The following is a 57,671-nucleotide window of genomic DNA, read 5'->3' on the forward strand; positions in this document are numbered from 1 at the left end:
CGTGCGTGCGCCACTCTGCTGGTCGGTCTGCGGCGCGGCAGGGTGCTGCCACCAGTAATATCCGCCGACGGCAGCGGCAATCACCACCAGCACAATCAGGATCTTTTTCATAACAGGATGTCGGGTGCTCATTATTTTGCATGCTCTCCAGCAGTGATGTAGTCCCAGGCGCAGGCATCAAACGGGTAGCCTGCAAACGACAGATTGTAGTCGCCTCTGACGGGCAAAAGTTGAAGGAAATAAGGATATCTGTCAGGGCCGGGTAAGTATGCCTTTTCTGACATTAATCACACCACAATCGTCATAAAGGCGTTGATACGCTTTGCTATGCTCAGTGACAGACCGTTTCGATACACCACTAAGGAGCAGATGATGAGTCAAAATGAAACCCGACAGTTGGGCGACAGTGGCATTTCGGTGCCGGTACTGACGTTCGGCGGCAACGTGTTTGGCTGGACCGTGGATCGGCCCACCTCGTTTTCGCTGCTGGATGCGCTGGTGGAAAAAGGGCTGTGGTTTATCGATACCGCCGATGTTTATTCACGCTGGGCACAGGGAAATAAAGGGGGAGAATCAGAAACCCTCATCGGTGAATGGCTGAAGAAAAGCGGCAAACGTGACAGTATCGTTCTGGCCACCAAGGTCGGGATGGAACTTTCGCCGGAGAAAACCGGATTGAAACCGCAATATATTCGTCAGGCGGTGGAAGACTCATTGCGTCGGCTGCAAACCGATTATATTGATCTCTACCAGGCGCACCGTGACGATCAGGACACGCCGCTGGCCGAAACCCTGAGTGCTTTTGACAGCCTGATCAAAGAGGGCAAAGTGCGGGCAATCGGTGCCTCCAACTACAGTGCGGCCCGCCTGCAGCAGGCGCTGGAGATCAGCGAAACGGAAGGACTGGCGCGTTATGAAACCCTGCAGCCGGAATATAACCTCTACGACCGTCAGCCCTACGAATCAGAACTGGAGCCAGTGGTCACGCATCACGGTCTGGGGGTGATTAACTACTACTCACTCGCCAGCGGCTTCCTGAGCGGCAAATACCGCCAGCCGGCGGATGCCAGCAAAAGTCAGCGGGGCCAGGGCGTGGTGGAAAAATACCTCAACCCACGCGGCCTGAAGATTCTGGCGGCGCTGGATGCGATCGCAGAAGCGCATCAGGTTTCGCCGACCCAGGTGGCACTGGCGTGGCAAATCGCCCGTCCCAGCATCACCGCACCGATAGTCAGCGCCACCTCACTGGCCCAGCTTGACGATCTGGTCGGGGCAACCCGGCTGACCCTGACGCCGGAACAGATTGAGCAACTGTCACAGGCCAGTCGATAACAGAACGGGGCCGCTGCGCCCCGTTTTGCCTCCGCTGCTGCAAGAGTAACCACACTGCGATCCAGCTCACACTTGCGCGAATAAACTGCCAGGTTGACTAATCGTGCGCACGTATTTACAAAAATTGAACTTTTCTCAGCACTATTCTCTGCGGGTCATTCCCCCGTAACTCACATAAGAATAAGCATGATGAAAAACAAACAAGCAGAGCAGCGTTTTCCGCTGCGCCGTGTGGCAACCGGCACCCTGATCCTGGCAATGTTAACCGGCCATGCGATGGCCGCTGACGCGCTGAGCCCTGATTCAGAGTGGATGTTTGGTGACTGGGGTGGTTACCGAACGCAGTTGCAGAACGACGGCATTAAATTTGACGTTAATTACACCATGGAAAGCGCGGCCAACTTAGGCGGCGGCGCCGATACCAACACCACCATGCGTTACAGCGATCAGTGGTCCTTCGGCACCAATTTCGATCTGGAAAAACTGCTGGACTGGCAGGATGCGGAATTTCAGATGACCATCACCAACCGTGACGGGCAGAACCTGTCGGAGCAGGTGGCTGACAAGCGCACCGGCATGCTCTCGTCGGTGCAGGAAGTCTATGGTCGCGGCCAGACCTGGCGTCTGACTCAGTTCTGGTTGCGCAAAGGATTGTTTAACGATGTGGTCGATCTGAAAGCGGGCAGGGTCACGGTCGGTGAAGACTTTGATAACTTCGACGGCAACCTGTTCCAGAACCTGGCGCTGGGCAGCGGTCAGGCGGGTAACTGGCGTGGCGACCGCTGGTTTAACTGGCCGGTCTCTCAGTGGGGCGGCCGCATTAAATTCAATATCACCCCTGAGGTTTTCTTCCAGGTGGGGTTCTATAACCAGAACCGTGCAAACTACGATCGCGGCGATGGCTTCCGTCTCGATACCAGCAACTCTGAAGGCAACCTGGTACCGGTTGAACTGGGCTGGAAACCGACGCTGGGCGCGCAAAAGCTGCCGGGCAACTACCGCATCGGGTATTACTACTCGTCAGCCAACGGCGATGTCTATGGCAGCTGGCGCAATGGCGCCTATCAGGACCAGGATCACGCCTACGGCGGCTACCTGCTGTTACAGCAACAGCTGACGGCGCAGGATGGCGATGTGAATCGCGGTCTCGGCGTACGGGTTCAGGCGGTGATGAACGATCACAAAACCTCAAAAACCGACAACTACCAGTCGATCGCCTTTACCTGGAAAGGGCCGTTTGATGCACGTCCTGATGATGAAATTGGCGTCGGTGCGGCACGCATTCACGTCAACAGCGACTACACCCGTTCGCTGCGTCAGCAGAATGAGGCCAACGGCGAAAGCCGTTTTGACAGCCCGACCTATCTGCCGATTCAGGATGGCTCGGAGTATAACTACGAGGTCTATTACAACGCGAAAGTGACTAACTGGATGTCACTGCGTCCGAACCTGCAATATGTGGTGGCGCCTGGCGCGGTCAGCGAAGTCAAAGATGCGTTTATCGGTGGCATCAGCGCCAATATCGCGTTCTGATCCTGAGTTAAAACGGCACAGGGAAGTGCCGTTGAAATTGCTCCCTGAGCGTGCTCGTCGTTATCCGCAAATAAAACGGCATTCACGGGTGTAGCTCGTCAGTTAAGCAGGAGGTGATAACGCAGTCTGGTGCCGCTCAGGGGCTGGCGGTCCTCGCGCCGCTGCGCGGTTCCTTCACGTCATTCCTCTGCCTGACGGACCGCCGGGGATGGCACATCCTGTGCCGCCCCGCCTTTCGCCCGCGTCCTGCGGGCTCTCCTGGCTAATGTTCAGCGCTGCGGATTGCCTGCCCCTGATCGACCCCAGCCTGCTCTGAAACTTCAGTGCGTGTTATTAAAAAGGGCACAATTGTGGAGGCCTGAGCGCCTCTGCTGCTGAAAGGGCTATCCGCCACGCCGGGAAGCGTAGAGAGTGCGGGGCAGGCCAGGGAAGGCCGATCCCCGAACGGTTCGTCGGCACGACGGCAAAGCCGAAGGTACCGCGCAGCGGCGCGAGGACGGCCCGGCAGCAGCAGAGATGCGCTGGCCCGCGCTCTTGCACGCCTGCTCACAAAAAAAGCTGCCACGTTTGACCGTGACAGCCTTTGCACATTTAACCTTAACTGATCGGCATGACACTCACAGGTGCCGTTTTTTTATTGCAAATCAAGGTTAACGGAACATTACTTCCGCCCAGCGGGCCAGTCCTGCGGTCACCGAGGCGAAATCATCGCCGCCGGCAATCGGGGTATCGGGTAGCGCCTGCTGCAGTGCTGCACGCAGCAGCGGCGAGCGCGCACTGCCGCCGGTCAGGTAAACCACATCTGGCCTGATCTGACTGGTAGCCCGTGCCAGCTGAACCTGCTCAAGAATTTTCTCCAGCGGCTGATTAATCGCCTCCTGCAACAGGTTGACGCTGATATCGGCCTGCAGCGACCCGGCAATAAAGTCGAGAGACGCCGCATGCTCAGTGCGGTCTGACAGGGCGATTTTGCTCTCTTCAGCCGCCCGAACCAGACGATAACTCAGTTTCTGCTGCCACACCTTCAGCAGGCGCGCCACCACGTCGCTCTGCTCGGCGTCGCGCACCAAATCGCGCAGCAACTTACCGCAGGCGGCGCTATAAAACTCGCTCTGGGCCGGAACATCGTTAATCGCCACCGCATTCCACCACGGCAGGGCGGGCAGGGCGATGCCTTTCTGAGTATTGCCACCGAGGCCGAGCAGCGGCATCAGGGTTTTAAACGCCAGCATGATGTCGAGATCGTTACCGCCAACGCGGCAACCACTGTGGCCCAGCAGGCTTTCGCGGCGATCGGTTTTGTCACGCCACTGCGGGCCCATCAACAGCATCGAACAGTCGGTGGTCCCGCCGCCGATATCGACCACCAGCACCCGGGTTTCCTGCTGCAGGGTGGCTTCAAAATCGAGACCGGCCGCTACCGGCTCGAACTGAAACTCCACGTCGCGGAAGCCGGCCCGCTGTGCGGCACGCAGCAAAATGCCCTGCGCCTGCTGGTTGGCCTCTTCACTGCCTAAGCCCTGGAAGTTAATCGGGCGGCCAATCACCGCCTGATCGATAGGCTGATCCAGCTGGCTTTCGCCCTGCTGACGGATGTGCAGCATCATGGCGCAGACCAGATCTTCAAACAGGGCGATCTGCTGCGGCTTCAGGCCGCTGGCACCGAGAAAGGATTTAGGGGATTTCACGAACCAGACATCTTCCGGATCGACCATGTAGTGCTGCAGGGCGGTCAGCCCAAACTGCACGCTGTTGGGCAGCACGTCGATATCTTCTTCGCGGTTGAAGCGCAGCGCGCGTTGCAGCAGGGCGGTGGTTTCACTGTCGGGCGTCGCCACCTGATGATGGCGGTAGAGCCATTCACTGACGGACTCACGGGTCGGCGCACAGATCATCGACGGCAGCAGGCGCTGGCCGTTTTCCAGCGTTAACAGACGCGGCGCGCCATTTTCACTGACGGCTATCGAACAGTTAGCCGTGCCGTAATCGAATCCTATGAACATTTTCGCCCCCATGCCGGAAAAAAGGGGGCGACTTTAACGCAGCTTTAACAGGGTAGCAAGCGCTCAGCGGCGGATTTAACGGATGGCAAAAAAGCGCGCCTCGGCCAGTATGCTCAGCGGCTGACGGTCGGCCACTGCGCTGCCCCAGACGCCGTCTACGTCCAGGCCGGCAAGTGCGGTCAGCACCGCCGGCACCGACACCGGACCGGCAAGCAGGGCGATATTGCGCTGCGCTGCCTGGCCCTGAATGAGGGTTAGCAACATCTCATCCATCAGATTATTGTGCACATTAGTCACCAGTTCAGGTGCCAGTACCAGACAATCGACCAGCTCATCGCTGAGCTGATTAAAGGCGTCAAGATTACGCCCAAATTGCTGTAACACGATGCGGCAGCCGCACTGACGCAGTTGCAGCAGGGCGCTGTGCAGCTGATCGCTCTGACTCAACACGCTGGCGGTCTGGAAGGCGAAGCCACAGCGGCTGTCGGTCAGGCCCGCCGCGATAAAGCGGCGACAAAGCTGCCGGACAAAATCCGCATCGCTGAGTGCCTGAACACTCAGCGGCAGGATCACCGGGATGCCTTTTTCATTCAGCGCCTGCACGTCGTGCTGGAAAAAGGCATTAAGAATTTTATTGTCCAGCTGCCGCCGCAGCGCTTCGTCGGGCAGGTTATTGCGCAGCAGGGTTTCATCCACCAGCAGACCATCGGGTGTTAAAAGCTGCACGTCGAGAAGCCAGAGAAAAGCGGACTGCGGCGTTTTCGGCGGGGCAACAGCCCAGGCGGGCAGTTCAATCTGCAGGGAATCGATCATCGCGGCGTCCAGCCCCTGATGATTACCCGCCAGCGGCATCCGGTGCTGCTCATAGACCATGTAACGGCCACGCCCGCTGCGCTTGGCGTTATAACAGGCGATATCGGCCTGCGACAGCACATCGCTGCTCTGGCAGTTCTCCGGCGAAATCTGGGTCACACCGGCGCTGGCTCCCACCTGATAGAGACGCCCCAGCCACTGAAAACGGTAATCGTTAACTGTGGTCACAATGCGCTGAATCACCTCGTGCGCCTGCTCAACCTGACAGTCAGGCATCAGCAAGGCAAACTCATCACCACCCAACCGCGCCAGGAAGTCACTGCTGCGCAGGTGATGCTGCATCAGGTCTGACAGTTCGCGTAACAGTGCATCGCCCGCTGCGTGACCAGCGCTGTCGTTGACCGCTTTAAACTTATCAAGATCGATAAACACCAGCACGTGCTGATGCTGATGTTCCGCCGCATCGTACAGCAGGCGTTTTAGCTGATGCTCGAAGCTGGCGCGGTTAGGCAAACCGGTCAGGGTGTCGTGCAGCGCACTGTAGCTCAGCCGCTTCATCAGTTTGCGCGACTCACTGACATCCTGAATGACCATCACCGCGCCCTGTTCCAGCCCCGCTTCTGAACGCAGCGGGGTGATGCTGTAGTGAATGTCGATATGCCGGCCATCCGGCGTATGCAGCACCAGATCCTCGGCCAGATCGGGCGTGATTTTATCGCGTGGCAACTGACACAGCAGCCGGTTTTCCTCTTCAGGCCCGTTGCGGCCCTGCGTGATGTGCAGCAGTTCGCTGAGGGGTTTACCCGCCGCCTGTTCCTGCGTGCAGCCGCTCATCTTTTCTGCCACCGGATTCATAAAGGTCACCTGCATCGCCTGATTGGTGCTGATGACGGCCTCACCAATGGAGCCAAGCGTGATCGCCATACGCTCTTTCTCCTGAAACAGTGCTTCGTTCAGATTGCGTAACGGGGTGATATCCTGGCAAATGCCCAGCATCCGCTCAATCCGTCCCTCTTTACTGAGAATGCGGTTGGCCTGAGTGCGTATCCAGCGCTGACCCTCAGCGTTAACCACGCGGTACTCCATATGGAAAGCGCTGCGCAGTTCGATCGCCTGCTGTATCGTCAGGGCGACATGTTCCCGATCGCCGGGATGCAGCAGATGGACCCACAAATCGTAACTGGGCGACTCGTGAGGCGCCAGGCCAAACAGTGCATACATCCGTTTGTCCCATAACATCTCGCCGGTCAGCAGGTTCCATTCCCACACGCCGATTCCGCCCGCCTCATTGGCCAGTGTGATCCGCTCCATCAGCCGCCGGTTGACCTGTTCACTCTGTTTCAGTTCGGAGATATCGATGATCTGGGCAATCAGGTAGAGCGGCACGTTGTCGGTATCACGGACCAGCGATACCGTCAGCCGGGTCCAGACAATCTCACCGTCTTTGCGGAAGTAACGTTTTTCCAGCGTGTAGGTGTAAATCTCGCCGCTCAGCAGTTTATTCAGCTGCTGCAGATCGTTGCTGAGATCATCAGGATGGGTAATCTGCTGAAAGGTGAGCCGTCTCAGTTCCTCTTCCGGGTAGCCCAGCGTCTGGCAGAGCGAATAGTTGACCTGCAGCCAGCTGCCTTGCGGTGACACCAGCGCCATGCCAATCGCCGAGTACTCCATGGCGTGACGAAAACGGGTTTCGCTCTCGCTGATGTGATTTTTCTCACGCCGAAATGCATCCATCACCAGCGACATGATATGGCTGGGGATCAGCACCAGCAGGAACGGCAGCCAGCTGGAGACCGGCCCCAGCGCACTGTTATTGTTCACCACGCTGACCAGGCTAAACGCCAGCAGAATCGACATAAAACTGGCATTAATGAAGAACAGCACAAAAGCCTGCAGTTTAGGCAGCCGGACGGCGCACCAGAACAGAATCACCACCACAAAGGTGAAAGGCCACGGCAGAAAGCGCAGGGCCAGGTAACTGGCAATCAGCGTGACCGCTAATGTCAGGAAAAATTCGGTCAGGTGCTGATCGTGAATCTGGCTGCGGCGCAGCGGCCACGGCAGCAGCAGCAACATCGGGCCCAGCACCAGCATCCCGATAATTTCGGAGATCACCCAGGTATAAAAGAAGGGGAACGAGGCGTGACCACTGACCTGCAGCACCCACAGCGCCATCAACCCGCCGAGCACCGGGGTCAATACCCCAACCGACAGCACCAGCCGCGCCCAGTCATGCAGCGAACTGAGCGGTGCGCGCCGATCGAGCAACCCCCCGCAGCAGTATCCCGCCGAAGCCTGCCTGCACCAGGTTGAGCAGGGCGAATTTGATATTCGACAGCGCCGGTCCGATGATTAAGGCATTGGCACAGGCAGTGCCAATGACACAGGCGGTCAGATAGAGCGGAAGCTGACGCGGCGGACAGCGAAAGACCACCACCGTCATCGCGGCGGTCGGAAACCATAACGGCGAAATTTTACCGCTGACCACAATCAGTTCGAGGCAGAATAGCGTCAGAAAAAACACCGAGCAGCCGAGCAGAAGCGCGGGCAAACCGTGCTTTTGCGGTCGGTTTTGCAGGGCGGGGATCTCAATGGTCATGCAGACGTCCGGCAGGGCGCACGCATTCGCAACGGCGAAATATGCACCAGTCATTCTCTTTCAGCATGCTAGCACATTCAGTAAAGAAAAAAGGGGCGAAATCAAAGTTGCCCGTTATTCGGCGAATTGACGGGCACAGAAAGTTAACCTTTGATTACTGGCGGAAAAGATCGGCGCGGGTATAGGGCTTTTCCATGCCGGCCAGGCTGGCGGAGAAACGTTCGAGGAACTGCTGGGTTGTCGCGACCCGACCATGACTTAACAGCACAAATGGCACTAACAGCGCGGCACCCACCTGGGGCCAGCTGAACCCTTTAAGTGCGGTACGCCGCTGAGAAATCAGGAACGCCGTACTCAGGCTGAAACCCAGCAGCAGGCCGGTCGCCACTTCACTTTTTGAGTGCGCATGGATCACCAGGCGAGAGAAGCCCACCATCAGCGGGATCATATAGCCAACGCCAATAGCGAAGCCGCGCCATAAGGCGGACCAGCGGCCTGAAATCAGCCACAGCATCACCGGCCAGAGCGTCGCAGACATCGCGCTGTGACCGCTGAAGCCGGTAAAATTAAAGCGCGCACTGCCAATACCAAAGCCGAGAAACAAAATTTTTGACAGGCTCACCAGCAGTCCGGCCAGGCCAAAAGCGACGACCCAGTAGAGCACCGTGCGGCGGTTATCGCTTTTCCACGGCAAAATCAGCGCAATAATTACCGCTGTTGGAATCAACAGCATGCTGTCGCCAAAATAGGTCAAGGTCTTCCAGAGCATACAACTCCTGATAGGATCGTTCGGTCGCACCGGGCAGCCACGCGTTCAGCGCACCGGCGGTTTTATCTGTATTACAGTCTGCCCTTAGTTTATCGGTGAAATGAGTGGCGTCCAAAGGAGAAAGTCTGAAAAGTCACGGACGCCATTTCTCTGGCATCAAAACGCCGAAATCCCTATACTTAGCGCGAACACACCCTCTCCATTTCGGCCCGTCATCTGGATGCGTAATGCGTGACCAGTGGCAGGCTCCAGTTATCAGGTCTTAAAAAAGTATGACTGACAAGTCTCATCAGTGCGTGATTGTAGGCATTGCCGGTGCTTCCGCATCCGGTAAAAGTTTAATTGCCAGCACGCTCTATCGTGAAATCCGTGATCAGGTAGGTGACGAGCATATCGGGGTCATCCCGGAAGATGCTTATTACAAAGATCAAAGTCACCTCACCATGGAAGAGAGGGTTAAAACCAATTATGACCATCCGAGTGCGATGGATCATGATTTGCTGTTGCAGCATTTGCAGGCGGTAAAAGCCGGACAGGACATTGAACTGCCGGTCTACAGTTATGTGGAACACACCCGCACCGCAGAAACGCTGCACCTGAAGCCAAAAAAGGTGATTATCCTTGAAGGCATTCTGCTGCTGACCGACGCGCGCCTGCGCCAGGAACTGAATTTTTCGATTTTCGTCGATACCCCACTCGATATCTGCCTGATGCGTCGCATGAAGCGTGACGTCAATGAGCGTGGCCGTTCGATGGATTCGGTGATGAGCCAGTATCAGAAAACGGTTCGCCCGATGTTCCTGCAGTTTATCGAGCCGTCAAAACAGTACGCCGATATCATTGTGCCGCGCGGCGGGAAAAACCGTATTGCCATCGATATCCTGAAAGCCAAGATTAATCAGTTCTTTGAATAATTCACATCTGTCCGGATAGGACGCGAACCGGCGGCACGCAGTCTGACGCCTGTTCGCTACACTTACGTCATGGAGTTAGCGCAATGAGATTATGCGACCGCGATATTGAAGCCTGGCTGGATAATGGCAAGCTGGCCATTGAGCCGCGTCCGCCCGTTGAGCGGATTAATGGTGCCACGGTCGATGTGCGGCTGGGCAATCAGTTCCGCACCTTTAGCGGTCACACCGCAGCTTATATCGATCTGAGTGGGCCAAAACATGAAGTGAGCGCGGCGCTGGATCGGGTGATGAGCGATGAAATCGTGCTGCCGGATGGTGAAGCCTTTTTCCTGCATCCTGGTGAACTGGCGCTGGCGGTGACGCTGGAGTCGGTGACGCTGCCCGACGATCTGGTCGGCTGGCTGGATGGACGCTCCTCGCTGGCGCGGCTCGGCCTGATGGTGCACGTGACGGCGCACCGCATCGATCCCGGCTGGCAGGGGCGCATCGTGCTGGAGTTCTACAACTCCGGTAAATTGCCGCTGGCTCTGCGTCCCGGCATGTTAATCGGCGCGCTGAGTTTCGAGCCTCTTTCCGGCCCGGCAGCCCGTCCCTATAATCGGCGTGAAGATGCAAAATACCGTGGTCAGCAGGGCGCTGACGCCAGCCGTATTGATAAAGACTGATTTACTGAGGATGTAATGAAGAGAGTGATAACCACGCTGGCCATCCTGTTAGTGGTGGTCGTAGCGGGAATGACCGCACTGGTGCTGCTGGTAAATCCCAACGACTTTCGCGCCTATATGGTGCAACAGGTTGAACAACGCAGTGGTTATCAGCTTCAGGTCAGCGGCGATCTGCGCTGGCACGTCTGGCCGCAGCTGAGCATTCTTGCCGGCCGCATGAGCCTGACCGCGCCTGGTGCCAGCCAGCCGATGGTGACGGCTGACAATATGCGGCTGGATGTCGAGCTCTGGCCGTTGTTGTCGCATCAGCTCAGCGTCAGCCAGGTGATGCTGAAAAATGCCGTGGTGCGGGTCACGCCCGACAGCGCGGCGCAACCGGCAAAAAACGCGCCGCAGGGACCGCGTGATGCGGAACCTTCTTCGCCTGCAACCGGCTGGTCATTTGATATCGGCCAGCTGCGGGTGGCCGACAGTCTGCTGATCTGGCAAGAGCCGGGGGGCGACGAATATAATTTCCGCGATTTCAATCTTAATCTGGAGCAGGATGCGCGTAAGCAGGCCCAGCTGACGCTGAGCACCAGCCTGACGCGCAATCAGCGCACCGCCGTGGTAAACCTCAAAGGTCAGCTGGATGCCGCGCACTATCCGCATCGCCTCTCGGGCCAGATAACGCAGCTCGATTACAGCGTATCCGGCGCTGATATGCCGGCGCAGGGGATAAAAGGCACGCTGAGCCTGCAGGCCGACTGGAATGATGACAACCAGCAGTTCGCTCTGAACCATCTTCAATTGACCGCCAATGACAGCGCCCTGACCGGTCAGGCTGAGGGCCGGCTGGCACTGCCGCAGCGGCTGGCACTGACGCTCAACGCCAGCACCCTGAATCTGGATAATTTACTGGCCGATTCCCCGGTTACGGCCACGCCAGGCGCGCAGCGGGCAATGGTAGCCCGTTCGCCAGTGATTGCTCAGCCACGTGAAAAAAGTAACGCCGACTCCCCGCTCAATACGCTCGATCTGGCAGTGAAGGTGCAGGCTGAGAATGCGGTATGGCGCGGACTGCCGCTGACCGGCCTGACGATCGACGCCACCAACCAGCGCGGCTTAGTGACGCTTCACACTCTGAAAGGCAAGCTGGGGCAGGGGAGCTTTTCGATTCCGGGCAGCATCGACATCCGCCAGCCACAGACCCACGTCAGCCTGCAACCCCAGCTCAGTGAGATTGCTATTCAGCCGCTGCTGAAAGCCTTTGAACTGCCGGAAAGCCTGCAGGGCACGGTGAGTCTGAGCGGTAATCTGGCCGGTGACACGCTGAGCGTAAACGAGGCGAAGCGCAGCTGGCAGGGCAGGGCGGCAATCAGCGCCACGCATCTGCGGCTGGCGCAAATCAATCTGCAACAAATGGTGCGCCGGGCCGTGGCGCGGGTCAGTAATCGCGTCAGCAGCGAGGACCAGCCGGATCAGGGCATCGATCAGATCAGCGGTCGCGTGGCGCTGAACCGCGGCGAACTCAGTTTCAGTCAGCTCAGCGGTAACGGGCAGCGTCTGGCGCTGCAGGGCGACGGCAAAGTGAATATGGTACAGCAGCAGCTCGACGTGACGCTGGGACTGAAAATCAGCGGCTGGCAAGGCGATGAAGAGCTGGTGGCTGCGCTCTCCGATCAACCGATCCCGCTACGGATGTATGGCAGCTGGAACGATTTGCAATATTCATTACCGGTGGATGAGGTGTTGCGGGAACGGCTGCAAAATGAGGCAAAATCACGGTTAGATAAGTGGATCGATCGTCAGCAGGATGGCGAAAATAAACAGAATATGCAGAAACTGCTGCGCCCGTAACGGGCGCAGCGGATTACACCTCATAATCCATCGCCGGCTGTTGCAGAATCTCAACTTTCTGCACCCGGTGATTATCGACCTGCAGCGTCCGTAACAGATAATCACCAATCCGCACCTCTTCACCCTCCTGTGGAATATGCTGCAGCCGATCCATCAGTAATCCCGCCAGCGTATGATAATCACGCTGCTCTTCCAGCGGCAGTTTCACATACAGCGCCAGATCATCCAGCGGCATATGGCCATTAGCGACCCAGTGGTGCTCGCCCTGGATCTGAATATCGTAACGGGCATCAATCTCGCCCGCTTCATTCGGCAGGTTACCGGCGATGGTTTCCATCACATCGCTCAGCGTGACCACGCCTTCAACCGAACCAAACTCATCGACGACAAAGGCAAAATGGGTATGGGCCTGGCGAAACTGTTCCAGCGCCTGCAATAGCGTTAAGCGTTCAGGGAATACCAGCGGCTGGCGAATCAGCGCCCGCAAATCCAGCGAATGATGATGCAGCGACTGGTGCAGCAGGTCGATAACGTGCACTACACCCAGCGGCTCGCTGGAGTGGTCGGTGATCAGAATACGGGTGTGTTGATTACGGTCGAGACGCGCCATGATCTCCGCCGGATCGTCACTGAGATCGATATGCTCGACATCATGGCGTGAAGTCATAATACTGTTAACGTGACGCTGGCCCAATCCCAGAACGCGAGCAATCATCACCCGTTCCTGGCGGTTAAACAGCATAGTGGCGTTACTGTCGGCAATCAGCGAAGAGGTTTTCGCATCCAGTTCTGCAGGTTCCGCTTCGCCGCGCAGCAGACGCAGCACCGCTTCGGCGGTACGCTGACGTAACGGCCTGCCAGCCGATAGTACCCGGCGGCGATTAAACTGCGCCAGCTGGTTCAGCGCCTCAATCAGCACCGAGAAGCCGATCGCCGCATAGAGGTAGCCTTTGGGAATCGCGAAGCCAAAGCCTTCCGCCACCAGACTGAAGCCGATCATCAATAAAAAGCTCAGGCAGAGAATCACAATGGTCGGATGGCTGTTCACAAATCGGGTCAGGGGTTTGCTGGCCAGCAGCATCAGCAAAATGGCAATGGTGACGGCAATCATCATTACCGGTAGATCATTGACCATTCCGACGGCGGTAATCACCGCATCCAGCGAGAAAATCGCATCCAGCACCACGATTTGCGCTACCACTGGCCAGAATTTAGCGCCGCCTTTTTGTTGACCTGCCTCATCATCGTGCCCTTCAAGGCGGCTATTCAGCTCGGTTGTGGCCTTAAACAGCAGGAAAATCCCGCCTGACAGCAGCAACAGATCGCGCGCACTAAAGGCGTGACCCGCCAGTGTGACCCAGGGTTGGGTCAGGGTAACCAGCCAGGAAAGCGACGCCAGCAGTAATAAACGGCACAGCAACGCCAGCAGCAGGCCGATCACCCTGGCACGGTCGCGCAGTGTCGCAGGGAGCTTCTCAACCAGAATGGCGATGAACACCAGATTATCGATACCCAACACCAGTTCAAGAACGATTAGCGTCACTAATCCTGCCCACAGCGACGGATCTGCAAGTACCTCCAGCATGACTGATTCACCTGAATGTCATTAATTGAGTTTTGTCTGATGATAGTGGAGTGTCACGCTGGCTACAAATGCCGTGGCAGGCGGAAAATCGCCTGACGACTGAAATTAACAGCAATTAATCTCTCACTACATACATTATCATTTGATTAAATTCGCAGAGAGTTTGTACCAGAAGTACCAGATACGCATTGCTGAATGCATGATATCTTGCTGCGTCGCTTATGCGATTTATCCTAAGGGCCATATAGCATTAATCTGAATTATGAAAAAAGGATTGCACTTCGATTGCACGACGAGGAGGGCGCCAATACTAATGGCTGGTAGTCTTTTTCCTAAAATAGTACAGGGATAGCGGGGCCTACTTGTAAACAAGCCAGTAATAACTAGTATAGCAACGAGTTTGCAAAAGTCTGCGCCAAAGTCGTTATTCGCGTGACCCATCGACGTCAAATGTTATGAATTGTGATCTCGTCCGATAACTGATGCATTAAGCGCCAATACGACGCCCCGTGCAGAGCAATATGAATGATGACAGCGGTATTGGCAGCGACAGCCAAGGGCGGTAGCGTGCCTGAATTGCGTTTATCGTTTAATAAATGAGCGCTGCTACGGTTGATTAAAGTCAGAGTAATCTGTTGGAATTAATCACAATAATGCTGGATTTATGGTTAAGATCGTTGGCGTAAAGGCCGCAGGAGCTCCCCTCAGAAACGGCTCAGTCCTGAGAATTTATACCGCTCAATAAATATACAGGCGAGAAACGTGGCGGGTTTAAGGAAATAAAATAAAGAGTTAAATATGCGCGATACTGAATTTACGTTTAAAAGTCTTATCACCAAATTAATGCTGGCTTGCTCAGACTTAATTTGTTTCAACGCAGCGTTCTTTGTGGCGATGATGCTAATTAATATGCAGTCGGAATCGCCGCTGGCAGATATTTCTGAAAAAGAAATGAATTTAAAAATTGCCACTCATATTTGCCTGTCGGTAATTTGTATTGGCTGGTTCTGGGTAAGGCTGCGTCACTATACCTACCGCAAACCTTTCTGGTTCGAATTAAAAGAAATTTTTCGTACCATTCTTATTTTTTCAGTCATTGATCTGTCGATTACCGCATTGTCACAGTGGCAGATGTCGCGTTTTGTCTGGTTACTGACCTGGGTCCTGGCGCTTATTTTCATTCCGACCTGCCGCGCGCTTTCTAAGCGCCTGTTGAATAAATATGGCTTGTGGAAAAAGCAGACCATCATTATCGGCAGCAGCAAAAACGCCCACGAAGCCTGGCAGGCACTACAAAGCGAAGAGGTGATGGGTTTTGACGTTATCGCCTTCTACGACGTGGATGGGACCTGCCCGCAGAGTATCCTTGATGGCGTGCCGGTACTGCGCGATGAGCAGGAGCTGTGGAGCCTGACCAACAGCGAAACGCAGTTTATCGTGGCGGTGGAGTTCGAGCAGAGCCAGTACCGTGATAAGTGGCTGAAATCACTGGCGATGCATAATTGCCGCTCCGTTTCAGTGATTCCTACATTGCGTGGCGTGCCGCTTTATGGCACTGATATGGCCTATATCTTCAGCCATGAAGTGATGATTCTGCGGGTACAGAACAACCTGGCAAAACGCACTTCGCGTTTCCTGAAGCGGGCATTCGATATCGTCGGTGCGCTGTCGATTATCCTGATGCTGATGCCGGCGCTGCTGGTGCTGGGCTTCCTGGTGGGCCGTGATGGCGGACCGCCGATTTATGGTCATGAGCGCGTTGGTATGAATGGCCGTAAATTCAAATGCCTGAAGTTTCGCTCGATGGTGATTAACTCCAAAGAGGTGCTGGAAGAAGTGCTGCGCACTGACCCGATTGCACGCGCCGAGTGGGATAAGGATTTCAAACTGAAAAATGATCCACGTATCACCAAAGTGGGCCATTTTATCCGTAAAACCAGCCTTGATGAGCTGCCGCAGCTGTGGAACGTGGTACGCGGCGACATGAGCCTGGTCGGTCCCCGCCCCGTAATTGAAGATGAACTCTGTCGTTATGCCGGTGATGTTGATTATTACCTGATGGCAAAGCCAGGCATGACGGGATTGTGGCAGGTCAGCGGTCGTAATGATGTTGACTACGAAACCCGCGTCTATTTCGACTCGTGGTACGTGAAAAACTGGTCACTGTGGAATGACATCGCCATCCTGTTTAAGACAGTGGGTGTGGTGTTGAAGCGAGACGGTGCGTATTGATTGTGAGGCGATAAGAGCACGTTAAAAGCGCGCTCTCGTGGTTCGGTGCCGTTGTCAGGCGTGTCGTTGTTAGCGACCATCGTCAGGGAGAACGCAGATTGTCACTACCTAAGCGTAATGCTCTGCTACTGTTATTCCGCCCTGATGGATGGTTACTACTTATAACAATTGGAGCAAAGGATAATGAACGACAGGTTCAGTGCTTAATTAAGTTAGTTTTACTTTTTGTTGGACGCTTACACAGCGGCGTATTCGCCTCTATCAATCAATAACTGATAGCGAAGATCTAAATGATTACAATCAAAATGAAATTGATACCCTTGCTGGTATCCGCCACTTTTCTTAGCGGGTGTACGATCGAACCAGGTCAGCGCCTTTCCACATCGGGAAAAGATGTCATCGAGCAGCAGGACAGCAACTTTGACATCGACAAGTACGTCAACGTCTTTCCGTTAACCCCAACGCTGGTTGAGAAAATGCGTCCTAAGCCGCTGGTGGCTCAGGCGAATCCTTCTCTGCAAAACGAAATTCAGAACTATGAATACCGTATCGGCATCGGCGACGTCCTGACCGTCACCGTCTGGGATCACCCGGAGTTGACTACGCCAGCCGGTCAGTACCGTAGCGCCAGCGACACCGGTAACTGGGTACATTCCGATGGTACGATTTTCTATCCCTACATTGGTAAAGTCCGCGTAGCGGGCCGGACCGTGGGAGAAGTACGTAACGAAATCGCCCGTCGCCTGGCACAGTACATCGAAAGCCCACAGGTTGATGTCAGTATCGCCTCGTTTAAATCGCAGAAGACCTACGTAACGGGTTCAGTGACCACCTCAGGCCAGCAGCCGATTACCAACGTACCGCTGACGATTCTGGATGCCATCAACGCCGCAGGTGGCCTGGCAGCAGATGCTGACTGGCGCAACGTGGTGCTGACGCACAACGGTCGCGAACAGCGCGTTTCACTGCAGGCGCTGATGCAAAATGGCGACCTGAGCCAGAACCATCTGCTCTATCCGGGCGACATTCTGTACGTTCCGCGTAATGACGATCTGAAAGTGTTCGTGATGGGTGAAGTGAAGCAGCAGGCGACCCTGAAAATGGATCGCAGCGGCATGACGCTGGCGGAAGCACTGGGCAATGCGGCCGGGATGGATCAAACCACCTCTGACGCCACCGGTGTGTTCGTTATCCGTCCACTGCGCGGCACCGATCGCAACAAGATTGCCAACATCTATCAGTTGAACACCAAAGATGCGGCATCAATGGTCATGGGTACTGAATTCCAACTGGAACCGTACGACATCGTCTATGTCACCTCCACGCCGCTGACGCGCTGGAACCGTGTGATCTCGCAATTACTGCCAACCATTGCGGGTATCAACGATGTGAGCGAGAGCGCACTGCGTATCCGCAACTGGTCAAACTAAGGTTTCACCATGATTACGTCCGTGTTAGTCGTTTGCGTCGGCAATATCTGCCGCTCTCCGACCGGAGAGCGCCTGTTTAAACGCGCATTACCCAACACCCATGTCAGTTCGGCTGGTCTGGGCGCCCTGGTGGGGCGTCCTGCCGATCAGACTGCCAGCGACGTGGCGGCCGCACATGGTCTGTCGCTGGAAGGGCATCAGGCTCAACAGCTGACGGCCGAAATGTGCCGCAACGTCGACCTGATCCTGGTGATGGAGAAGCGTCAGATTGAACAGGTGAACCGCATTGACCCGGCCGCGCGTGGCAAAACCATGCTGCTTGGGCACTGGCTCAATCAGAGAGAAATTGCGGATCCGTACAGAAAAAGCCGTGAGGCCTTTGAAGAGGTTTACGGGTTACTGGAAAACGCTACCCAGAAATGGGTCAACGTATTAAGCCGATAGTTGGGATTATCCATGAATATAAAAAACAAGGTCAGAACCGCGCCGGGAGAGGATTCAAATGGATGGGATCTGGCGCATCTTGTGGGACAGCTTATTGATCATCGCTGGATCATTGTTGCCGTTACCGCTTTCTTTATGCTGGCGGGCACGCTCTACACACTGTTTGCGACACCGATTTACAGCGCCGATGCGTTAGTTCAGGTTGAGCAGAAAAACGCCAGCACCGTGCTGAACGAACTGGACAGCATTCTGCCACCAACGCCAGCCTCAGATACCGAAATTGAGATTCTGGAATCACGCATGGTGATTGGCAAAACCGTCGACGATCTGGGTCTGGATACCGTTGTCGAGCAGAACTATTTCCCGGTGATCGGTAAAGGTCTGTCACGTCTGATGGGCAACAAACCGGCCAGCATCGCGATTTCGCGCCTGGAAATTCCACGCACTATCGACAAACGTAACGTTGAACTGGAAGTCACCGGTCCGGACAGCTATACCGTGTCGAAAGATGGCGATGAGCTGTTCAAAGGCAAAGTTGGTCAGCTGGAGTCGCACGGCGACATCACCATGCTGGTGAGCGAGATCCATGCCGACGAAGGCACCAGCTTCACCGTGACCAAGCTTAACAACCTGCAGGCAATTCGCTCTGTTCTGTCTAACCTGACAGTGGCAGACAAAGGCAAAGACACCGGCGTGCTGGGTCTGGAGTATCTGGGTGAAGATCCGGAGCAGATCAGCAAAGTCCTGAATCAGATCGTGAATAACTATCTGTTACAGAACGTTGAGCGCAAGTCAGAGCAGGCAGAGAAGAGCCTGGAGTTCTTACGCACCCAGCTGCCGCAGGTTCGCGCCAAGCTGGATGAAGCGGAAGACAAGCTGAACACCTTCCGTCGTCAGAACGAATCGGTTGACCTGTCGCTGGAAGCGAAATCTGCACTCGACTCCTCGGTCAGCGTGCAAAGCCAGCTGAACGAACTGACTTTCCGTGAAGCCGAAGTCTCTCAGCTGTTTACTAAAGATCACCCGACTTACCGCGCGCTGTTGGAAAAACGCAAAACGCTGGAAGGTGAGCAGGCACAGCTGAACAAGAAAATTTCCGGTATGCCACAGACTCAGCAGGAAATTCTGCGTCTGACCCGTGACGTGCAGTCTGGTCAGGAGATCTACATGCAGCTGCTGAACCGTCAGCAGGAGCTGGGCATCAGTAAAGCCAGTACCGTGGGTGATGTTCGCATCATCGATGGCGCGGAAACGGCTAACTCACCGGTCGCACCGAAGAAACTGTTGATTATCGCTGCCAGCCTGATTTTCGGTCTGTTCGTGTCGGTGGGTCTGGTCCTGCTGAAAGCGCTGCTGCATCACGGCATCGAAAACCCGGATCAGCTGGAAGAGCTGGGCATGAATGTCTATGCCAGTGTTCCGCTGTCAGAGTGGCAACGTAAGAAGGATACTGAAGCCCTGGCGCGTCGCGGTAACAAGGTGAAAACCGATCCGCACGAAACGCTGCTGGCGCTGGGTAATCCGACTGACCTTTCCATCGAAGCGATTCGTAGCCTGCGTACCAGCCTGCACTTCGCGATGATGGAAGCCAAAAACAACATCCTGATGATCACCGGTGCCAGCCCGGGTATTGGTAAAACCTTTATCTGTGCCAACCTGGCGACGCTGGTGTCGAAAGCGGGTCAGCGCGTACTGTTTATCGATGGTGACATGCGTCGTGGTTATACCCACGAATTGCTGGGCGCGGAGAATAAATCAGGCCTGTCCAACGTCCTGTCCGGTAAAACTGAGTTCAGCCCGGCGCTGATTCAGCAGGGCGTCTACGGTTTCGACTTCCTGCCTCGTGGTCAGGTGCCGCCGAACCCGTCTGAACTGCTGATGCATCGTCGCATGGGTGAGCTGCTGGACTGGGCGAGCAAGAACTACGACCTGGTACTGATCGATACACCACCGATTCTGGCGGTCACCGATGCCTCAATCATCGGTAAGCTGGCTGGTACGTCGCTGATGGTGGCGCGTTTTGAAACCAACACCACCAAAGAAGTGGATGTCAGCTTCAAACGCTTTGCCCAGAACGGTATTGAGATCAAAGGTGTGATCCTCAACGCCGTGGTGCGTAAAGCTGCCAACGCGTATGGCTATGGTTACGACTATTACGATTACGAATACGGTAAACCAACCAAAAGCTAAATACTGAGTGGATAGGGGCGGTCTGACCGCCCCTTTTTATCGCCCCTTTGAATGACGACACGCATCAATTTACACAGGTGATTCTGTCCAAAACCAACATAAGCGATGAAGGTATAAATCGCATGGCGAGCGTCACTCAACAGAATTCATCACCAGCATGGCATCAGCCTGTCGCACGCCTGAAAAGGCTGTCGCGTCAGGCACGCTGAGAGGTCAGCCGGGAAGGCAATCAGCGTCGCCCACTGTTGGCATGAGAACTTGTGGAATTAAGGAATCACACCATGGCTCCATATTGGTATGTATCAGGGTTTTTACTGGTGATTTCGCTGGTTGAACTCCTGCTGAAAAAAGACGAACGAACCAACCATCTCCTGACCTGGTTGCTCTGTATCGCGACCGTAATGCTGATTGTGTTCGGCGGTATCCGCGGCCTCGGCACCGGAATGGATGACTACCAATACCGCAACTTCTTTGAAGATTTTATCCGGCGTATTCAGGTTAACGGCTTCTTTAACACCGTGGCATTCTTCCGCTACGAGCCGCTGATCTTTGCGATTGCTACCCTGACCAGCCTGATTTCCCATAACGCCAGCACCTTCCTGTTTGTCTTTTCGATTCTGGCGGTAGGCACCAACGCGATCTTTTTCAAAAAAATGTCACCTTATCCGGTGATGGCGCTGGCGCTCTATTCAGCGCACATCTTTATCAACAAAGATATGAACCAGATTCGTTTCGGCCTGAGTTCAGCGCTGTTCCTGGGCGTGATCTGGTCGCTCTATCTCAGACGTTACTGGATGGCGACCGGCTTCTTTGTCCTTTCCTTCCTCAGTCACAACACCGCCGTCATGGTGGTCACGCTGATCCCGTTCCTGTTTATACGTGAACGCCGCTTGTGGCCAATTCTTATTATTGTGCTGAGTATCCCGGCGTCAAAAGTCGGGGGAATGGGCTTTGTATCTGTCATTGCCGGCCACCTCGGGGCGTTAGGCGAAAGGGCAGCGAACTACAACAACGACAATTCAGCCGCGGCAACCACCGGTAGCGTCTTCTCGGTTTCCAACCTGAAGAACGTCGCGCTGGTGTTTATCTTTGTCTACTTCATGCTGAGCAACCAGCTTAAACGCGACAATTACAATGCCTGGCGACTGAACTACCTGTTGATCATTACCTTTGCGATTGGCGGTGGCATCAGGATCTTCTTCTACAACTACTCATCCGGCGCACGTCTGTCGAACTACCTGCTGCAGGTGGAGCCGATCATTCTGACGCTGTTGATCTACCAGTCGAAGCGGGTCTGGAAACCGGCGATGTTCGCGATGTTCGTCTTCTTCCAGATGTACTACCTCTACTACAACACCATCTCCCTCAAGCAGGCGGTGGTGGGGTATGAAGTGGCACGTGAATTTAAACTGATCCACTGATGAACAGGGTGAAAGTGATGAACCGATATCTTCCGTTGCTGCTGGTCGCTGCGCCGCTGCTGGTACAGGCGACGCCCTCTCCGGCCGCGATCGTTATCGCGGCCTATGGTGACTCGACTACCGCAGGCGTGACCTCGTCGGGCGGGCGTAACGTCATCAGTAAAGAGAATGAAATCAGCTATCTGCAGCAGATGTTGCAGCAGAAATATGGACCAGCGGTACGCATCGAGAATCACGGTTCGCCTGGTGCTCAGCTGACCGAACTGACCAAATCGTCGCTCAGCTGGGATCAGCGGATGGCGCAGTCTGATGCCAGCATCATTCTGATCAATTACGCCATTAACGATGCGCGCATCTACTCAGCAAAAAACCGACCAGCTGGCGCAGAGAGTCCGGAGGATTTTAACCGCATCCTCACCGGGCTGATTAAAACTGCCAAAGCGCACCATAAACAGGTGGTGCTGCAACAGCCTAATCCACTCTGTGGCCGGGCGGAGCGCTGGAACCTCTGGCCATATGTTTATCAACTGAATCAGGTAGCACAGCAGCAGCAGGTGCCCATTGTCCGACAGTATCAGCTGATCAAGCAGCAGGGTGACTGGCGCAATGAGATGTCAGCGGACTGCATTCACCCGACCAAAACACTTTATAAAAAGAAAGCTGAGCAAACTTTTGAACTGTTAAGTCAGCATTTTGACAGCGTGTTTAAAACCACCAGCTAACCATTAGATTTAATTGACTTCAGGAGCAGGGCGTTATGTATGTACTGATGATGGCGCTGTCGCTGGGACTGGCGCTGATGGTGTTGCGGTTGTTTTCATTCCATCGCGGCATTTATAACGATAGCGGGATTAAAAGTATCTCTGGATTGCGTGCGCTGCTGGCCAGCATCGTGGCGTTTTCCCACTTAGCCCATTACCTCTATGCACGCGATAACGACTGGATTTTTGATAAAGACTACTTTGCGCTGATTTCGCAGGGCAACTTTTTTGTTAACAGCGGCAAGTTTGGTGTGGCGCTGTTTTTTATGATCTCCGCCTTCCTGTTTTATCGCTGGCTGGACAATGACCGTCTCTCCCCCCGCGAGTTGACCCATAAATTACTCAAATCGCGGGTGCGCCGGATTGTGCCGATGTTCTGGTTTTCCGGACTGGTGATCGTGTCGATTGGCTGGTTACAGGGTGATCTGGTACCGGACCTGACGGCGCTGAAGCAGGGACTGCTCTGGTTGCTGTTTGTCGGCAATTATCACATCGGTTCAATCAAGACCGCCGATATTAACGCCGGCGTTGAGTGGACGCTGCGGCTGGAATGGCTGCTCTATCTGTCGATTCCGCTGATCTACGTGCTTAATCGTGTCACCAGTGGCCGTTATAAAACGCTGCTGATCCTCGGCTCGATTGGGGTGATTTTCCTGATTGCGGTGGCGCTCCGGCTGTGGGGAACCGCCTATACCGATCCGCGTCCGGTGCTGGGATTCGCGATGGGGTATATGGCCTGGCTCTACCGTGACCGCTGGGTGCAGGGCCGCAACTCTGGCAAGGCGGCCGGGCTGGCAATTGCGCTCGCCGTCGTGGCGCTGTTCTTTACCAGTAACGCGTTCTTCTACCTGATTTTCCTCGGCTGCCTGTCGGTGGTGTTTTTCATTGTCAGCAGCGGCAACGCCATTTTTGGCCTGCTGGAGAACAAGACCCTGATGTCAGTCGGCGAAGTGAGCTACAGCCTCTATCTGATACATGGCGTGGTGCTCTATTTTATTAAGCAACTGCCGCTGCCCGCACTGCAGCACAATTTTGTGCTCTACACCGCGCTCTCGACTCTGTTTTTTGTGGTGTCATTTTACGTGGCAAAACTGACTTATCTGTACGTGGAAAAACCGTTTATCGGCAGCAGCAATAAGAAAAAAGTGGCGATCGAAACGTCGCCGACAAATTAGGACATCACCGGTTACCCTGCTACGTCCAAACGTTATATCTTTGAAATTGGAACTGTTTTTAATGAGGTGCTGGCAATGAAGGACATTCGCTTCTCCATCGTAATTCCTGCTTATAATGCGTCAGAATCGATTGTGACGACGCTGGATTGCGTTAAAGCGCAGACGTATCGCAATTTTGAAGTGATCATCGTTGATGATAAGTCCGCCGATGCGGCCGCGCTGGCGCAAGTGGTGCGCAGCGAGCGCTACCAGGACCTGAACATTAATCTGGTGCTCTCTGAGGTTAAGCTCAACGGCGCCGGTGCGCGTAATAAAGGGATTGAGCTGGCAACCGGCGATTACGTCAGTTTCCTCGATGCCGACGACGAGTGGCACGCCGATAAGCTGCGTCAGGTGAGCGAGAAAATTGCTCAGCTGGAGGCACAGGGAAAACAGAAGGTGGTGATTTTCAGCCAGGTAAACATCTATCAGGATGGCGCTTTTCTGAAAGTCATGCCGATGCAGCCGCCAGGCAAAAATGAAACTGTCGCGGAGTATCTGTTTGGCTGCTACGGCTTTATCCAGACCAGTACCATCGTACTGAAGCGCGAAGATGCGGCAAAAATTCAGTTCGACACCCGCTATATCCGCCATCAGGATTACGACTTCTGCATTCGCGCCGACCGCATGGGCTATGCATTCGAGATGATCGCCGCGCCGCTGGCCAATTACCATCTGGTGACTAAATTTGGCTCGAAGCACAAAGGCGAGTCGGTCAACTATTCAATGTTCTGGCTCGATGCAATGAAGCCGCACCTGACCCCGCGTGACATTCACACCTACAAAGCCTTTAAGCTGCCGCTTCGCTACAAGATGGATGGTAAGGGAATGATGGCGAGTCTGACCTTTGCCCGCTACTTCTTCCTGACTAACCAGGATAATCGCGCTTACTTTATGAACCGTGTCAAAGACAAGGTCAGAGCGCGTTTTGGCGGCGAAAAAGCGCTCTCCTGATCCGTGACAACGCCTTGTTTGCTCCTGTTGCCAGGAGCAGCTCTCTCTATTTGCTTATTATTCTGGGTTAAAGATGAATAATCACGTTGGAACCGTTGGCATCGTCATGCCTATGTATAACGCACGTCAGACGGTATTACGCGCCGTACAATCGGTTATCAATCAAAGTTACGCCGACTGGCACCTTTACCTGATTAACGACAAGTCGACCGACGATTCACTCGCCTGGGTGCGCGAACAGTGTCAGGACCCGCGTATCACCATTCTGGATAACGCCGTCAACATGGGCGCCGCCGAAACCCGTAATGTCGGGTTGCGTGCCGCCAGCGAAGAGATCATCGCGTTTCTCGACAGTGACGACGAATGGCATGCTGACAAACTGCAGCAACAGGTGGCGGCGATGGCCGCTGGCGATAACTTTGTTATCACCGAATATCACTACAAAACCCGCAACGCCGATCACGATATCACCTACAGCAAACCTTATCTGCAGCAGGAAAACTTTGTGAAGAAGCAGTATCGCGTCTGCTTCTCCTCGGTCTGTTTCCGCCGTCCGCCAGAGGGCATCTTCTTCCAGCGTAAGGGTCACGAAGATTTTTTTTTTCTGTATGAACTCTTCACCCGCTATAAGCAGGCACGCGTGATTCAGACGATTCTGGTCAATTATTACGAATTAGGTGATTCCCTTTCCCGTAATAAGAACAAAGCGGCGAAATGGCACCTGGAATTATTAAGAATTATCTATAAAAACAATCCTTTAAAAATCTATTACTATTACGGCTGGTATATGGTGAATGGCGTGCTGTTTACCCTGAAGCATCGTTAAGCCAATCGGCAGGATTGTCTTTATTATTTGAGGTGGATAGCGTTTCATGAAAAAAATCGTCCTGGTGATCAAAGATGCCTATTCGTATGCGGGCACCGAGAACATCTGTAACTTTATGTCAGAATGTCTTGGCGAAACACACGACGTCACCCTCTACTCGCTGGAAGGCAGCGGAAAAACCTTCTATCCGTTTGAGCACGTCAAACAGATCGTCAGCTTTGAAGGGCAAAGCAACCCGATTAAAAGCGCGGTGGCCCGTATTCACGAAGAGGGTTTCGATACCGTTTTCCTGATCAGTATGGGTCGCCTCAGCGTGATGTTCGCTTTCTGGAACCTGCTGGCGATGAAGAAAAAGCGTGGCAAAGCCTATGCCTGTGAACATATCGCCATTAACTCCTTCAGCAAACCGATCAAGTTCCTCAAGTTTCTGCTGCTGCGCTACTACGACCGCGTGATTGTTCTGACCGATAAAGATCATCAGGTGTTCAACCGCTGGCGCATTCCCAGCAAGCAAATCCCTAATCCGGTGGTTTACAAAGGTTTTCAGCGTCAGACGCGTCATCGTCAGGCGCTGGCCGTGGGTCGTCTGGATAACCAGAAGGGCTTCGATTTGATGCTGGACATCTGGCGCGATTTTGCCCGTACCCATCCTGACTGGACGCTGGTGATTGCCGGTGACGGCGAACTGCGTCAGCAGTTACACGATCAGGCCGCGGTGCTGGGGATTACTGACAGCGTGAAGTTTGTCGGCAAGGTCAGCAACATCAACGATTACTACCGCGACAGCGACATGGCGCTGATGACCTCACGCTATGAAGGATTGCCGCTGGTGCTGCTGGAAGCCAAATCCTGGTCACTGCCGGTGGTGGCTTATGACTGTCCGACCGGACCGCAGGAGATCATCAATCACGGTGAAGATGGTTTCCTGGTGCCGATGAATGACAAAACCACCTTCCTGGCGCGGATGGATCAACTCGCCAGCGATGACGCCCTGTTCTATGCCATGAGCGAAAAAACAAAACAGACCGCGCTGAAATTCGACGGTAATCAAATCAAGCAAAGCTGGCTGGCGTTGGTTTAATTCGGTGCTGGAAAAGCGCCCTTGCGACGTGCCTCAGGGACACCGCCATGGCCAATGGCCTTTTGACTACGGGAAATGATGCATGAAAAGAAGAGAAGTTTTACAGACCGCCGCTTCCGCTCTGGTGGGGGCTCTCTCCGTGAGCACCTTTTCCAGCTACGCTGCTAAAAGTAACGGTATCGCCCTGAAACCGGTCGATGCCACTGATGTGCCGAAGGGTGACGTACCGATCCTGACGCCGGAAAATGTTTACGCCATGCCACCCCAGTTCTGGCAGGGCTTTGAAGGCAAACTGTGGATCGGCAAGGCCGGCACCGATGCCAGCAAACCGGGCAACCAGATTCCGGTGTTCCTGCGTGATGCCAATGGCAAAGTGTCGCAGATTGCGCAGCCGGTCGCCCTGAACAAAGGCAACTTTTCCCAGTTCATCAAAGACAATGCGGCGCTGATCGCCGATCCGTCGCACTCAATGGCGGTGGAAGACAATAACGGTCAGATGTTATTTAACATCACCGACGTCAGCCGTCCTGGCGCAGCCGACTTTAGCCAGCGTCTGGCGCAGCCTGCCGGTTACCAGCTGATTGGTGAAATCCCGTCAGTGGAAGAGTTACGCAAAACCCGCCCGCTGTTTGAAGGGGCCAAAGTGAAGCTGAAAAGCTGGCATGACGGCTTCGAAGTCGGCGGCGGCGAGTTTGTCGGCAGCTTCCAGTCCGCCCAGGATGATGATGGGGTGAATTTCGCCGGTCAGGGTTTCCACTGGCGTCGCGTGGTAGAAGATTTTAACCGCTTAACCTTGTTTGATTTCGGCGCGATTGCGGACGGCAAAACCGATACTGCGCCGGCGATCATGGCGATGTTCACCTGGTCGCAGCAGGCTAACCAGCAAATCTGCGTCCAGTTCCCGGCCGGCACCTTTTTTGTCTCGGTCTGCGACTTCGGTGATAAGTATTTCAACTTCTTCCGCGTCTCCGGGGCGATGGTCAACTTCGGTTACTTCCCGGCCACCACCGTGGTCTCCGATGGCAAATCAGACTTCATCTTTTCGATGAATGCGCGCCGGGTTGAGCTCTCTAACCTGATTTTCAACGGTAACAGTGACAAGAACCCGAACAAACAGGGCTTCTTCCACAATATCTGTCCCGGCGGTCAGTTCTTCCGTGGTGCCTGCCTGCGTTTCAATTTTGTCGGCGGTACTGCCATCAGCCTGCAGGACACGCTGGATTGCAAAATCGACCAGTGGTATGCCTCGCGCTGCAGCGGCGACGTGATTAAAGCGGGCTGGTCAGGCCAGAAGCAGGGCAAATGGGATCACAGTACCGCGATTGAGTTATCTAACTTCAATGCGCAGCATTGTCGTGGTGGCAAAGTGCTGAACCTGCCGCGCTGCGGTCAGTCGATTATTCACAACGGCTGGATTGAGCACTGCGACAATCCAGGCGACATCTCGAACGGTCAGTGGATCATCGATGCGCTGAGCCTGGAGGATTGTAAGAATCCGCTGATCGCGCACAACTCCCGACTCAATATGCGTCAGACCAACCTGCAGTCGGGCAGCTGGATCGACAACTCCAGCCAGGGCGATCGTCTGCTCAGTATCTGGGAGATGGGCTCAACCCGCGTTGAGTCGTACGGTGTCGCGCTGGATGGCAGCCTCAAGTACAACTACATCACCTCGCGCTGGCGGTTAGAGAACAACACCAATCAGGAAACCTGGTTCGATCTCGGCAGCCTCTACTCACCGACGGTGGGTGATTCATGGGAGATTGAAATCTTTGGTCAGGCGCAATTCAGCAACGGCAGCGGCGATAAGCCGCTGATGAACCTGATCAGCGACAAAACCACCGGTGGCCGCGCGGTGATCCATGTTCAGCGCAAGAAAGGGCGCTCGGAAGCGAGCTGGTCTGCCGAAGGCAGTTCGCCCGTGGTCGACGTGCGCTATGTGGCGGAACATGACACCGATGTGCGGATCTTTATCAAACTGGCGGGCTGGACGCCGGCGGCTGCGGTGCTGGTGAAAACCACCGGTAAAGACCGTTTTGTCACCGGACGCTGCGCACGGGTTAATGCCCGGATGCAGCCTGGTAATCCGCCTGCCGGTGATGCCACCAAACGGGCGCCGCAGCGTTTCAGCCTGCACAACGGCAAAGCGGGCATCGGTGCCAACGAACAGGGCGATTTGCTGATGGCTTCCCGGCCGCTGTCGGCTGACCAGGTGGATACCAGCAAGCCGGAAGGCTTTGTCTCGGTGGTGATCAACGGCAAACAGGTGGCGCTGCCTTACTTCGCCATCAAGTCGTAACCGATTCACGCGTAACTGATGCATGACGGCTGCCATAAAGGAGGCGGCCGGTCTTAACAGGAGCAGGACCCTTTGGGTGCGTTATCCCGTATTGCAGTTATTTAAAATCAGAGTTCATTTTGCCCGTTGCGGATCTGGGCGGCTTGCAGAATTAAAAAAATTCATTCGGAGTTGTTATGAAAATTTTATTGGTGGGTAACCATACGTGTGGGAATCGTGGGGATGGCGCGATTCTTCGTGGACTGATTGATTCAATGAAGTCTGCTCGCAGTGATTTAGACATTGATGTGATTAGCCGTTATCCAACCAGCTCCGGTTATTTGCTCCAGCAGGATATTCAGCAGGATTCGCTGTTTCTGCATAACAGCAAGTCAGCTAAAGGTCTGGTCGGTTCGTTTAAGCGTAAAGTCGCGAACCGTTTGATGCCTGATATTATGATGGCGCATCTGGGCAAGGGCGGCCTGTACAAGTCGTTCGCCGTGCCGCCGCACCTGAAAGCATTTACCGAAAGCCTGGCAAAGTATGATGCGATTATTCAGGTGGGCGGATCGTTCTTTGTCGATCTCTATGGCGTGACCCAGTTTGATCACGCGCTCTGTGCGCTGATGGCAAAAAAACCGATCTACCTGATTGGTCACTCCGTTGGTCCGTTCCAGAACCCGCGCGTCAATGCGCTGGCTAACTTCGTGTTTGATCGCGTCGACAGCCTGGTGCTGCGTGAGTCGGTCAGCCTCGATCTGATGAAGCGTGATGGCGTTACCAGTTCGAAAGTGGCCGCCGGGGTGGATACCGCATTCCTGGTGCGGGCGCGTGAAGTGGAAAACCCAGGCCACAACCTGCTGCACTGGCAGGGTATTATCAGTGGTCGCAAAACCATCGCCATCACCGTGCGTGAACTGGCACCGTTCGATAAACGTCTGGGCGTGACGCAGAAAGAGTACGAAGCCGCCTTTGGCCGGGTGATCAACGCCATGATCGCCGAAGGCTACCAGGTCGTTGCCTTCTCGACCTGTACCGGTATCGACAGCTACGCCAAGGATGACCGTATGGTGGCGCTGACGCTGCGTGACCACGTGGCACAGCCAGAGCATTACCACGTCATCATGGATGAATTTAACGACCTGGAGCTGGGCATCCTGCTGAGTCATTGTCACCTGACCATTGGTACCCGCCTGCACTCGGCGATTATTTCGATGAACTTTGGCACCCCGGCCGTGGCGATCAACTACGAGCACAAGTCGATGGGTGTGATGAACCAGTTAGGTCTGCCGCAGATGGCAACCGATGTAAAAAGCCTGATGGATGGCTCGCTGATCGACAAGGTCCAGACGGTCCTCGCCGATTACGACAACATCAGGCAGAAGGTCGACACGGCCGTTGCGAATGAAAGGGAAATTGGCAATCGGATCACTGCAGAGATTCTCAAAGTATTAGGGTAATGTGATGAAACTGACTTTTTTCACCATGCGTTTCCCGGTTGCCTCTGAGACATTCGTACTAAATCAGGTGACCCATTTTATCGATGCTGGTTACGAGGTGGAGATTATTTCGGTCTTTCCCGGTGATTTAGTTAACCGGCACGCCGCCTTTGATGAGTATGGTCTGGCGGCAAAGACGCACTATCTGCTGCCGGAGGAGAAGGTCTCGATTGTCGATAAGCTGAACCAGCGTCTGCGACTGGTACTGCCGAAGTTGACGAAGCCGTCGCTGCTGCGTTCGCTCAATGTGCGCCGCTATGGCGCACAGGCGAGCAAACTGCTGCTGCCGTCAATTGTCGCCAATGCCACGCAGACCTTTACGGCCGACGTGTTTCTGGTTCACTTTGGCTACGCCGGGGCGCTGGCGAATAAGCTGCGTGAGCTGGGCGTGCTGAAGGGCAAGCAGGCAACCGTGTTTCATGGGGCCGACATTTCCCGACGTCACATTCTGGAAGAGCATAAGCTCGATTACGTTAACCTGTTCCGGCAGAGCGAGCTGATGTTACCGATCAGCCATTTGTGGCAGGACAAACTGATCGAGATGGGCTGTCCGCCGGAAAAGATTCACGTTACGCGCATGGGAATTGAGCCGGAGAAGTTTAACTTCCAGCCACGCCAGGCGTTTCACTCACCGCTGCGTATCGTCTCGGTGGCACGTCTGACCGAGAAGAAAGGGCTGGATGTGGCGGTGAAAGCCAGCGCGATTCTGAAACAGCGTGGCGGTCAGTTCCAGTACACCATCATTGGCAACGGCGATCAGGATGAGATGATGCGTGATTTCATCGCCCGTGAGGGGATGGAAGATTGCGTCAGTATGCCGGGCTTCAAGCCGCAGGATGAAATCCGCCGCGCATTAAGTGAAGCGGATATCTTCCTGCTGCCGTCTAAAACCGCCGCCGATGGCGATATGGAAGGCATCCCGGTGGCGCTGATGGAAGCGATGGCGGTTGGTCTGCCGGTGGTCTCGACGTTCCACAGCGGTATCCCGGAGCTGATTGAGAACAACGTTTCTGGCTGGCTGGTGGAAGAGGACGATCCTGAGGCGCTGGCCGGGACGCTGCTGAAGCTGTCGCAGGGCGAAGTTGACGTTGCGCCAGTGGTGGCTGCGGCGCGCCATAAAGTTGAAACCGAATTTAATCAGCATATCGCCTACGGCGAACTGGCACAGATTCTGGAGCGACTGGCGTGAGTGGATTTAAGTCACAGGCAATCTGGCTGTTCGGCAGCACCTGTTTTTCTGCCGTGCTGCAGGTAGCGCAACTCAGCTTTCTTGCCCGTAAACTGGAAACCCATGAACTGGGGCTGTTAGCCATTATTAACGCCATTCTGGCAGTGGCCGGCGTGCTGCAGGATATGGGGATGAGCAGCTATCTGGTGCATCGCCAGAACATCACCCGCCGCGAGCAGAGCACTATCTACTGGGTCAACGTCTCGCTCAGTCTCTGTACCGGTCTGATCATGCTGCTGATCGCCTTCCCGGTTGCGTGGTTCTATCATCTGCCTGAACTGGTCGGGCTGATCATGCTGACCAGCCTCAACTTCCTGGTGTTGGGACATTTGTCGCAGTATCAGGCGCACTACATCAAAACCAAGCGGATGGTGTCGCTGGCGAAGATTGAGATGGGCACCAAGCTGTTTGCCTTTCTCTGCGTGGTGGCGATGCTGGAGTTCACCTCACTGACGGTGGCCGCGGCGATTCTCGGTCTGTTTATCAACGCCTTTACCCGCATCCTGTGCATGATCGCGCTGGGTGAGAAGTCGTGGCGTCCAACCTGGGAGTTCGATAAAGCGACTTTCTTTGGCGCTATTCGTTACGGCAGCTATCAGCTCGGTTCGCAGACCATTAACCAGCTGCGTACCCAGGCTGATGCGTTGGTGGTGGGTAAGGTGATGGGTGCTGAGATGCTGGGTGTCTACTCGCTGGCTAAAGAGCTGGTGCTGCAACCGCTGAAGCTGGTCACGCCGGTGATTAACCGCCTGGCGCTGCCGCGTTTCGCCGAGAAGCAGCACGATGCTGAACAGCTGAAAAAACTGTTCCTCAAAGGCACGCTGGCCATCATGCTGTTCAGCAGCGCGATGTACCTGGTGATTGGTATCTTCTCGCCGGTGATCGTCCGCGTACTGTATGGCGCATCTCATGAGCAGGTCTATCACCTGATTCCGCTGATGCTGCTGTTTGGTATGCTGCGACCGATGGGTGGCCTGACCGGGGCGATATCCCAGGCTAACGGACGCACCAACGTCGAGTTTTACTGGAACATCGTCGCAAGTCTGGTAGTACTGGCGGTGCTTGCCACCACCTTTATCTGGCCGAACGTGCTCTATGTCGCGTTGACGCTCTCCATCTCGCAGATTCTGATCTCCGCCCTGGCGCATCCGTTCTTTATTAAGCCGGTCATCGGCGTTCGGTTTATGCCCTATGCCCGCCAGTGGGTCGCCGTCTCGGTAGTGTTTGTCGGCGTCATGATGCTGGTTAATCACTTCAATCTGTTTGTGATGCCAGAATGGTTTGAAGGCTGGTTATAACAGCACAGCAGTCATATTAACGGGCGGCCTCAGGGTCGCCCGTTTTCATTTATCGCTGGTCTTAGCCGCTGGCCGAATCGTGTCGGTAATGGCAGGGGCGAAATAAGTTTACTGCTTGTCTTTACTCAGTTTCTGCCGTCGCTGGCAATGGGCAAAATGCCGAATTTCCATGTTGTGACAGAGAGTTAGTGTCCGATTTTCAGATAAAGATTATACTTGCTGTTCTGGCCGATCCTGCATAATCGACCCACATCTTCATTTTATTAAACGGAATAAATATGACCAAGCTTAAAGCAGTAATCCCGGTTGCGGGTCTCGGTATGCATATGCTCCCTGCGACTAAAGCCATTCCGAAAGAGATGCTGCCTGTCGTCGACAAACCGATGATCCAGTACATCATTGACGAGTGTGTGGCTGCGGGCATTAAAGAGATTGTGCTGGTCACCCATGCCTCTAAAAATGCAGTGGAAAACCATTTCGATACCACCTATGAGCTGGAAGCGCTGCTTGAAGCGCGCGTGAAGCGCCAGCTGCTGAGCGAAGTGCAGTCTATCTGCCCGCCAGGCGTCACCATCATGAACGTGCGCCAGGCGCAGCCGCTGGGCCTGGGCCACTCGATTCTCTGTGCCCGCCCGATGATTGGCGACAATCCTTTCGTGGTAGTGCTGCCAGACGTGCTGCTGGATGATTCTACCGCTGACCACATGCGTTATAACCTTGCTGCGATGGTTGCCCGTTTTGAAGAGACCGGCCACAGCCAGGTGCTGGCGCAGCATATGCCCGCTTCCAATCTCTCTGAGTACTCGGTGATTACCACTGAAGAGCCGATTGATCACCCAGGCGACATCAGCACCATTACCGATTTCGTTGAGAAGCCTGAAGATACTGCCGGGCTGAGCTCTGACCTGGCTGCGGTAGGCCGCTATGTGCTTTCTGCGGATATCTGGGCAGAACTGGAGCGCACTGAGCCAGGCGCGTGGGGCCGTATCCAGCTGACCGATGCGATTGCCAGCCTGAGCAAACATAAAACCGTTGATGTTTCGCTGCTGACCGGTCACAGCTTTGACTGCGGTCGTAAACTGGGTTACATGCAGGCGTTTGTCTCTTATGGACTGCGTAGCAATGCTCAGGGCCGCGATTTCCGCGAAGCGATCCAGAAGATTCTTGCCAAACAACACTAATACCTTCGCCGCGCATCCCGCGGCAGAAAGAAAGGAGTACACATGGCTATTTTAGTAACGGGTGGCGCAGGCTACATCGGCTCCCACACGGTGCTGGCGCTGCTGCAGCGCGGTGATGACGTTGTGGTACTGGATAACCTGTGCAATGCGTCGCGGGAAGCGATTAACCGTGTCGAGAAGCTGGCGGGTAAGAAAGCGACCTTCGTTGAAGGTGACATCCGTGACCGCGCCTCTCTGCGCGATCTGTTCGCCTCGAACAGCATTTCTGCCGTGATCCACTTCGCCGCGCTGAAAGCGGTGGGTGAATCAACCCGTATGCCGCTGGAGTATTACGAGAACAATGTCGCGGGTACCGTGGTACTGCTGGAAGAGATGCGCGAAGCGGGCGTGTTTAACTTTATTTTCAGCTCCTCTGCCACTGTCTACGGTGCAGATGCGCCGGTGCCGTACGTTGAGACCACGCCAATTGGCGGCACCACCAGCCCTTATGGCACTTCCAAGCTGATGATTGAGCTGGTGATGCGTGACTTCGCTAAAGCGGAACCGAAGTTCAAGGCGATTGCCCTGCGTTACTTCAACCCGGTCGGCGCGCATGAGTCAGGTGAAATCGGTGAAGACCCAACAGGTATCCCGAACAACCTGCTGCCGTACATTGCTCAGGTGGCCATTGGCCGTCTGGAGAAGCTGGGCGTGTTTGGCGGCGATTACGATACGCCAGATGGGACCTGTCTGCGTGACTACATCCACGTGGTTGACCTGGCAGAAGGGCACCTGAAGGCGCTGGATCATCTCAACAAAGTGGAAGGCTACACCGCTTACAACCTGGGCGGCGGCAAAGGCTTCTCGGTGCTGGAGATGATCAAAGCATTTGAGAAAGCCTCAGGCAAAGCAATTCCGTTTGAGATCAAACCGCGTCGTGATGGCGACCTGCCAGCCTTCTGGGCTGACGCCTCACTGGCCAACCGTGACCTCGACTGGCGTGTAACGCGCGGCATCGATGAAATGATGCGTGATACGTGGAACTGGCAGAGCAAGAACCCGGATGGGTTTAAGTAACTGAAAAAGGCGAACTTTGGTTCGCCTTTATTTATCTTTAAATCAAATTCTCTAAAAAACCTTTCACATCTTTCTGATTGCATCGCATTGACGCTTCAGCAACCATCGCCTACGCCTGTATAGCGCTCATAAGTTGAACTGTCACCTCAGACTTAAACGCATTTTATTCGTCATAGAGATGTCCGAGTGATAGAATTTACGCTTGTTGAATGATAAAGCTGCTTTAACAATTTCGGCATCAAAGTGATATCAATCAACTGAATGCTGCGCTGATGACAGGTTCATACTGGCAGTATACGCATTTGGCTTAGGACAATCAGCATCGTGGGGGCTGTAACCCAGGGGCGGTAGCGTGTCTTAAAACGCTTATGATTGTCTGCTTTTCATTCAGGCACCAGTGCCTCAGATAGCTTGTCAGGAATAAAACACGTCATGAAGATTCTAATTACAGGTGGTGCAGGCTTTATTGGTTCAGCGGTAGTACGTCATATTATTAACAATACGAATGATGAAGTCATAAATGTTGATAAGCTGACCTATGCGGGCAATCTTGAGTCTTTAAAAGAGGTTAGCAACAGTCCTCGCTACCGATTTAAGCAGATTGATATCTGTGACGGTCAGGCAATAAGCGATGCATTAAACGAATTTCAGCCTGATGCGATTATGCATCTGGCGGCAGAAAGTCATGTAGACCGGTCAATTACCGGCCCGGCTGAGTTTGTTCAGACTAACGTGGTAGGTACCTACGCCTTGCTGGAAGCAAGCCGTCAATACTGGAGCGCATTGCCTGAAGAGCGTAAAACCGCATTCCGTTTTCATCATATCTCTACTGATGAGGTCTATGGCGACTTACCGCATCCCGACGAAATGGAGGGCGATTTACCGCTGTTTACCGAAGAAACGCCTTACGCACCCAGCAGTCCTTACTCATCAACCAAAGCCGCCAGCGATCATCTGGTTCGCGCCTGGGGCCGCACCTATAAGCTACCGGTTATTGTGACCAACTGCTCGAACAACTATGGTCCTTATCATTTCCCGGAAAAACTTATCCCGCTGATCATCAGTAATGCGCTGGAAGGCAAACCTTTACCTATCTATGGTAAAGGCGATCAGATTCGTGACTGGCTTTATGTCGAGGATCATGCGCGTGCGCTGTATACCGTGGTTAAAAATGCTCAGACAGGGACTACTTACAACATCGGCGGACATAACGAAAAGAAAAATATCGATGTTGTGATGAAAGTTTGTGAGTTGCTGGACCAACTCCGCCCGAAAGCCACGCCTTACAGCGATCAGATCACTTACGTTCAGGACCGTCCCGGCCATGATCGTCGTTACGCGATTGACGCTGCCAAAATAGAGAGAGAGTTGGGCTGGAAACCGGAAGAGACATTCGAAACGGGTCTGAAGAAAACAGTTGAATGGTACCTGAATAATGCGCAATGGGTTGAGCATGTGAAAAGTGGTGCGTATCAAAACTGGATTGAAGAAAACTACGAGAAACGTAGCTAATGAATATACTACTTTTTGGTAAGAACGGACAGGTCGGCTGGGAATTACAGCGGGCCTTAGCCCCTCTCGGCAATCTGATTGTAGTAGACCGTCATTCCAGCGATTACTGTGGTGATTTTGAAAATCCCAGGGGCATAGCTGAAACCGTTCGCAAGCTTAAGCCAGCAGTCATTGTCAATGCAACTGCTTACACCGCGGTAGATAAAGCTGAATCAGAGCAAGATAAAGCCCGTCTGGTAAATGCCACTTCGATTGAAGCATTGGCACAGGCTGCGGAAGAGATCGGTGCATGGTTAATTCATTATTCTACCGATTATGTTTTTGACGGCTCAGGCGAAGAGGCATGGCTTGAAGATGATGCCACTGCACCGCTCAATGTGTATGGTCAGACAAAACTTGAAGGTGAGCAGGCTATTGCTCGTTGCATGACCCGCTACCTGATTTTCCGCACCAGTTGGGTTTATGCAGCAAAGGGAAATAACTTTGCTAAAACCATGCTTAAGCTGGCTAAAGAACGTGAAACATTATCAGTAATTAATGATCAATTTGGTGCACCTACAGGCGCTGAACTTATCGCAGATAGCACCGCACATGCTATCAGAAGCGCATTAAATGACGATAACGTTGCCGGCACGTACCATCTTATTGCTGCAGGAGAAACGACCTGGCATGCTTATGCCAGTAAAGTTATCGAGTTTGCCAAAGAACAAGGTGTTGAGTTGAAAGTCCAGGTAATTAACCCTGTACCAACCAGCGCTTTTCCAATGGCTGCTAAGCGTCCTGCTAACTCAAGACTCAATACAGAGAAGTTCCAGCATACTTTTGGTTTAACCTTGCCTGACTGGACTTTAGGTGTTGAACGTATGTTGCTCGAAACTCTCCAATAACAGAAACAGGCATCTTAAGGTGTCTGGTTAATCAAGGTGATATTGTGAAAAAGAATAAGGGTATTATTCTCGCAGGTGGCTCAGGAACGCGCCTTTATCCGGTGACAATGGCTGTAAGTAAACAATTACTCCCAGTATATGATAAGCCAATGATCTACTACCCACTTAGCACGCTGATGCTGGCGGGGATTAATGACATTCTGATTATCAGTACGCCACAGGATACACCCAGGTTTGAAAGTCTGTTAGGAGATGGATCGCAATGGGGAATTTCTATTCAGTATAAAGTGCAGCCGAGCCCGGATGGTTTAGCTCAAGCCTTTATTATTGGAGAAGAATTTATTGGTGATGACTCAGTCGCGTTGATACTCGGCGATAATATTTTCTATGGTCATGACCTTTACAAACAGCTTGAAGCCGCCTCTGAAAAAGATGACGGAGCGACAGTCTTTGCTTATCACGTAACCGATCCAGAAAGATACGGCGTGGTAGAGTTCGATAGCGAAGGTAAAGCCATTTCTCTGGTAGAAAAACCTGAGAATCCGCGCAGTAACTATGCGGTGACCGGTCTCTATTTTTATGATAACAGCGTAGTGGATATGGCAAAAAATCTTCAGCCATCACCTCGTGGCGAGTTAGAAATTACCGATATTAACCGTATCTATATGGAACAAGGTAAGCTGTCTGTTTCAATCATGGGGCGTGGACATGCCTGGTTAGATACCGGGACGCATCAAAGCCTCATGGAAGCTAATAACTTTATTCAGACTATAGAGTCACGACAAGGCCTTAAAGTCGCCTGTCCGGAAGAAATTGCCTTCAGAATGGAATTTATTAATAAGGATCAGTTGAAAGAATTGGCAAAGCCCTATCTAAAAAACGAATACGGCAAATATTTAATGGCTTTGGTTGAAGGACGCTTATAATGAAAATCATTGATACTAAAATCAAGGACGTTAAAATTATCGAGCCAAGAGTATTCGGCGACGATCGTGGATTTTTTCTGGAGAGCTTCAATCAATCTTTTTTTGACGACGCGGTAGGACAACACGTAGAGTTTGTCCAGGATAATCACTCAATGTCTAAAAAAGGTGTTTTAAGAGGACTGCATTATCAACTTGATCCTAACGCACAAGGAAAATTAGTTCGATGTGTTGAGGGTGAGGTTTTTGATGTGGCGGTAGATATCAGACGCTCATCCCCAACCTTTGGTCATTGGGTAGGTGTTAATCTAAGCGCCGAAAATCATCGCCAACTATGGATCCCCGAAGGATTTGCACACGGCTTTATTACCTTGTCAGATAGAGTTCAGTTTGTTTACAAAACAACAAATTACTATGCGCCGCAATCAGAGCGAAGCATATTATGGAACGATCCTCAAATAAATATTGATTGGCCAGAAATTGAAAATATTACTTTATCTGAAAAGGATAAAGTTGGCGTGTTACTCAATAACGCAGAAACTTTCAGTTGAAATGGAAAAAAAATTAAGCACAGCCATTCTTTTATGTTCCTTCAATGGGAATAAATATATCAGCCGGCAAATTGATTCCATCATCAATCAAACCGAAAAAAACTGGACGATATTTATTTCAGACGATGGTTCAACAGATAATACTCTTGATATCTTACGTGAGTATCAGGAGCAGTTGGGGCAAGAGCGCTTAGTTATAATAAATGGTCCGGGCAAAGGGTTTGCCCGGAACTTCATATCATTACTTGAGAGAGTAGGTAATGAATTTGATTACTTTGCATTTTGTGATCAAGATGATGAGTGGATGCCAGAAAAACTGGCTATTGCCATAAAGAAACTGTCTGAAATAGATAGAGGATCGCCTGCTGTATATTGTGGAAGGACTTCTTTGGTAGATGAAAAGGGGAATCACCTAGGGGAGTCTCCTCTATTTGAGAAAAAACCATCGTTTAAGAATGCACTTATACAAAGTATTGCCGGAGGCAATACGATGGTATTAAACCAAACGGCTAAAAAAGTAGTCGATAAAACACCTCGTGATGTTGAAATAATCTCTCACGATTGGTGGGTTTATATTATTGTGACAGCTGTAGGCGGGTATATTTACTATGATCCAGAGCCAGTTATTAAATATCGCCAGCACACGGATAATATTGTTGGTTCAAATCTTGGGTGGCTTGCAAGATTAAAAAGAATTTCGGGTTTGCTTGACGGACACTTTAAAGGCTGGATTGATCTAAATCTTTATGCTCTTAATAAATCCGATATTGTGATCACTCCTGAGAATATGAAAATTCTTAATAGTTTTGACTGTGCGAGGAAAAGTGGTTTATTTAAAAGATTGTATACATTCAATAAATTAAAAATGTATCGTCAGACTTATCTGGGTACTTTAGGCTTGTACGTTGCCATTTTATTGAAAAAGTTATGATTGATAAGTAAAGTACTTGTTAAAAGGTGAAATTTTGCAGCAAATTACTAATCACAAGACATCATTGTCGTCGTTATGCAAGAATACCTACCAAAACAGACATATCATTTTTGAAATGACTAAGAGAGATATAATAAGCAGGTATAAAGGCTCAATAATGGGGCTGTTTTGGTCGTTTATAAATCCCGTTTTTATGTTAGCAGTCTATACTCTTGTCTTTTCGGAAGTGTTCAATGCTCGATGGGGGAATGCTGCAGCAAACGAATCTAAAGCGCAATTTGCCATAATTCTTTTTGCTGGCCTCATTGTACATGGAATATTTGGTGAAGTTTTAACTAAATCACCCACACTAATTCTCAATAATGCTAATTACGTTAAAAAAGTTGTATTTCCTCTTGATGCATTCCCTGTAATTGCGCTCTTGTCGGCTTGCTTCCAGGCTTTAATAAATATCGTGGTACTTCTTCTCGCTTTCATGCTTGCTAATGGGTATCTTCACTGGACAGCAGTCTTGTTACCGGTTGTTTTTGTTCCTGTTCTGATTTTAGTGTTGGCTTTAAGTTATCTGATATCATCTCTTGGTGTGTATATACGAGATCTGGGTCAGTTTGTGACACTATTAATTACAGTCATTTTATTCTTGTCGCCTGTGTTTTATCCACTTTCGTCGGTTCCTGTAAAGTATCAAGCTATTATTTTAGCTAATCCGCTGACTTTTATAATTGAGCAAACTCGTGAGGTTGTAATTTGGGGCAGATTACCTGATTTCACAGGGTTACTTATTTATACCTGTGTTTCAATTATAGTATTGTGGCTCAGCTATTTTTGGTTCCAGAAAACACGTAAGGGATTTGCTGATGTTATCTAAAGATAATGCGTTAGAAATAATTGATGTTAGCAAATGCTATCAGATTTTCGACAGCCCGGTCAGACGTCTTAAACAGTTTATTGTTCCTAATATAGAACGTAAACTTGGCAAAGTTCCGCGGGTGTATCATGAAGAATTTTGGGCGCTTCAGGATATAAGTTTTTATTTGCCAAAGGGCGAAACCCTTGGCGTTGTAGGGCGAAATGGTTCTGGTAAGTCTACTTTGCTCCAGATTATTGCAGGGACCTTGTCGCCTACTCAGGGATCTGTAAATATTCAGGGACGAGTTGCCGCCCTGCTGGAATTAGGCGCTGGCTTTAATGGTGACTTTACCGGTAGAGAAAACGTTTACCTGAACGGTTCATTATTAGGTTTAACTAAAGATGAGATTGACAATAAGTTAGATGATATTCTTTCTTTCGCAGATATTGGACATTTTATTAACTCACCTGTTAAATCCTATTCAAGCGGGATGATGGTTCGTCTCGCTTTTGCTGTTCAGGCCCAAATCGACCCGGAAATATTAATTGTCGATGAAGCTTTAGCTGTCGGTGATGCCAAGTTCCAGGCAAAATGTTTCGCAAGATTAAAACAACTAAAAAATGATGGCACTTCAATACTATTCGTATCTCATGCTACAGAGCAAATAATCACACATTGTGATAAAGCAATATTACTGAATGATGGGATGGTTGTTGATAATGGTGCACCAAAAAACATTGTCAATAAATATCTGGATTTGCTTTTTGGTAAGTCAAGTTCGGGTAACGCTAAACGAGCAAAAGAAGATCAACATATCCAGAAAGCCAGTGAGTCAGAAGAAGAGCAAAATAAAAGATTCAGTACAAGTCAGGATGTAAAACATACAGTTGTACTTGAAGATGACGGATTTGAAAGAAGAACTAATTATAATCCCCATGAATACAGGTGGGGAGATAGAACAGCTGAAATTCTGGATTTCTCTTTAATGCAGGGAAGCAAAAAATATCCATTAAGCATTTCCAGTGATGAAGATTTAAGCCTCACTTTTCTTATTAAATTTCATGAAACAATTTTCAGACCTATTTTCGGTTTCGCGGTTAAAACCAAAGATGGCGTTACTATTTATAATACCAATTCCAATATTTTAGAAACGCCCTTTATTGAGGTTGGTGAAGCAAATACTGCTCATCATGTAAACGTTGAACTTCCTGTAAGACTATTTCAGGGAGATTATTTCATTTCGATAGGTTTAGCGAGTTACAATACATCAGGTGAAGTGGTTCCACATGATCGACGATATGATTCAATTCATATTACTGTTGAACCAACCGCAGACTTTTTAGGTCTGGTAAATTTAGAGGCTTCGATTACTTGTGAATAAAGAAAAACTTTCTTCGTTACTCGTCGAGTCTGATTTTATTTATGACTCCGAGCTTAATGTTTGGGTTGAGAAAAACCAGGAGCCATTTAATTATAATGATGGTGATTATCATGAAAATTACATACTTGATGTAGTAACTAAGGCCACTGATTGCTCAGTATTGTCTCAGGAGCTTGCCAGTTTTATTAAGGATTGGCCCTCGCAATATCATTTTACTTCTAAACGCGCAAATTTACTTAGGCCTTTTGCTTCAAAATTTCGTGGAAAACGAATTCTGGAAATTGGCTGTGGATGTGGCGCTATTACGCGATTTATTGCTGAAGCCGGGGCTCAGGTTACAGCTGTAGAAGGAAGTAAAAGAAGAGCTACAATTACACGTAATAGATGTAAAGATTTAGACAATGTCACTGTAATTAATTCCTCAAGTGAAAAGCTACCGGACATCGGTGAGTTTGATTACGTGTTATTGATAGGTGTACTTGAGTATGCTCAGTGCTTTTTAGGTGAAAATGGACAGATATCGCTCCTGTCATCATGTAAAAAGAGGCTTAAAGCTGACGGATCATTGTTTGTTGCAATTGAAAACCAGCTTGGTATGAAGTATTTATCTGGAGCCAAAGAGGATCACCTTGGTATACCTATGGTGGGTATCAATAATGCCTATCATTATAATGGTGTCCGAACTTTTGGCCGTCATGAATTAATACGTATGATGCAAAAGGTTGGTTTTGACAATGTCGAGGAGTTTTTACCTTTCCCCGACTATAAACTACCAACATTATTAATTACACCTTATGGTCACCGCGAGCGCAGCAATATCATTTATCCTTTGGTAAGTGAAGTTCATCATAAGGACGCTCAGTCTGCTGATTCTTTTACTTTTTCTCTGGAAGAGTCTACCAAAATTATTTGGAATAATAATTTATCTGCAGATTTAGCGAATTCTTTTCTGATGATTGCTTCCGCCTATGATACCAGCCATCAAACTGAAGATACATTAGCATGGTATTATTCAGATGCTCGTATAAATGATACCCAGAAGAAAATAAAGTTCCTCGAAAGGATGGTGATTTCTTTATTGAAGCTTATAAAATATCTGGTGAGTTTATCAAGGAGGAGCCTTTCCATCGGGGAGAAAGTCTATGGTTAGGTCTTGTAGATATTATTAATAAGCATGGATGGCAGTTAAAAGATGTCACTGGGTGGGCTAAAAACTGGATTAATTTTGCTTCATTAAACGGCTCAGGTCCTGATGCCTGGCGTTGGGATTTAGTAATATCTTCAGAATATCTGGATGCAACGCCCTTTAATATTATTAAGACAGATCAGGGTTACAAGATTTTTGATCTGGAGTTAACTTCTGATAAACCTCTTTTACTTTCTTATCTCGTTTTTCGGGGCGTTTTCAATTCCTTGTTGAGAGTGACTTCTGTTGCACCTACATCGGATTTCTCAGACTATAATATTTTTTCCATAACTAAAGATATCGTCTCAAATATATTTCCCGCACTCAGTGAGGAGCATTTTGACCAGTTCCTTATCCAGGAAGTCGATCTTGTTGCAAAAGTTGTTAATGTTGATACTAACGATCTTTATGAACGTTACAAAAATTCCTTCTTCGTTGTTCGTGATTTTCTGAATGATTATAAAAATGAGCTTAAGAGAATTTATACTCTTAATGAAGAGCTAATTGCCACTGTTATCAGTGTTGAACAAAAAATAAATGAGAAAGGTGAAGAAATTCTTGGTAAAGATACCCTCTTACGTACTAAGGATAAAGAACTTTTAGACTCTCAAGAAGCGAATAGGCGACTGCAGGCAGAGATTGACAATCTTCTGGATTCTCAGGCAGCGAATAAACGTCTGCAGGAACTGGATTCTCAGGCAGCGAATAAGCGCCTTCAGGAAGAAATTAACAATCTTCTGGATTCTAAAGAAGTGAGTAAGCGCCTGCAGGTAGAAGTTGACAATCTTCTTAATAATGCTGCTATTCAGAAAAATAGAGAGGAAGAACTTAAGGAAGAGTTAAAATTAAAAACGGAAAAGCTACAAAAGATTCTTTCATCAAAGGAATGGAGGTTTGTTTCATTTTTCAGCCGGTTTGCAAAGTCGCTGAATCATTAATTTAGGCAATCTTGAATAAAATAAAAGAAGGGTGTTGACGTTGAAAATTTATCGTTTTGCGAAAAAGATGTTGTCTGCTGGAGATCGTGATCTTTTAAAATATCGCATCAAACTGGCTTCTAAGCTTTACAGAGATGAAGGCTTAAAAGCGGTTTATAGCAGACTTCAATCTGCATACAGAAACAATAACTCTGGGGATTATTCGCATAATAGTGCATCTTCATTAGTAGAAGATGAAGTGGTATTTGATGGGCGGGGGGCATTGCTTGAGGCATGGTTAAAAACTGATTATAATAAAGCTTCCGTTAAAGTTAATGAGCAAAGCCATTATGTTCCAAAAGCACTAGATAGTCTTGAAAATGTTGAATTGCCTGTAAAAGTTATTGCATATTACTTGCCTCAATTTCATCCTTTTCAAGAAAACAATGAGTGGTGGGGTGAAGGCTTTACTGAATGGACAAATGTTACTAAAGCAAGACCTCAATATCTGGGGCATCAGCAGCCTCGTTTGCCCGGTGAGCTAGGCTTTTATGATTTACGCTTACCCCAGGTTATGCGACAACAGATTGATCTTGCAAAACAATATGGAGTGAATGGCTTCTGTTTCCACCATTATTGGTTCGGTGGTAAACGCTTAATGGAAACACCTGTACAAAATTTTCTTAAAGACAAAACTCTCGATATTGAATTTTGTTTATGCTGGGCAAATGAAAACTGGACCCGCCGTTGGGATGGGCTCGAGAACGATGTTTTAATCGCTCAGAATCATTCACCAGAAGATGATATCGCTTTTTTAGATGATATTATGCCAGCACTTAAAGATGAGCGTTATATTAAGGTTGATGGAAAGCCACTGCTCATTCTTTATCGTGCAAGTTCTCTTCCTGACGCTAAAGAAACGGGTAAGCGCTGGCGTGCCCATGCGCAGAAAAATGGTTTGCCTGGACTGTACCTGGTTGTAGTGAATGCTTTTGATGTTTCCAGCCCAGAGCCTTACGACTTTGATGCTATTGTTGAGTTTCCTCCGCACCAGATTGGTGCTAAAGATATCACTGAAACAATTACGCCTCTAAATAAAAAATTTCAGTGGTCGTGTCTACGATTATGAGGAGTTGGCTTTACGTGCTGGTAAAATTGATAGCGATCAATTTACTTGTTTCAAAGCTGTAATGCCTTCATGGGACAATGAAGCAAGAAAACCTAATCAAGGTTTTTCATTTTATAATGCCAAACCTGAGCTCTATGCGAAGTGGCTAGATAGTGCGATCAAAACCACGATGAAGCGTAGGCCTGAAGAGCGTCTCGTTTTTGTTAATGCCTGGAATGAATGGGCTGAAGGCGCGCATCTTGAGCCAGACCGTCATAATGGTTATGCTTATTTACACGCTACTGCAAATATTCTTCGTAATTCCTTATCGAAATATGACTGTGATAACCAGTTAATATCTGAAATAAATCAGGCATTTAAACCGCGTTTCACGTCAGCAGTAATTTTACACGCTTATTATGAAGATTTAGCTTGTGAGTTGGTGGAAAAATATGTTGCTCAGCATCAGGATAAACTTGATCTGATTATTACAATGCGTAGTGATGTTAAATTAACTACCTTAAATCAGATCAAATCTACTTTCCCTAATGTTTTCTTTGTAATGGTTGATAATCGCGGACGTGATATCAGACCTTTTATCAAGGCGCTCAAAGTCGCTGATGGTTTCGGCTATAAATTTATTTGCAAAGTTCATACTAAAAAGTCACCACATCGTGTTGATGGGCAGCAGTGGCGAGAAAGCCTTTTTGATGACCTACTGCTATCACGTGAACGTGTCTCTACCATCATTGATTACTTTGAAAAAAATGCTGACACGGGAATTATTGCACCTAAAAATTCTATTACTGATCTTTCTATACCTGAAATAAATCTCGGTAATAGATATTGGCTCGAAAAACTCTTTGCAAGAATGAATACACCAGAATTATCAAAAAGCTTTAAGACTTCTTTTCCTGCGGGTTCTATGTTCTGGTTCAGAAAAGATGCACTTGATCCGTTGACCAGTAATTTGTTGGATGAAGAAGAGTTTGAGCTTGAGGCTGGGCAGCTTGACGGAACACTGGCTCACAGTGTGGAAAGAGTAACAGGCGCTGTTGCTAGCGCACAAGGATACAAAGTAATCGATATCACCTCCTTATGATTCCTGTTCAGGTATCAACTATGCTCATGGTTGATGCCTGAAAGCATGAAGTCATAAATTAAATTCTAAAAAGTGTAATCCAGATATAAAAATTCGGATAAAACTTAGCTATTTGTTTGATTTTTATTCACATTATTTCATCTGGCTATCGCACCATTCATTACCTTTTATCAGCTATCCTGAGTTAACATACTGTTCACTTATAAAGTGGTGTTACTGGTAACACCATGCGAGACCACAGACAGGAGTATGTAATGTCCAAGCAACAGATCGGCGTTGTAGGTATGGCAGTGATGGGCCGCAATTTGGCTCTTAACATTGAGAGCCGCGGTTACACTGTTTCTATCTTTAACCGTTCGCGCGAAAAGACTGATGAAGTCATCGCAGAGAACCAGGGCAAGAAACTTGCTCCTTTTTACACCGTTGAAGAGTTTGTTGAATCGCTGGAGAAACCACGTCGTATCCTGCTGATGGTTCAGGCAGGTGAAGCGACGGATAAGACTATCGCCTCGCTGACGCCACATCTGGATAAAGGCGACATTCTGATAGATGGCGGTAACACCTTCTATAAAGACACCATCCGTCGTAATAAAGAGCTATCAGACCAGGGCTTCAACTTCATCGGTACCGGTGTGTCCGGCGGCGAAGAGGGCGCACTAAAAGGTCCTTCCATCATGCCTGGCGGCCAGAAAGAAGCGTATGAGCTGGTTGCACCGATTCTTGATAAGATTGCGGCACGCGCGGAAGATGGTGAAGCCTGTGTGGCTTACATCGGTCCGGACGGCGCGGGTCACTACGTGAAGATGGTACATAACGGCATTGAATACGGTGACATGCAGCTGATCGCAGAAGCTTACGCGTTACTGAAAGGTGCGCTGGGTCTGAACAACGAAGAGCTGGCTGAAACCTTCACCGAGTGGAATAACGGCGAGCTGAGCAGCTACCTGATCGACATCACCAAAGATATCTTCACCAAGAAAGATGAAGAGGGTAACTATCTGGTTGATGTGATTCTGGATGAAGCAGCTAACAAAGGTACCGGTAAATGGACCAGCCAGAGCTCACTGGATCTGGGCGAGCCTCTGTCGCTGATTACTGAGTCAGTATTTGCCCGTTACCTCTCCTCGCTGAAAACGCAGCGCGTGGCAGCTTCTAAAGTGCTAAGCGGTCCACAGGCTCAGGCGTTTACGGGTGACAAGGCTGAGTTTATTGAGAAAGTGCGTCGTGCACTCTATCTCGGTAAAATCGTCTCTTATGCTCAGGGCTTCTCACAGCTGCGTGCGGCGTCAGAAGAGAACAACTGGGATCTGCACTACGGTGAAATCGCGAAAATCTTCCGCGCTGGCTGCATCATCCGTGCACAATTCCTGCAGAAAATCACCGACGCCTACGCTCAGGATGCGAGCATCGCTAACCTGCTGCTGGCACCGTACTTTAAAGATATCGCCGATCAGTATCAGCAGGCGCTGCGTGATGTGGTTTCTTACGCGATTCAGAACGGTATCCCAACGCCAACCTTCTCTGCGGCGATTGCTTACTACGACAGCTATCGTTCAGAAGTGCTGCCTGCCAACCTGATTCAGGCGCAGCGTGACTACTTTGGTGCGCATACCTATAAGCGTATTGATAAAGACGGTGTGTTCCACACCGAGTGGTTAGACTAAGCACTAAAAAGGCTTCCCTCGGGAAGCCTTTTTTTACCCCACCAATAAATCCCCGCTCCTGATCTCACTCTCTCCCGCCAGTCGCACCACCAGCATGCCCGCCGTTGCAAACCGTACCCAGTGTCTCGCATACAGAATGCCGCCATGCTCAGCCATGAGTGGTGTGATCTGGTCGGTGACCGGATCAACAATCTCCGCTACTACTTCCCCAGCGCGAATCCTGGCACCCAGTGGTTTGCGATGCAGAATCAGACCGGATACCGGAGAGTGAATGTATTCGCAGCCGGCTAACGGCGATGGCGGATTCTTCAGGGCAGGTGAGGGCGCGGCAGAACCTTCACTGTAGCGCTCTTTAATCATGCTCTGTTCATCCGCCGCTTCGACCACGTCGGGCGCGCTCAGTCCGGTACCGCTTTCGCCAATCGCCACCACGTCTTCGCCACCGGTGGTCACCGATACCAGCTCATCACCACCAATCACCGGTGCAGCCACTTCCACCGACACCGCCGGCTCGCTGTAACCGATGTAGCCGCTTTCCTGTAACGCTGAAATAATCGCGTCCGCATCCTTTTCAGCCTGCTCAGGAGAGACGTCGCGTACGCCACGCAGTTCAAGGGTGACCGGCAGCAAGCCGCGCGGCATCGGAAAGTCTTTGCCGAAACGTTCTGCCAGCGTCAGCCAGGGTTCACAGCAGGCTTCATCGAACGGCTCGCCGCCTGAAATCTGCGCCAGCAGTTGCACTTCACTGCCCAGCCAGCGCGCCAGCGGCTCGATATCCGGCCAGGCATGCGGCGTGGTGTAGAGATGCGGCACGGCTTCCCAGTCACAGTGCAGATCGATCATCAGGTCCGCCTGACTGGCCATCCGCATCAGGGTGTAACGCTGCGCATCCAGTTCGGTTTTTGGCACCGTATCGCGGTAATGGCGATCGATCGCCTCACGGATCAGGGCTTTATTCTGCGCTTCGCTCTGGGTCAGGCTGTTGGCCAGCCCGGCTGCCAGCGTCTCGCCCAGTGAGGGGAAGCGGCGATTAAAATCCTGTCCCGTTAAGGTATGAAAACGACCAAGATGCGTACCGTGCCAGTGCTGGCCCAGCGCCAGCGGATTGGCGACCGGTACCAGGGTGAAAGCGGCCCTTAACTGGCCAGCTGATTCCAGCGTCTGCAGCCGTTGCTTTAAAAACCATGCCACCGCCATGCCTGGCAACTCGTCGCCATGCAGGGCAGCCTGGATATAGACCTGGCGGGCATGGTTTTCCGCAAAATGGAACTGATAATTTCACGTTGGGTGCCTAAAGAGGCGCTTAACAGAGGATGATGTTGTTGATGCATACCGTGTTAATGTCCTGTAGTCGGCGAAGGACGGCAGCACGCCGTCCTGAAAAGGTTAGAGTATAGTGCCGGATCGCATTAAATGACGAAAAAGCCAGCCTGCGATGCTACTGCTGAATAGAGATATCGGTGGCGAAATAACGTTTCTGGATCTGATCGAAGGTGCCATTCTTCTTGATCTCGGTAAAGGCATTATCCAGCGCGGTTTTCAGTTCCGCGTCGCCTTTACGCAGGCCGATAGCGGTACCGGGGCCGATAATCGGGTCCTGCACAATCGGGCCGGCCAGCTCAAAATCTTTACCTTGCGGCTGCTTCAGGAAGCCAATCGCCGCCTGTGCGGCATCGGTGAACACCACATCGAGACGACCGGCAACTAAATCACTTTCGACCTGCGCCTGGTCACTATACGACACCACGTTCACGCCATGCGGTTGCCATTTCGCCAGCGCATAACGCTCCTGGACCGTGCCCTGTTGAACGCCCACCGTTTTGCCTTTCAGTGATTCCGCGGTCGGCAGTACGCCAGCGCCTTTGCGGGCAATCAGCTGGGTGTGAGTATCGTAGAGCGGCACGGTGAAATCGATCTGCTTGAGGCGCTCTTCCGTAATGCCCATGTCAGAGAGGATGGCATCGAACTTACGTGCTTTCAGTGCCGGGATCATGCCGTCAAACTGGCTTTCAACCCAGACGCATTTCGCCTGCATCTGGGTACACAGCGCATTGCCCAGATCGATATCGAAACCGACCAGTTTGCCCTGCGGGGTTTTGGATTCAAACGGGGGATAAGTGGGATCGACAGCGAAGCGGACCTGGTCGATTTTTGCCTGCGCACCGAAGGCACTGCCGGCGACGATAGCCATGATTAACGTCTGACGCAGACGGGTAGTAAAGCGGTTCATTGCCATGTAATGGTCTTCTTTTATCGTGATGAGGGTTCACGCAGAGTAACGTTGACCGATAGTGATGGCAATTACTGGATGATATTCACCACGTTAGCACGGCACAGCGCCCGATAATCTTCTGTGTTGAGGATGACTGAGCGATCCAGCAGACCGGCGTTAAAGGCGATCTCCGGGTAGCGGTCAAACAGCAGCGGATCAACGACCAGGCTTAAATCGGGATGAAAGCTGAACGGTGGAATCGCACCAAACACGCAGCCGGTCAGGGCGTCGGTTTCTGCCGGACTGGCGAGTGAGGCACGGCGTCCACCTACTGCGGCGGCCACTTTGCTCAGGTCTGCCTGCTGATCGGCGGGCAACACCGCCAGCACATGCTGCTTAACGCCATTCCCTTTAACATGGCAGACCAGCGCTTTGGCGCCCTGACCGACGGCTGTGCCGCGGATCGCCGCCACCGCTTCGCACTTACCGGTCGCCTGATGTTCCATTAGTCGATAGCGTGCCTGGTGCTGGTCAAGCAGGGCGATCAATTTTTCATGGGTGGTCATGGTTTTCTCCAGACGCAGTGAGTTGCTGGGTCAGGGGTTGCAGCATATCCGGTTGACGCGGTAATAGTCCTGCCCTGAGACCGAACGGTTTAAAGGCACGATTCAGCGTAGTTAAGGTGGTGTGGTCTCAATGTCTGGGATGCTGGATTTTGATTAAAGCAGCATCCCGCCAGACACCGTTAATACACCACTGGAGAGTTAACATCATCGTGCCTGTTGAGCAATATTTTGCTCAAAAATAGCGCTAAGGGTCCTTTTTGAGAAGGATGCTGCTCAAAATCGTCGACTCACTCTGATTTTGAGCAGCTTATTGCACATTTTACTGATGGCGGGCGCGCAGGTTGTTGATCACCGCGCTGAAGTCGAGGTCCTGATCCTGCAACAGCACCATCAGGTGATAGATCAGGTCAGAGGCTTCATTGGTCAGCTCATGACGATCGTTAACTGTGGCGGCCAGTGCGGTCTCAACGCCTTCTTCACCCACTTTCTGCGCAATGCGCTTGGTGCCGCTGGCATAGAGCCGGGCGGTGTAGGAGCTTTCCGGATCGGCGCTTTTACGCGACGCCAGCAACTGCTCCAGCTGATAAAGAAAGGTCCACTCCGATGCTGCCGGTGAGAAACAGCTGGAGGTGCCGAGATGGCAGGTCGGACCGATCGGGTTCGCCAGCACCAGCAGCGTATCGTTATCGCAGTCAGGCGTGATGCTGACCACCTGCAGAAAGTTGCCGGAGGTCTCGCCTTTAGTCCACAACCGGTTTTTGGTGCGGGAGAAAAAGGTGACGTTGCCTTCGGCAAGGGTTTTCTCCAGCGCCGGCTGATTCATATAACCGTGCATCAGCACTTCGCCTGAGACGTTATGCTGTACAATCACCGGTATCATGCCCTGGGTTTTGTCCCAGTCAAGCTGGGTCAGTTGTTGTTCGGTTAGCACGCGCGAATCTCCACTCCGTTGTCGATCAGGAAGCTTTTCAGCTCACCAATATTGATAATCTGCTTATGGAATACCGAGGCTGCCAGCGCACCATCGACGTTAGCGTCAGTAAACGCCTCCAGAAAATGGGGCATGGTTCCGGCACCGCCAGAGGCGATCAGCGGTACGTGGCAGACTTCACGCACTTTCTTCAGCTGTACCAGGTCGTAGCCATTACGCACGCCATCCTGATTCATCATGTTGAGTACGATTTCACCGGCACCCAGTTTCTGTACTTCCTGCACCCACTCCAGCGTTTCCCACTGTGTCACCCGGGTACGGGCTTCATCGCCGGTGTACTGATTAACCTGATACTTGCCGCTGGCTTCATCGAACCAGGTATCAATACCGACCACAATGCACTGTACGCCAAAACGATCAGCCAGCCGGGTAATCAGCGAGGGATCGGCCAGTGCCGGTGAGTTAACCGAGATCTTGTCCGCACCAAATTCCAGAATGCGCGCCGCGTCTTCCGGCGTTTTAATGCCGCCTGCCACGCAGAACGGAATATCGATCACTTCCGCGACCCGCGACACCCAGCTCTTATCAACGACCCGGCCATCAGACGACGCGGTAATGTCATAAAATACCAGCTCATCGGCGCCTTCTGCAGCATAGCGCTGTGCCAGCGGAACGATATCGCCAATGATCTCGTGATTGCGAAACTGCACGCCTTTCACCACCTGGCCATCACGTACATCAAGACAGGGAATTATCCGTTTTGCCAGCATGAGATAGCCTCCGAAACTGTGAATTTACCTTCCAGCAGCGCACGTCCGACAATCACGCCCTGGACGCCACTGCCGCGCAGGGCCGCAATATCTTTAAGTTCACCAATGCCGCCCGAAGACTGGAAGGCAATCTCCGGGAAGCGAGCGGTCACTTCCTGGTAAAGCGCAACGTTGGAGCCGGTCAGGGTCCCGTCACGTGAAATATCGGTGCACAGCACATGCTTCAGGCCCGCCGGCTGAAAATCGGCAATCACCTGTTCCAGTGTGACGCCTGCCGCTTCCTGCCAGCCGCTGATCGCCACTTCTTTGCGGTTATTAGCATCAATGCGCACGTCCAGCGCCAGCACAATCGCCTCTGCGCCAAACTCGGCAAACCAACGCTTCACCTCGTCAGGCTGCTTTACCGCGGTTGAGCCCACCACCACCCGGCTGGCACCGGCGTCCAATAGCGCTTTCACATCATCACGATGACGAATACCGCCGCCAACCTGCACAATCACGTCGACGCCGTCGAGCAGGGTTTTCAGCAGCGCAATCTGCCGCTTCGCCGGATCTTTCGCACCGGTTAAGTCCACCAGATGCAGCACCGTGGCACCTTCCTGCGCATATTGCTGCAGGCGCGGCAGCGGCGCGCTGCCGTAATCGCGCTGCTGGCCATAATCGCCCTGATGCAGACGGACCACTTTGCCGTCGATTAAATCTAACGCGGGGATAATCATTACATCTCCAGGAAGTTTTTCAGCAACTGCGCGCCCGCTTTGCCCGAGCGTTCCGGGTGGAACTGGACGCCAAAGAAATTATCTTTCTGCACCGCCGCGGTGAAGGCTTCACCGTAGTGACACTGGGCGATGGTGCTGGCATTAACCGGCATGGCGTAGCTGTGGACAAAGTAGAAGTAGCAGCCTTCATCAATCCCGCGGAACAGGTGATTGCCCGCCTGCGCGGTAATCTGGTTCCAGCCCATGTGCGGCAACGGCAGGCCGTGCGTGTCCATCAGCGAGACCGGCTGATCGATGATACCCAGCGTCGGCACGCCGCCATTTTCATCACTGCCGCGTCCCAGCAGTTGCATCCCGAGACAGATGCCCAGTACCGGCTGGGTACAGGCTTTGACCAGATCGATCAGGTCACGCTCCTCCAGCTGGTTCATTGCCGCCTGCGCCGTGCCTACGCCCGGCAGAAACAGTTTGTCGGCGCGCAGCACCACATCGGGATCGCGGCTGACTTCCGGGGTGTAACCCAGACGTTCAATCGCCCATTTCACCGACGAGAGGTTGGCGCAGCCGGTATCCATGATCACCACGTTCATCACAGCACTCCTTTCGAGCTCGGCAGCGTATTACCTTCAACGCGGATCGCCTGGCGCAGCGTGCGGCCAAAGGCTTTAAACAGGCTTTCGACGCGGTGATGATCGTTCTTACCTTTGGTTTTAAGATGCAGGGTGCTCATCATGGCGTAGGAGAGCGAACTGAAGAAGTGCTCAACCATCTCGGTACTCAGGTCACCGACGCGCTGATAGTTGAATTCCGCTTTAAATTCGATGTGCGGGCGGCCGGAAATATCCAGCGCACAGCGTGCCAGACACTCATCCATCGGCAGCACAAAGCCAAAACGGCCAATGCCACGCTTATCGCCCAGCGCTTTGAGTAATGCTTCACCCAGCGCCAGGCCGGTATCTTCTACCGTGTGGTGATCGTCGATGTAGAGATCGCCTTTCACTTCGATATGCATGCGAAAACCGCCGTGCACCGCAATCTGGTCCAGCATGTGGTCAAAGAACCCGACGCCGGTGTTAATTTTGCTGCCGCCTTCGCGGTCCAGCCACAGCTCGACCCGCACCTGGGTCTCTTTGGTATTACGCTGCACCAGCGCATAGCGGTCGCGCTGGGTCAGACGCTGCTGAATGGTCTGCCAGTTCTCGCCGTCCGCGCCATAACGGATCGGCTGAATACCCATGTTCTCCGCCAGCTGCACGTCAGTCAGGCGATCGCCAATCACGTAACTGTTGGCGATATCCAGCGCGCCTTCGGCCAGCCAGGCTTCGACCATTTTGGTTTTCGGCTTACGGCAGTCACAGTGGTCAGCCGGCAGGTGCGGACAGATCAGCACGTCGTCAAACGCGATGCCCTGTGAGGTCAGCACCTGCATCATCAGGTTATGGGGGCCGTCAAAGTCTGCCTGCGGGAAGCTCTGGGTGCCGAGCCCATCCTGATTGGTGATCATCACCAGGCGGTAACCCGCGGCCTGCAGCGCCAGCAGTGCCGGAATGACGTCAGGCTCAAACGCCAGTTTGTCCATCCGATCCACCTGATAATCTTCAGGCGGCTCAGAGATAAGGGTGCCGTCGCGGTCAATAAACAGGGTCTTCTGGCTCATGCTTGCTCCACAGATAAGGCTTGCAGCGCGGCGATTACACGTCCGCACTCTTCATGCGTGCCGATGGAGATGCGCAGGCATCCCGACAGGCCCGGATTTTTGTTCTGATCACGCAGGATAATGCCCTGATCCCATAAGGTTTTGAAGACTTTTGGAGAATCGGTAAAGCGCGCCAGCACATAGTTAGTCTCGCTGGTGAAAACCTGCTCAACGCAGGCGATTTGCGCCAGCTCCGCCAGCAGCCAGCTGCGATTTTCATTAAGCTGCGCCACGTGTTCGCGCATCAGGGCGATACCTTGTTCGCTCAGCGCCTGACCGGCAACATCTGCCACCGGGGTGGCCAGCGGATAGGGGGCGATCACCTTCATCAGCAGATCGATTACCGGTTTGTTAGCCAGCGCAAAACCACAGCGCAGACCAGCCAGCGCAAAGGCTTTCGACAGGGTGCGCAGGATCACCAGGTTTGGATAATCCTTCAGCCAGCTGGTCAGGGTCGCCTGCGGACAGAATTCAATATAGGCTTCATCCGCCACCACCAGCGCTTTGCCAGCGGTCATCGCCAGCAACTCACGGATATCATCCTGATTGATCAGGTTACCGGTCGGATTGTTCGGGCTGCAGAGGTAAACCACCTTCACGCCCTCCAGCTGATCAGCGATGGCGGGCAGATTAAGCTGCCAGTCGGCCAGCGCAGGCACCGTACGGTACTCAATGCCGATGGTTTCCGCACTGACGCTGTACATGCCGTACGTTGGCGGGCAAAACAGAATCGCATCCTGGCCCGGCTCACAAAATGCCCGCATGATCAGTTCAATCGCCTCGTCGGCACCGCGGCTGACCAGCACCTGTTCCGGTTGCAGTCCGGCATAGGCGGCGTAACGCTCAATCACTATTTTGGGCTGGCATTCCGGGTAACGGTTCAGCGTCTGCTGTGACAGCTCAAACGGCACCGGCAGCGGGAATTCGTTGGCATTGAGCCAGACATCACCGTTGCCACCCAGCCGGCGCGCCGACTGGTAAGGCGTCAGGGCGCGAACGTTGGCGCGCGCCAGTTGTTCAATATTCTGGCTCATGCTTGCTCCTTCAGTGCGGCAACGCGCAGAGTGACGGCATTTTTGTGGGCATCCAGCTGCTCGGCGGCCGCCAGCGTTTCAATCGTCGCGGCCAGGTTGAGGAAGCCCTGCGGCGTCAGCTCCTGTACCGTCATACGCTTCTGGAAATCAGCCAGACCCAGGCTGGAACAGGTCGAGGTATAACCATAGGTCGGCAGCACGTGATTGGTACCGGAGGCATAGTCGCCCGCGGATTCCGGCGACCAGTCGCCGAGGAATACTGAACCGGCACTGGTAATTGATTCCACCAGTTGGCGCGGCTGACGGGTCTGCAGGATCAGGTGCTCCGGGCCATACTGATTTGAAATCTCCACACACTGCTGCAGATCGCGCGCCACAATCAGACGGCTGCTCTCCAGCGCCTGACGGGCAGTGGCGGCTCGCGACAACTGCGCCAGCTGCTGCTCAACCGCCTCAGCTACCGCGTCGGCCAGCGTGCGTGATGGCGTCAGCAAAATCACCTGTGAATCGGGGCCGTGCTCGGCCTGCGACAACAGATCCGACGCCACGAAAGCGGGTGTCGCGCCCTCATCGGCAATCACCAGCACTTCTGACGGACCGGCAGGCATATCAATCGCCGCCCCATCCAGTCGCTGACTCACCTGACGTTTCGCTTCGGTTACCCAGCGTTGCCCGGACCAAAAATTTTATCTACCCGCGGAACCGTTTCAGTGCCGAAGGCGAGGGCGGCAATCGCCTGCGCACCGCCAACCTGAAACACCTCTTCGACGCCACACAGCTGAGCAGCATAAAGAATCTCATCAGCAATCGGCGGTGGTGAGCAGAGCACCACGCGACCACAACCGGCGATGCGGGCTGGTGTTGCCAGCATCAGCACGGTAGAGAACAGCGGCGCAGAACCGCCAGGGATATAGAGTCCGACCGATTTCACCGGGCGGGTGATCTGCTGGCAGCGTACGCCGGGCTGGGTTTCAACATCCACCGGCGGCAGGATCTGCGCATTGTGGAAGGTTTCGATGTTGGCCACCGCCACCGCCATCGCCTGTTTCAGCGTATCGCTGAGCCGGTCACTGGCGTCGCTGATTTGCTGCGGCGTCACGCGCAGATTCTCAACCTGCGCCTTATCGAAGCGGGCGCTGAAGTCGCTTAACGCCTCGTCGCCACGGGCCTTCACCTGCTCCAGCACTTCACGTACCGTCTGGGTCACATTCTCTGAGGCGGCAATAGCCGGACGTAACAACAGCGCCTGCTGCTGTTCTGCGCTGCATTGCTGCCAGTCAATCGGGGTAGAAAAGGCCATGGCTTACTCCATCATCTTCTCAATCGGCAGCACCAGAATCGAACTGGCACCCAGCGCTTTCAGTTTTTCCATCGTTTCCCAGAACAGGGTTTCGCTGCTCACCATGTGCATCGCTACACGGCTGACATCACCGGCCAGTGGCAGCACTGTCGGGCGCTCGGCACCGGGCAGCAGGCTGATCACCTCTTCCAGCCGCTCGCTTGGCGCGTGCAGCATGATGTACTTCGATTCACGCGCTTTAATCACGCCCTGAATACGGGTCATCATCTTGTCGATCAGTTCCTGT

General features: G+C 52.2%; 45 protein-coding genes and 3 pseudogenes (1 of these 48 running past the window's edge). 33 read left to right on the forward strand and 15 right to left on the reverse strand.

The annotated features are described in order from the left end of the window. The first annotated feature begins 372 nt into the window (after window positions 1-372). Both HA41_RS07990 and HA41_RS07995 read left to right on the forward strand, forming a co-directional pair. Window positions 373-1,332: an aldo/keto reductase gene (locus HA41_RS07990; protein ID WP_094120323.1), complete on the forward strand. Its 960-nt coding sequence runs from the start codon at window positions 373-375 to the stop codon at window positions 1,330-1,332. A 189-nt stretch (window positions 1,333-1,521) separates the two neighbouring features. Beyond that, window positions 1,522-2,865 (forward strand): carbohydrate porin, encoded by a 1,344-nt coding sequence (locus HA41_RS07995; protein WP_094120324.1) that lies wholly within the window; start codon window positions 1,522-1,524, stop codon window positions 2,863-2,865. Window positions 2,866-3,515: 650 nt separating this feature from the next. On the opposite strand, the gene yegD is transcribed toward HA41_RS07995, so the two are convergent. The 3 genes and pseudogenes from yegD to HA41_RS08015 form a co-directional block, all read right to left on the reverse strand. Next, complete coding sequence (gene yegD, locus HA41_RS08005; protein ID WP_094120325.1) at window positions 3,516-4,868, reverse strand: molecular chaperone; 1,353 nt, start codon at window positions 4,866-4,868, stop codon at window positions 3,516-3,518. Window positions 4,869-4,943: 75 nt separating this feature from the next. Further along, window positions 4,944-8,280, reverse strand: a pseudogene (locus HA41_RS08010) (diguanylate cyclase). Window positions 8,281-8,434: 154 nt separating this feature from the next. Then, on the reverse strand, window positions 8,435-9,049 hold the full coding sequence (locus HA41_RS08015) for a phosphatase PAP2 family protein (RefSeq protein ID WP_094120326.1): 615 nt from the start codon (window positions 9,047-9,049) through the stop codon (window positions 8,435-8,437). A gap of 272 nt (window positions 9,050-9,321) precedes the next feature. Between HA41_RS08015 and udk the strand changes: the two genes are divergently transcribed. From udk to asmA, 3 genes are all read left to right on the forward strand, one after another. After that, window positions 9,322-9,963 carry a uridine kinase gene (gene udk, locus HA41_RS08020; protein WP_031375322.1) on the forward strand — a complete coding sequence of 214 codons (642 nt, stop codon included), beginning with the start codon at window positions 9,322-9,324 and terminating at the stop codon, window positions 9,961-9,963. A gap of 83 nt (window positions 9,964-10,046) precedes the next feature. Continuing rightward, the gene (gene dcd, locus HA41_RS08025) at window positions 10,047-10,628 is read left to right on the forward strand and encodes a dCTP deaminase (RefSeq protein WP_031375323.1); all 582 of its coding nucleotides are present in this window, start codon (window positions 10,047-10,049) and stop codon (window positions 10,626-10,628) included. Between the two features lie 15 nt (window positions 10,629-10,643). Further along, on the forward strand, window positions 10,644-12,467 hold the full coding sequence (asmA, locus tag HA41_RS08030; protein ID WP_094120327.1) for an outer membrane assembly protein AsmA: 1,824 nt from the start codon (window positions 10,644-10,646) through the stop codon (window positions 12,465-12,467). Between the two features lie 13 nt (window positions 12,468-12,480). Here asmA and HA41_RS08035 read toward each other — a convergent pair whose 3' ends face one another. Further along, entirely contained in the window at window positions 12,481-14,052 is a 1,572-nt protein-coding gene (locus HA41_RS08035; protein WP_094120328.1) for a TerC family protein, read from the reverse strand. Between the two features lie 798 nt (window positions 14,053-14,850). On the opposite strand from HA41_RS08035, the gene wbaP reads away from it, so the two are divergent. The 28 genes from wbaP (at window position 14,851) to gndA (ending at window position 48,157) form a co-directional block, all read left to right on the forward strand. Next, on the forward strand, window positions 14,851-16,284 hold the full coding sequence (gene wbaP, locus HA41_RS08040; RefSeq protein ID WP_094120329.1) for an undecaprenyl-phosphate galactose phosphotransferase WbaP: 1,434 nt from the start codon (window positions 14,851-14,853) through the stop codon (window positions 16,282-16,284). Between the two features lie 290 nt (window positions 16,285-16,574). Next, a complete protein-coding gene (locus tag HA41_RS08045) occupies window positions 16,575-17,714 on the forward strand; it encodes a polysaccharide export protein (RefSeq protein WP_031375327.1) in 1,140 nt (379 codons plus the stop codon). Window positions 17,715-17,723: 9 nt separating this feature from the next. Then, window positions 17,724-18,158, forward strand: a complete 435-nt coding sequence (locus HA41_RS08050) for an arsenate reductase/protein-tyrosine-phosphatase family protein (protein WP_094120330.1) — start codon at window positions 17,724-17,726, stop codon at window positions 18,156-18,158. A 12-nt stretch (window positions 18,159-18,170) separates the two neighbouring features. Beyond that, window positions 18,171-20,348: a tyrosine-protein kinase Wzc gene (wzc, locus tag HA41_RS08055; RefSeq protein ID WP_094120331.1), complete on the forward strand. Its 2,178-nt coding sequence runs from the start codon at window positions 18,171-18,173 to the stop codon at window positions 20,346-20,348. Between the two features lie 281 nt (window positions 20,349-20,629). Beyond that, window positions 20,630-21,769, forward strand: coding sequence for an EpsG family protein (locus HA41_RS08060; RefSeq protein ID WP_094120332.1), 1,140 nt, complete (start codon window positions 20,630-20,632; stop codon window positions 21,767-21,769). 17 nt (window positions 21,770-21,786) lie between these two features. Further along, window positions 21,787-22,491, forward strand: coding sequence for an SGNH/GDSL hydrolase family protein (locus tag HA41_RS08065; RefSeq protein ID WP_094120369.1), 705 nt, complete (start codon window positions 21,787-21,789; stop codon window positions 22,489-22,491). Between the two features lie 35 nt (window positions 22,492-22,526). After that, window positions 22,527-23,705, forward strand: a complete 1,179-nt coding sequence (locus tag HA41_RS08070; protein WP_094120333.1) for an acyltransferase family protein — start codon at window positions 22,527-22,529, stop codon at window positions 23,703-23,705. 75 nt (window positions 23,706-23,780) lie between these two features. After that, the gene (locus HA41_RS08075; protein ID WP_094120334.1) at window positions 23,781-24,698 is read left to right on the forward strand and encodes a glycosyltransferase family 2 protein; all 918 of its coding nucleotides are present in this window, start codon (window positions 23,781-23,783) and stop codon (window positions 24,696-24,698) included. Between the two features lie 73 nt (window positions 24,699-24,771). Continuing rightward, the gene (locus HA41_RS08080; RefSeq protein ID WP_094120335.1) at window positions 24,772-25,524 is read left to right on the forward strand and encodes a glycosyltransferase family 2 protein; all 753 of its coding nucleotides are present in this window, start codon (window positions 24,772-24,774) and stop codon (window positions 25,522-25,524) included. 46 nt (window positions 25,525-25,570) lie between these two features. Then, window positions 25,571-26,605 (forward strand): glycosyltransferase, encoded by a 1,035-nt coding sequence (locus tag HA41_RS08085; RefSeq protein ID WP_094120336.1) that lies wholly within the window; start codon window positions 25,571-25,573, stop codon window positions 26,603-26,605. Window positions 26,606-26,687: 82 nt separating this feature from the next. Continuing rightward, window positions 26,688-28,904: a phage tailspike protein gene (locus HA41_RS08090; RefSeq protein WP_094120337.1), complete on the forward strand. Its 2,217-nt coding sequence runs from the start codon at window positions 26,688-26,690 to the stop codon at window positions 28,902-28,904. Between the two features lie 176 nt (window positions 28,905-29,080). Further along, window positions 29,081-30,343, forward strand: coding sequence for a colanic acid biosynthesis pyruvyl transferase WcaK (gene wcaK, locus HA41_RS08095; protein WP_094120338.1), 1,263 nt, complete (start codon window positions 29,081-29,083; stop codon window positions 30,341-30,343). 4 nt (window positions 30,344-30,347) lie between these two features. Next, entirely contained in the window at window positions 30,348-31,571 is a 1,224-nt protein-coding gene (locus HA41_RS08100) for a glycosyltransferase (protein ID WP_094120339.1), read from the forward strand. Beyond that, window positions 31,568-32,908: a lipopolysaccharide biosynthesis protein gene (locus tag HA41_RS08105; protein ID WP_094120340.1), complete on the forward strand. Its 1,341-nt coding sequence runs from the start codon at window positions 31,568-31,570 to the stop codon at window positions 32,906-32,908. Before HA41_RS08100 ends, HA41_RS08105 begins: the two co-directional genes overlap by 4 nt. 278 nt (window positions 32,909-33,186) lie before the next feature. Next, window positions 33,187-34,089 (forward strand): UTP--glucose-1-phosphate uridylyltransferase GalF, encoded by a 903-nt coding sequence (galF, locus tag HA41_RS08110; protein WP_094120341.1) that lies wholly within the window; start codon window positions 33,187-33,189, stop codon window positions 34,087-34,089. A gap of 42 nt (window positions 34,090-34,131) precedes the next feature. Next, window positions 34,132-35,145, forward strand: a complete 1,014-nt coding sequence (gene galE, locus HA41_RS08115) for a UDP-glucose 4-epimerase GalE (protein WP_094120342.1) — start codon at window positions 34,132-34,134, stop codon at window positions 35,143-35,145. 432 nt (window positions 35,146-35,577) lie between these two features. Continuing rightward, window positions 35,578-36,657, forward strand: coding sequence for a dTDP-glucose 4,6-dehydratase (gene rfbB, locus HA41_RS08120; protein ID WP_094120343.1), 1,080 nt, complete (start codon window positions 35,578-35,580; stop codon window positions 36,655-36,657). Beyond that, window positions 36,657-37,544 (forward strand): dTDP-4-dehydrorhamnose reductase, encoded by an 888-nt coding sequence (gene rfbD, locus HA41_RS08125; RefSeq protein ID WP_094120344.1) that lies wholly within the window; start codon window positions 36,657-36,659, stop codon window positions 37,542-37,544. The genes rfbB and rfbD overlap by 1 nt, the downstream gene beginning before the upstream one ends. A 44-nt stretch (window positions 37,545-37,588) precedes the next feature. Beyond that, window positions 37,589-38,470, forward strand: coding sequence for a glucose-1-phosphate thymidylyltransferase RfbA (rfbA, locus tag HA41_RS08130; RefSeq protein WP_094120345.1), 882 nt, complete (start codon window positions 37,589-37,591; stop codon window positions 38,468-38,470). Continuing rightward, a complete protein-coding gene (gene rfbC / locus HA41_RS08135) occupies window positions 38,470-39,018 on the forward strand; it encodes a dTDP-4-dehydrorhamnose 3,5-epimerase (protein WP_094120346.1) in 549 nt (182 codons plus the stop codon). Before rfbA ends, rfbC begins: the two co-directional genes overlap by 1 nt. 1 nt (window position 39,019) lies before the next feature. Next, window positions 39,020-39,949: a glycosyltransferase family 2 protein gene (locus HA41_RS08140; protein ID WP_094120347.1), complete on the forward strand. Its 930-nt coding sequence runs from the start codon at window positions 39,020-39,022 to the stop codon at window positions 39,947-39,949. Between the two features lie 115 nt (window positions 39,950-40,064). Then, window positions 40,065-40,817: an ABC transporter permease gene (locus HA41_RS08145; protein ID WP_208612751.1), complete on the forward strand. Its 753-nt coding sequence runs from the start codon at window positions 40,065-40,067 to the stop codon at window positions 40,815-40,817. Beyond that, window positions 40,807-42,180 (forward strand): ABC transporter ATP-binding protein, encoded by a 1,374-nt coding sequence (locus HA41_RS08150; RefSeq protein WP_094120348.1) that lies wholly within the window; start codon window positions 40,807-40,809, stop codon window positions 42,178-42,180. The genes HA41_RS08145 and HA41_RS08150 overlap by 11 nt, the downstream gene beginning before the upstream one ends. Then, window positions 42,173-43,330: a class I SAM-dependent methyltransferase gene (locus tag HA41_RS08155; RefSeq protein WP_094120349.1), complete on the forward strand. Its 1,158-nt coding sequence runs from the start codon at window positions 42,173-42,175 to the stop codon at window positions 43,328-43,330. The genes HA41_RS08150 and HA41_RS08155 overlap by 8 nt, the downstream gene beginning before the upstream one ends. A gap of 272 nt (window positions 43,331-43,602) precedes the next feature. Beyond that, on the forward strand, window positions 43,603-44,304 hold the full coding sequence (locus HA41_RS08160; protein ID WP_094120350.1) for a hypothetical protein: 702 nt from the start codon (window positions 43,603-43,605) through the stop codon (window positions 44,302-44,304). A 40-nt stretch (window positions 44,305-44,344) separates the two neighbouring features. Beyond that, window positions 44,345-45,412, forward strand: a complete 1,068-nt coding sequence (locus tag HA41_RS08165; protein ID WP_208612750.1) for a glycoside hydrolase family 99-like domain-containing protein — start codon at window positions 44,345-44,347, stop codon at window positions 45,410-45,412. A 4-nt stretch (window positions 45,413-45,416) separates the two neighbouring features. Beyond that, the gene (locus HA41_RS21185) at window positions 45,417-46,493 is read left to right on the forward strand and encodes a rhamnan synthesis F family protein (RefSeq protein WP_094120352.1); all 1,077 of its coding nucleotides are present in this window, start codon (window positions 45,417-45,419) and stop codon (window positions 46,491-46,493) included. A gap of 254 nt (window positions 46,494-46,747) precedes the next feature. Next, complete coding sequence (gene gndA, locus HA41_RS08175) at window positions 46,748-48,157, forward strand: NADP-dependent phosphogluconate dehydrogenase (protein WP_094120353.1); 1,410 nt, start codon at window positions 46,748-46,750, stop codon at window positions 48,155-48,157. A 33-nt stretch (window positions 48,158-48,190) separates the two neighbouring features. Here the strand turns inward: gndA and HA41_RS08180 are convergent. The 11 genes and pseudogenes from HA41_RS08180 to hisG form a co-directional block, all read right to left on the reverse strand. Beyond that, window positions 48,191-49,488 (reverse strand): annotated as a pseudogene (locus HA41_RS08180) (succinylglutamate desuccinylase/aspartoacylase family protein). Between the two features lie 107 nt (window positions 49,489-49,595). Then, window positions 49,596-50,387: an ABC transporter substrate-binding protein gene (locus HA41_RS08185; protein WP_143807297.1), complete on the reverse strand. Its 792-nt coding sequence runs from the start codon at window positions 50,385-50,387 to the stop codon at window positions 49,596-49,598. 71 nt (window positions 50,388-50,458) lie between these two features. After that, window positions 50,459-50,935: a YbaK/prolyl-tRNA synthetase associated domain-containing protein gene (locus HA41_RS08190; protein ID WP_094120355.1), complete on the reverse strand. Its 477-nt coding sequence runs from the start codon at window positions 50,933-50,935 to the stop codon at window positions 50,459-50,461. Window positions 50,936-51,254: 319 nt separating this feature from the next. Continuing rightward, window positions 51,255-51,866 (reverse strand): bifunctional phosphoribosyl-AMP cyclohydrolase/phosphoribosyl-ATP diphosphatase HisIE, encoded by a 612-nt coding sequence (gene hisIE / locus HA41_RS08195; protein ID WP_094120356.1) that lies wholly within the window; start codon window positions 51,864-51,866, stop codon window positions 51,255-51,257. Further along, on the reverse strand, window positions 51,860-52,636 hold the full coding sequence (gene hisF / locus HA41_RS08200; RefSeq protein WP_094120357.1) for an imidazole glycerol phosphate synthase subunit HisF: 777 nt from the start codon (window positions 52,634-52,636) through the stop codon (window positions 51,860-51,862). Before hisF ends, hisIE begins: the two co-directional genes overlap by 7 nt. Next, window positions 52,618-53,355, reverse strand: coding sequence for a 1-(5-phosphoribosyl)-5-[(5-phosphoribosylamino)methylideneamino]imidazole-4-carboxamide isomerase (gene hisA, locus HA41_RS08205; RefSeq protein ID WP_094120358.1), 738 nt, complete (start codon window positions 53,353-53,355; stop codon window positions 52,618-52,620). The genes hisF and hisA overlap by 19 nt, the downstream gene beginning before the upstream one ends. Next, window positions 53,355-53,945, reverse strand: coding sequence for an imidazole glycerol phosphate synthase subunit HisH (gene hisH, locus HA41_RS08210; protein ID WP_031375355.1), 591 nt, complete (start codon window positions 53,943-53,945; stop codon window positions 53,355-53,357). Before hisH ends, hisA begins: the two co-directional genes overlap by 1 nt. Then, entirely contained in the window at window positions 53,945-55,012 is a 1,068-nt protein-coding gene (hisB, locus tag HA41_RS08215) for a bifunctional histidinol-phosphatase/imidazoleglycerol-phosphate dehydratase HisB (protein ID WP_094120359.1), read from the reverse strand. Before hisB ends, hisH begins: the two co-directional genes overlap by 1 nt. After that, entirely contained in the window at window positions 55,009-56,085 is a 1,077-nt protein-coding gene (gene hisC, locus HA41_RS08220; protein WP_094120360.1) for a histidinol-phosphate transaminase, read from the reverse strand. The genes hisB and hisC overlap by 4 nt, the downstream gene beginning before the upstream one ends. After that, a pseudogene (gene hisD / locus HA41_RS08225) lies at window positions 56,082-57,385 on the reverse strand (histidinol dehydrogenase). Before hisD ends, hisC begins: the two are co-directional and overlap by 4 nt. A 3-nt stretch (window positions 57,386-57,388) precedes the next feature. Next, window positions 57,389-57,671, reverse strand: partial view of an ATP phosphoribosyltransferase gene (gene hisG, locus HA41_RS08230; protein WP_031375359.1) — the final stretch only. Its footprint extends 617 nt past the window's final position; the window shows 283 of its 900 coding nt (coding positions 618-900); its start codon lies off the right edge, out of view — the gene reads right to left on this strand; its stop codon occupies window positions 57,389-57,391.

Origin of the sequence: Pantoea conspicua (genome assembly GCF_002095315.1) — a bacterium.
In the GTDB taxonomy this organism is placed as follows: domain Bacteria; phylum Pseudomonadota; class Gammaproteobacteria; order Enterobacterales; family Enterobacteriaceae; genus Pantoea; species Pantoea conspicua.

Coding starts and splice junctions, on each gene's coding strand:
- HA41_RS07990 (WP_094120323.1), top strand. CDS start 373: ATGAGTCAAAATGAAACCCGACAGTTGGGCGACAGTGGCATTTCGGTG.
- HA41_RS07995 (WP_094120324.1), top strand. CDS start 1,522: ATGAAAAACAAACAAGCAGAGCAGCGTTTTCCGCTGCGCCGTGTGGCA.
- yegD (WP_094120325.1), bottom strand. CDS start 4,868: ATGTTCATAGGATTCGATTACGGCACGGCTAACTGTTCGATAGCCGTC.
- HA41_RS08015 (WP_094120326.1), bottom strand. CDS start 9,049: ATGCTCTGGAAGACCTTGACCTATTTTGGCGACAGCATGCTGTTGATT.
- udk (WP_031375322.1), top strand. CDS start 9,322: ATGACTGACAAGTCTCATCAGTGCGTGATTGTAGGCATTGCCGGTGCT.
- dcd (WP_031375323.1), top strand. CDS start 10,047: ATGAGATTATGCGACCGCGATATTGAAGCCTGGCTGGATAATGGCAAG.
- asmA (WP_094120327.1), top strand. CDS start 10,644: ATGAAGAGAGTGATAACCACGCTGGCCATCCTGTTAGTGGTGGTCGTA.
- HA41_RS08035 (WP_094120328.1), bottom strand. CDS start 14,052: ATGCTGGAGGTACTTGCAGATCCGTCGCTGTGGGCAGGATTAGTGACG.
- wbaP (WP_094120329.1), top strand. CDS start 14,851: ATGCGCGATACTGAATTTACGTTTAAAAGTCTTATCACCAAATTAATG.
- HA41_RS08045 (WP_031375327.1), top strand. CDS start 16,575: ATGATTACAATCAAAATGAAATTGATACCCTTGCTGGTATCCGCCACT.
- HA41_RS08050 (WP_094120330.1), top strand. CDS start 17,724: ATGATTACGTCCGTGTTAGTCGTTTGCGTCGGCAATATCTGCCGCTCT.
- wzc (WP_094120331.1), top strand. CDS start 18,171: ATGAATATAAAAAACAAGGTCAGAACCGCGCCGGGAGAGGATTCAAAT.
- HA41_RS08060 (WP_094120332.1), top strand. CDS start 20,630: ATGGCTCCATATTGGTATGTATCAGGGTTTTTACTGGTGATTTCGCTG.
- HA41_RS08065 (WP_094120369.1), top strand. CDS start 21,787: ATGAACCGATATCTTCCGTTGCTGCTGGTCGCTGCGCCGCTGCTGGTA.
- HA41_RS08070 (WP_094120333.1), top strand. CDS start 22,527: ATGTATGTACTGATGATGGCGCTGTCGCTGGGACTGGCGCTGATGGTG.
- HA41_RS08075 (WP_094120334.1), top strand. CDS start 23,781: ATGAAGGACATTCGCTTCTCCATCGTAATTCCTGCTTATAATGCGTCA.
- HA41_RS08080 (WP_094120335.1), top strand. CDS start 24,772: ATGAATAATCACGTTGGAACCGTTGGCATCGTCATGCCTATGTATAAC.
- HA41_RS08085 (WP_094120336.1), top strand. CDS start 25,571: ATGAAAAAAATCGTCCTGGTGATCAAAGATGCCTATTCGTATGCGGGC.
- HA41_RS08090 (WP_094120337.1), top strand. CDS start 26,688: ATGAAAAGAAGAGAAGTTTTACAGACCGCCGCTTCCGCTCTGGTGGGG.
- wcaK (WP_094120338.1), top strand. CDS start 29,081: ATGAAAATTTTATTGGTGGGTAACCATACGTGTGGGAATCGTGGGGAT.
- HA41_RS08100 (WP_094120339.1), top strand. CDS start 30,348: ATGAAACTGACTTTTTTCACCATGCGTTTCCCGGTTGCCTCTGAGACA.
- galF (WP_094120341.1), top strand. CDS start 33,187: ATGACCAAGCTTAAAGCAGTAATCCCGGTTGCGGGTCTCGGTATGCAT.
- galE (WP_094120342.1), top strand. CDS start 34,132: ATGGCTATTTTAGTAACGGGTGGCGCAGGCTACATCGGCTCCCACACG.
- rfbB (WP_094120343.1), top strand. CDS start 35,578: ATGAAGATTCTAATTACAGGTGGTGCAGGCTTTATTGGTTCAGCGGTA.
- rfbD (WP_094120344.1), top strand. CDS start 36,657: ATGAATATACTACTTTTTGGTAAGAACGGACAGGTCGGCTGGGAATTA.
- rfbC (WP_094120346.1), top strand. CDS start 38,470: ATGAAAATCATTGATACTAAAATCAAGGACGTTAAAATTATCGAGCCA.
- HA41_RS08140 (WP_094120347.1), top strand. CDS start 39,020: ATGGAAAAAAAATTAAGCACAGCCATTCTTTTATGTTCCTTCAATGGG.
- HA41_RS08145 (WP_208612751.1), top strand. CDS start 40,065: ATGACTAAGAGAGATATAATAAGCAGGTATAAAGGCTCAATAATGGGG.
- HA41_RS08150 (WP_094120348.1), top strand. CDS start 40,807: ATGTTATCTAAAGATAATGCGTTAGAAATAATTGATGTTAGCAAATGC.
- gndA (WP_094120353.1), top strand. CDS start 46,748: ATGTCCAAGCAACAGATCGGCGTTGTAGGTATGGCAGTGATGGGCCGC.
- HA41_RS08185 (WP_143807297.1), bottom strand. CDS start 50,387: ATGAACCGCTTTACTACCCGTCTGCGTCAGACGTTAATCATGGCTATC.
- HA41_RS08190 (WP_094120355.1), bottom strand. CDS start 50,935: ATGACCACCCATGAAAAATTGATCGCCCTGCTTGACCAGCACCAGGCA.
- hisF (WP_094120357.1), bottom strand. CDS start 52,636: ATGCTGGCAAAACGGATAATTCCCTGTCTTGATGTACGTGATGGCCAG.
- hisA (WP_094120358.1), bottom strand. CDS start 53,355: ATGATTATCCCCGCGTTAGATTTAATCGACGGCAAAGTGGTCCGTCTG.
- hisH (WP_031375355.1), bottom strand. CDS start 53,945: ATGAACGTGGTGATCATGGATACCGGCTGCGCCAACCTCTCGTCGGTG.
- hisB (WP_094120359.1), bottom strand. CDS start 55,012: ATGAGCCAGAAGACCCTGTTTATTGACCGCGACGGCACCCTTATCTCT.
- hisC (WP_094120360.1), bottom strand. CDS start 56,085: ATGAGCCAGAATATTGAACAACTGGCGCGCGCCAACGTTCGCGCCCTG.